This window comes from Peribacillus sp. NPDC097284 (assembly GCF_044761765.1).
Taxonomy (GTDB): domain Bacteria; phylum Bacillota; class Bacilli; order Bacillales; family DSM-1321; genus Peribacillus.
In genome coordinates, this window is record NZ_JBIWCZ010000008.1 from 1 (window position 1) to 57,671 (window position 57,671).

The window sequence follows — 57,671 nt, forward strand, 5'->3', positions numbered from 1 at the left end:
AGTAAATTATTATAAAAATAGAAAAACAGGTGGAGAAAAACAACTCGTTTTTCTCCACCTGTTTTATTTTAGGGACTTATTAGACAGCCCCTTTTCAGGATTTTTATAAAGAATTAGGCGGATATACTTTCCAACGTGACAAATCAGGATTTTTCTTTTTCACGAGTTCTCCTGGAAAAATAAATGTCCAGGGCTTACTTGTATTAGATTTCACTTCAAAGTTATCAAGGGAAAAACCACCTTGGCAAACTTGATCTCCATCCGCATCCTCGACAATCAATGGCAGTTTTTCAATCTTAATTTGCTTATCACTACCATTCCGAATTAAAACCGTCACGGCTAATTGATCATTCTCCTTGAACGTGGCTTCTAGTCCCATGAAGTTCACTTCGCCTTGGTTAAGCTTGGGTAACCCGGCAACAAGTTGCTGCAGATTCTGCTGTTGAGCATCCGAAAGCTGCTCTCTCCATGTTGGTGCCAAATCCAATGCATGTTCTTGAGGAGCCTGATTTTTCAGTTCAAAAGCTATCTTCCAGCCGTTATCCGGAATTGGGGCTAAAGTATCCTCTTCTTCAAATAAGAAGCTCCATGGCATACAGGAAACAGCAGGGATTTCACCCATCTCCGATAAATCAAATGACTTCTTCGCCAGAGCCTGCCCGTTTTCATCCAATAATAATAAATCCACTACTTCAAAGCGGACCGCTTTATCTAATGTATTACGGATGAAGGCCATAACCACTACTTCCTCTTCAAACCTTGATAATTTAACTCCTGAAATGGAAATTTGATTTGGTTTTAATGATGGCAATTGTTGATGGTGGAACTGGTAAACATACTTTTCTTGCTTGGATAAATCAGAGTCGTCATGAAAAACCAAGGTAGTATAGATTGCATCTTCTGCATTTGAGACAGACTCTTCCGCTGTTGCTGTTTCGATTTTGACTTTTTCTTTTTCTTTTGCTTTTCCACTTTTACTAAACAGACCCATTATTCATCTTCCCCCTTCTCATCAAGTTCTTCTTGATCCCTTTGGCTTTTTACATACTCCATAAAATGGACACTGATGCCTGACTCGATTTGACCTATAAGTTGTTCGAACTGTATTAGTGCTTCTTTTTCGAATAACATATAAGGGTCTTGTTGACCATACCCGCTTAACCCTATGCCTTCCTTCACTCTATTCATTTCGTCTAAATGACTCATCCAGTTCGTATCAATTTGTTTCAACATAAAGGCACGTAACCGGCTTCCCCACTCAGCATCCTCTTGTAAAGTCAATAACATAGGTTCCATTTCTTTGAATGCAGACAGTGCATTTGCTTCTACTTCAGAACGGGTAAGACCTTGCAAATCGTCCTCTTTCCAATCCAACGATAAGTAGACAAGGGACAGCTCTTCAATGAAAGCCTTCGAATTCGGCTCTTCCATATATTCAGGGTAATACTTCGTCACGCGCTTACGGATGTAACTTTCGATATATTCAAGGAGAATCGTAAACATTTGATCCGTTTCCATATCCAGAATCCGATCTCTCATCGAATAGATAATTTTACTTTGCTCATTTAATGCATGTTCCAATTTCAACAAATGATTACGGCTAGATTGATGTGTTTGCTCAATCGTCTCCTGAACCATTTTCACAAATTTTTCTGGAGCAGGACCTACGACCAAACCGGTTTCATCTGTTTTAACTTTCTTTACGTACCGCTCAATTTCTTCTTCCTCATAGTAGACAAACAAATCGTCCTCTAAAGAAATGATAAATTGTGTAGAGCCCGGGTCACCTTGCCGACCCGAACGACCACGTAGCTGCATATCAATACGATTGCTTTCATGCCGCTCCGTACCGATAATATGAAGCCCGCCCAATTCCTTAACATCTTCATCCAGCAAAATGTCGGTACCTCTTCCAGCCATGTTCGTCGCTAACATCACTTGGCCCTTTTGTCCGGCCTTGGCGATGATTTCCGCCTCGCCTTTTTCCGTCTTCGCATTGAGGATCTGATGTTGGATTTTTTCTTTCTTCAAGTGAATGGATAACGTTTCCGATTGCTCAATGGAAGTCGTTCCAATCAAAATTGGCCTTCCTTCTTTATGGATACGTGTTACTTCTGAAACGATTTTTTTGATTTTACTTACTTCATCTTTAAAGATTAAATCTGGTTTATCCTGTCGTTGAATGGACTTATTCGTTGGAATTTCAATAACAGGCAGCTGATAGGTTTCCCAAAACTCCTTTTTCGAAGGCATGGCACTTCCCGTCATCCCTGAAAGTGAATGATATAAACGGAAATAATTTTGGATGGTAATTGTAGCCTGTGTTTCATTCTCTTCAGAAATCTCCAAGCCTTCTTTTGCTTCAATGGCCTGATGGAGACCTTCACTAAAACTTCGGCCTTCCATCACCCTGCCAGTAAATTTATCTATCAAGGATATCTGTCCATCCTTGACGATATAATCGACGTCCAATTTCATAATGGCATGTGCTTTAAGCGCTTGCGTCACATTATGCAGTAGCTCTTGATGCTCTATATCATATAAGTTATTTACTCCGAACGCCTTTTCAATCTTGGATGCGCCTTGATCTGTTAAAAAGGTAGCCCTTGATTCGTTAGCCACCTCAAAATCCTCATCCTCTTTAAACGACTTCATAATCTGAGCAGTAATATGAAACAGCTCCGTTCCATCACTTGATTTGCCTGCAATGATTAACGGGGTCCTTGCTTCATCAATCAGGATGCTGTCAATCTCATCGACAATGGCAAATCGATGGCCTTTTTGCACTTTCTCTTCTTTTCGAAAAACCATATTATCCCGAAGGTAGTCGAAACCGAATTCCGTACCCGTCCCATAGGTAATGTCCGCAGCATAGGCCTCCTGCTTTTCAGAAGGAGCCATTTGTGAAATATTCAAGCCGACTGTCAGACCCAAAAATTCATGCACCTGCCCCATCAAATCCTTATCCCGGCTGGCGAGATACTCATTTGCCGTGATAATATGGACGCCTTTACCTTCCAAGGCATGTAAATAGCTCGGCAAGGTTGCAACAAGAGTTTTCCCTTCCCCCGTATTCATTTGAGCGATTGCACCCTCATTCAAGACAAACCCACCTACGAGCTGAACATCATAGTGCCGTAGACCCAATACACGTTTCGATGCTTCCCGTACTACGGCAAAAGCCTCAGCTTGAATATCCATTAACGTTTTTCCAGAAGCTAGCAAACTTCTAAACGTATCTTTCATACCTCTTAATTCATGATCCGTATATTTTTCAAACTTTCCCTCTAGTTGGTTCACATTATCTACAAGCTTATAAATTCGCTTTAAGTCTTTAGAACTCTCATTAAATATCTTTTTCATACCAGTTAACATAGGGTTTTCTCTCCTATAAAATCAATTGAACGCACTATAGAAATTATATCATATATAGTTATAAACTGGAGTGTTAGCAATAATTACCTAGTATGAAGTAATTAATAGAATTAAAGGTTTAATGATCACTTTTTTATGCATAATTTGACTTTTGTAACAGAAATGTAATGTAAAATGTCGTTTATTGTAACAAGACTATATTACTATGTAAGAACCAATATTTGTTTCAGGAGGAAAATTCATTGAAAAAGTTATTTAGTAGTCTAGTTGTCGCTGCCGTCTTATTGCTTTCACCTCTACAGCATCAAGCATCTGCTAATATTGGTGATCAAACGTTAGAACCGAAAATGAAACATTCCGACGTACGCCAACTTCAAAAACTTCTGAAGTTTAAAGGTTACTATAAACCATCAGGCTCCTACTCAAATAATTATAATGAATCTACTACAAAGGCAGTAAAAGCTTTTCAAAAAGACCACAAGTTAAAGAAAAATGGGATATCCAACCGATCGACCTTTAATGCCTTGGGCGTATACAACATAGATAATGACAAATTAATAGAAAAAGCTAAGAAATATATGGGTGTACCATATAGATGGGGCGGAACTTCTCCCAAAGGTTTCGATTGTTCTGGGTTCATCTACTATGTCTTTGAAAAGTCACAAGATGTCGTCTTGCCACGTACAGCTGCAGATTTGTATTCTAAAGTTGGTTTGAAAACATCAGAACCTGAACCAGGGGATCTTGTATTCTTTAAAAATGGCAAACGTGTTTCACATGTTGGAATATACATAGGTGATAATCAATTCATCCATTCTGCCACTTCTAGAGGAGTTAGCATCTCAAGCATGGACAACTCCTACTGGAAGCCGAAATATATCGGGTCAAAAACCCTATAAAAAAAGAAGGTTCACTGAAATAAATTTCAGTGAACCTTCTTTTATTAGTACACTCTTTTTCCTCTCTGCACTATAAGTGATTTCCGACTATCTTCATATATTAGAACTCGGTAAACTAACATTTCATACGATTTCGTAAAAATACTTATTGTTTTTTTAGAATTGTTATTCAGGTTTTAAAGATAAGTATCTTAATTATTAAATCACCCAAAAAGTGAATGAATAACCATTCATATGCATTGTTCTTAAAGAAATTTAAATTAAAATCCTACTTTAGTATCTTTTGTTTGTCCAAATAATTACTATTTTATGAAACTTTAATCCTAAAAATATCTAATTCCGAATAATATTTTGTCAAAAATAAGAAGGAATTAGAATAAATGGTCAGAATATACTTATAAAAGTTTGATTGGACGGCTCCCAGTCATCCTTTAAAAATAAGAGTTTATAGGGGGTTATGTATGAAAGGATCAGGATTTCAGTTTGGCGGCTCCCAAAATAGGACGGGGTGGATCATTGCTATCGTCGCTGTCTTATTAATCCCATTTATCTACGCAGCACTTATACTTACTGCAAAATGGGGGCCCTACGACAATTTATCCAGACTACCTGTCGCTGTCGTCAATAAGGATATAGGGGGCACTTCAGGTGGGAAACCGATTAATGTCGGCAATGATTTAGTAGCTGAGTTGCGGTCTGGCGATACCCTTGGCTGGGACTTCGTTGATGAAAAGACCGCTAAAAAAGGGTTAGATAATACCGATTACTACATGGTCATTGAAATTCCGGAAAACTTCTCACAGAATGTAACAACAGTCTTGGATACAAATCCGGTAAAACCTGAATTGATCTATACACAAAATGAAGGGCTACACTTTATGGCTGCTCAAGTAACCAAAAGTGCTACAGAACGTATTCGTGAAAGCTTGGCGGATAAGGTAACAGCCACTTATACGACAAGCTTGCTCAATCAACTGGGTGATATTGAAAACGGTTTCAAAGATGGGGCAGATGGTTCTCAAAAAATCAATGATGGAGCCGGAGAACTGAAAAATGGTACCGCTCAAATCCTTGATTCCCTGAAAAAAAAGGCACCAGACATCACAAGGCTTGCAAGTGGAGCTGCTGAATTGAAGGCTGGAACAAGCGTCATGTATAACTCTCTTGCTGGTAAACAGGGAGACATCGGCAAGTTAGCGGATGGTGCTAAACAAGTAGACAATGGCGCTCAGACCTTAAATGGCGGAGCTAGAAAATTAGATGCTGGTGCCAATGAGTTAAACGCTGGTGCAGGCAAGCTTAATAATGGAGCTCAAGCACTGAATAGTGGTGTGAACCAAGTCAATAACGGGGCCCGAAAACTCAATGGCGGTATTAGTCAGGTTAACGATGGCGCTCAAAAGTTGAACACTGGTGCCACTTCTCTGAATGCCGGAGCTCAGCAATTAAACGGCGGGGTTAATCAAGTCAATGATGGAGCTCAAAAACTGAATGCGGGTGCCAGTTCTTTACAAGCAGGTGCTGCTTCTCTGAAGGGTGGCGCTAGTCAAGTCAATGATGGAGCCCAAAAATTGAATAGTGGAACAAAAGAATTAGTGAATGGAGCCACTTCATTACAAGGTGGCGCGAAGCAAGTATTAGATGGTTTAACAAGTGCGGAAGCAGGAAGTAATACATTAAAGGCAGGCATTTCGACTCTAGCTGAAGGTAGCAAAGGAGTTTCTACAGGTGCTTCGGACGTAAACTCTGCAGTAAAACAATTAGCCCCAGGCGCTAATACTGTTGCAGCCGGCTTAGCCCAACTTGCCGAGCAAGTACCTGGACTTAAGGCAAGTCCAGATTTCCAAAAGCTATTAGCAGGAAGTCAACAGGTTGCTGGCGGTCTCGGGCTATTAGCGGAAAAAACTCCTGGTTTAGTAGCGGGAGCTGATCAGATATCAGGAGGATTAGCCAACGCATCAACCGGGGCTAACACTCTAGAAGCTGGGCTAAATACTTTAGTAGCAGGACAAAAGCAAGTATACAGAGGAACGCAAACTCTTGCTAAAGGTGCAGGGGATCTCTCCACTGGAGCCAGCCAACTTGCAACGGGAACAGGCTCATTAGCGGCAGGTACCACAACTCTTGCAGCTGGAACAGCCTCTTTGGCTTCTGGTAGTAAGGACCTTGTAGCTGGAACTGGCACTCTAGCTAAAGGCAGTAAAGATCTTGCAGCCGGAGCTGGCACGCTTGCTAACGGCAGTAAAGATCTCGCGACTGGAACTGGTACGCTTGCCAAAGGAAGTAAAGACCTGGCAGCTGGAACCGGCACACTTGCCAAAGGAAGTAAGGAACTTGCAGCCGGGGCTGGCACGCTTGCTAACGGTACAAAGACCCTTGCTTCTGGAACAAGTACTCTAGCCGAGGGGGCTGGTAAGCTTGCCGCTGGAACGGGCACGCTTGCTGCAGGTAACCAAACCGTGAAAGCGGGATGGAACGACCTTACAATTGGTGCAAACAAACTGGATAACGGGATGACACAAGTGAGTGACGGCACGAAGACCGTGAAAACGGGTTGGGGCACTTTATCCGATGGTGTCCAACAAGTAGACGGTGGTGTCGGACAAATCAAAGATGGCAGTAAGACATTGACAACCGGCTTATCTGGCGGTGCTGATAAATTAAGTGCCATTAACACGGATGAAAAGAACATTGCCATGTTTGCGGCACCAGTGGAATTGAGTGGAAAGTCCATCAATACATTCCCTGGATACCGTTATGCGAATGCTCCATATATCCTTTCATTAGCTTTATTCGTAGGGGTTTTGGTCATGGCTTGTCTCTTCAACTTACAATTGCCAGCGGTGACAGATGTTTCCGCATTTAGATGGTACGCGATCCAATTTAGAAACATGGCAGTGCTTGCGATAGCCCAAGCGCTCATCGCATCTGTTTTCGCTTCCTTCTATTTAAAATCAACCTTTACAAACGGGATCATGTTAATCTTATTCTCGGTATTTATCAGCTTAACTTTCTTGGCCATCGTGTTCTTCCTAGTGGCTTTAGCTGGAAATATCGGACGTTTTTTAGCTTTTACATTCTTAGTTTTACAACTATCCACAACAGGTTCAAGCTTACCAGTTCACATGCTCCCAGAAGGATTGCAAACATTAAGTAATTTCTTACCACTTACGTACTCGATTAACGGCTTTAAATCAATCATCACTCTTAATAACTATGATTTATTCTGGTCAAGCGTCAGCGTTCTTGCCATATTCCTTGTCTTGTTCGCTGCCCTTTCCCTGGCTGTTATTTGGTTCAAGTCCGGTAGAAATTCAGAACGTGCAGATGTTGCAGCATAAAAGTTTTTACCTTCCTGATATTCAGGAAGGTTTTTTTTATGGATCTCTACTAATAATAGAAAGACATACATCTAATGGAGGATTCCACATGACTAATAAAATCAGAAGCATTCAACTATATATACGCCCGTATGGTCTAGCCTTACTATCCCTCCTCCTCATTTGCCTGGCCTACCCGATTCATGGGATAGCTCAAAAACCTCCCAAAAATGTAATCTTGCTCATTGGCGATGGCATGGGTGTAGGGGCCATCGAAGTTGCCCGCCAATTCGAGTATGGTATATCGGGAGTCCTTCATATGGAAAAACTAGAACATGTCGCCCTGATGCGTACCTACTCCGCTAATAATTATGTGACCGATTCTGCGGCCGGAGGTTCAGCCATCGCCACTGGCATCAAGACCAATAACGAATCGATTGGGGTTGACTCGACTGGAGTAGAGGTCGACAGCATTCTTGATGCCTTTCAAGCACATGGAAAAAAAGTCGGACTCATTTCCACTAATATGGTCGTCGATGCCACCCCCGCCGCTTTCGGGGCCAGCGTAAAAAATCGCTGGACAGGTGGTTCCCAGATTGCCCGGCAGCTTTTTGATCACCGGATTGACGTCATTCTTGGTGGTGGTGCTTCCTATTTCGAGGAGGAACGGCAAAATGGCGTCGACCTTGTCGCCAAATTTAAAGAAGCCGGTTATTCATTTACGGCGAATAAGGAAGAACTCGCCTCCGTTCAACACCCTAAAAAACTGCTGGGGCTATTCCACCCCACCTATATGAATTTCAAGCTGGATAGAGAAGTGGTCCACTCACAGGAGCCTACACTCTCCGAAATGACGGGAAAAGCACTTGATGTCTTATCTCAAAGTGACAACGGGTTCTTTTTAATGGCGGAAGGGGCACGCATCGATTCAATGGAACATGCCGCAGACTATACGGGGATTTGGAGGGAAACGATTGAGTTTGACCAGACGGTAAAGAAGGCTGTGGAATGGGCAAAGCAAAGGAAGGATACCTTGATTGTCGTGTTGGCTGACCATGAAACGATGGGAATCTCCGCATCGGAAACGATGGACATTGCTGCATTGAAAAAAATCAAAGTATCTACTCAGTATATGGCCAAGCAGCTTACCTTTGATAAAGACAATAAGATTGAACCAAAAAGCGTCATTTCCGCATTCAAGAACTATGCCCATATCTCTCTTACACCTGAAGAGGCTCAACAATTAATCGATCACGTAAGAAGCAATAGAACGCTTGTCTACCCGCAGCACAGCATCGATTGGGAAATTGGCAGTACTATCGCCAAACATTATAAAGCGGGAGTAGCGGACAGAAGTATACGTGCAGCCAGTTCGACAGGAGGGCACACCGCCAATATGGTACCTGTCTTTGCAACCGGACCTGGAAGCGAGGCATTCGACGGCGTACTCGACAATACGGACATCTCACAAATTATTGCCAAAGCGGCCGGCGTCCCCTTTACCCCAGGCCAACAACTATCACAAAACTAGGGTTGACACATAGTCAGCCCTAGTTTTTTATATTTCATGCTTTAGCCAAAAAGGATCAAACATGTATTATAATGATTCATATATCAAGTTTACATAGAAAGGAAAAGACCATTTTGGAATTGAATATCACGTTATTTAGGATGATTAATGATTTAGGAAAAGAGCACGCTTATCTAAATCCTGTGTTTGTTTTTCTTGCTGACTATTCATTGTATTTCTTAGCTTTGGCTGTTGTCGTTTTCTTTTTTACACGTAATGGTAGGAATAGATTGATGGTTGTATGTGCAGGCCTTACATTTATTTTGGCAGAGGTAGTGGGGAAACTAGTGAGCAACCTCCATACCAATTATCAACCATTTTCCGTTTTGGACGATGTGAATAAATTGATAGAGAAAGATATCAATAATTCTTTTCCTAGCGATCACACCATCCTCTTCTTTTCCTTTTGCATGACCTTCTGGTTATTCAGCAAAAGCCAATTTCGTTTTTTATGGTTGATTGTAGCAGTACTTGTGGGAATATCGCGTGTAGGGGTAGGCGTTCATTATCCCGCTGATGTTCTTGTCGGCGCATTGATTAGCATGGTCGTATCATTTATTGTTTACAAAGTCGTCCCAAAATCAAAGAACATTCAGCGTCTTTTGAATAAGCAAGAGAATGTAGAAAAAACTAAATCGGCAGATTTATAACACATAAGAACCGCTAGTTGAATTCAACTAGCAGTTTTTTGTTTACTACTCATGAAAGACATCTTCTTTAGGAATTTAATCATAGCTGGTTTGTTAGTCTATTTTGAGACAAGGTAGATTTTTTCGGTATATAAGATATATTCGTTATATTTGTTATTGATCCGGATAAAATTTTCTGCGGTATTTATCGCTAGATTGTTTGAAAGATCATGTTTGTTTTTCTTACTCAATACATTGTAAGTAATATCGTATTGAGAACCTGGTCCTGCATTCTTCCAGGTGGTAAATTGAACAGGTCGGCCAACTTTTTGAAATGTATTATTCTTGAATGTCGGGTTTTTCGCACCACTGGCTAAAATCCCTCGTGTTCCAGGCTCGCCGTTTTCCACATTTTTTATTGTATTGTTAATGATTTGTGCATCAGACCAATTCATAACCCGAATCGCATCGCTACGTGTTTTCTCTATGTTATTTTTTTGGATAACTACTTTATTATGATATTTTGCGCCGGAATACTTATGAGTCCCTATCGCACGATCAAGGTTTTTGAACGTATTATTTTCAATGGTAATATGTTTGTTTGCTGTTTTATCAAACTTACTCCAAGTTTGGCTCCACCCAAGCGTGGTTCTGTCTGGTGTATCAATATTAATCGCTTCTTTATTTACATTTTTGGATACTTTCGAATCAATGAACGTATTCTTACGGATCATGACATGATCTGAGGCATCCATTTCAATAAAATGTCCGGAGAACATATTTTTAAAATGAATATTCTCCACCTTGATGTTTTTATTATGACCCATGATGATGGCGATGCTGTCTTCTATAAACTTCAAGTCGATTGTTACATTACCTTCGCCGATGAAGGATATATTCTTCTCTCCATTATATTTTCCATACACACCCTTCTTAGAGGACTTTGATGGCCTTATAAGTTGGAACATGGATTTGGCTGCAACGAACTGGTTCGTTCCCGTTTTCTTTCCTTTAACCAGCTTTACGCCATCCTTCATCTTGATTGTTACGTTCGAAGGAACATAGAGTGTATTACTGATTGTATACGTACCTTTTTTCAGGACAAGCGTACCGCCACCTTTTTTCTCTAACTCTTCAAGGTATGAACGCAATAAATAATAATGCTTCGTATACGAGTTATATGTAGAAAAATTCATCATATTATTCTTATAGGTTTTGCTTGTTGGTGATATGGTATAAGTTGGTTTTGACACTGCCTCTGCTGAATATGTAGGTAATAACACGCTGAACAATAACATAGCGGCTATCCATAAAAATCCAATCCTCTTTCTCATGTAGCAAACTCTCCTTTTTCCTGTTTAATTCTCCATATTAATAAAGTCATTTTTTAACATACTTCCCTATAATATCATTCATTCGTTTGTTATGAGTAGATTCAGCTATAAAAACCCCATTATTTTCTAAAATTCATTCAAAAAAACGCCATCTCTCAATGAAATGGCGTCTCGAATCGTTATTTTTTTATATAGGTTTTGGATACATACCCGCTTTTAGTACCGTACTTCACTTTGTACCAGCTCCCTTGTTGCGCTAAGATTGTGACGGTCTGATTTTTCTTAAGCTTACCGACAATCTTCGAAGTTGTATTGGCTTTCTCTCGTATATTTAAAACAGTTGCGGTCACTTTCCCTGTCGTTTTCTTAATATTGATTTTCGTTGTAGCGGTTCTTTGGTTATCACTTGCGTCACTTGCAATGATGAGGGCTGTATACGAGCCGTTAGATACATTTTGAAAATTCCAAGTGGCGGAATGATTCCCCTTCTTTAACGATTTTGCATTGGTTGGGGTGGCAATTACTTGCCCTTTGCTATTTTTGATTTGCACCGTCACTTTAGCATCTTCGTTTATATGATACGAAATGCTTGCCTTTTCAGTGCTGTAATTCCCTGATGTGTCGATGGTTGTAATTTTCGGGGCGGTCGTATCTTTGCTTACCTTAATCGCCCAGATTACCGTACTTCTATTTCTGCCTCGATCTGTTGCGATAATTTCTGCGGTATAAGTTCCACTACTGACATCTTTTATGTTCCATGTAGCGGACTGACTCCCCTTTTTCAAGGCTTGTTCACGAACAGGAGTGGCTACAACATTTCCCATGCCATCTTTAATCGTTAAGGAAACGATCGCATCTTCATTCATGCTATACGTAATGCCGACCTTATTATTAGAATAATCCTCTGTCGCCTTCACAGCAGTGATGCTCGGTGCTGTTGTATCCTTATTCACTGCAGGCTCCTGTTCAGGCTCAGCATCGGCATACTCCCTTACAATCGTCGTGTTCGGGTAATAAAATCCTAAAATCTCTTGAAAGGTTTGTCCAAATTCAGCTCTATATTTCGCCCCATACTGACTCATTCCAACCCCGTGGCCAAAACCTAGCCCATCTATGGAAATTCTCTCCGAATTGGTTGATGTGGAATCCACTACTAAATAGCTCTTCATCTTATCCGCACCTACCATAGCCCGAATCTTTGAAGCAGGGACATTCAGTTCCGTAACCGTTTGCTGTACTAATTTCCCTTTCTCATCAAGCATATCCTTCACATAAAAATTCATTTGGATGGAGCCCTTTGTCACTCGTCCTCCAGAGGTTCTATCTGATAAAGCTAAAACAGGAATATCCGTAATTTTAATATCCTTTTTGTTATAGCCATTACTTTGAAGCCAACTTTTCAAGTTAGGAACGACGGCTGTATCCTTTTCCTTAACACTTGTCCACCAATCTCCCGGCTTCGATAAATCTTTTTTGGAAAGATCGATTTGCTGTTTATCCAGTGTCACCGACCATTTTATTTTCGGATCAAACGGATCCTCTTTAATGTCCAGATAAGCTAGAGGTTTTCCGCTCATCCAGACGTTAGAATTCAGTTCCGTCATGCCGCCATTGCTCGAAGAAAAAAGCGCCTCGATCAACTTCCCATCATGCTTGATGACAAGCCCAGTTGTCTGCTTCACCGCCAAATTAGAGCGATCATGACCATCGGCTCCTCCATATACTTGGTAAGAAACCGTATCATCAATCACCTTGGACTGAAAACGAAGTGCGTAGGTGCGGGCCGCAATCGTTTGGGCTTTTAACGCCTCGATATGCCATAGTGCCGGCATTTCCTTCGGAACGACTCCCTTTACATACTCCTCAATATGAACATGGTTAATCGGTCGTACATAACCGCCTTCAACCGTGAATTCCATTGATCCTGGATACTGACGGTTGTTAATGGTTAATAGGGAATCTTCCTTAACCGGTGTAGCGGTAAACGAAGAATATGTCTCCAGCTTCTTTGTATTCTTGTATACCACAAGCTTTCCTGCTTCCACTTTAACCGTCAGTTCCTCCCCGCTCTTGATAAAGAGTTCACCATCAAACGTTAGATAGTCACCTGTTGCCGTTACCGTCACGGATGTTTGATTACCCAAGTAGTTTCTCAGTTTCACCTTCATCTCTATAGACCCTTCTGCTGCCACTGCTTCATATGCTGGAAATGTAGAAAAAATGATAAAGAAAGCCATACACATATACCTCAAACTTCTCATCTTACTTCCGCCTCATCTCTATAATTGTTTATAGATAAAAACTTTGATAGATTGCTATGTTGGTAATATCGGCAAAGTTAGTAGAATTCTAAGAGGTGTATAGTGAATTAGTCACGAACAGTGGTTTCTAGCAGGCCAGCTCATACTATATGTATTAATTCTCTAGGCATGTAATTAGCTTATCTTTTAACTTCTTGATGTGTTCACTATTATCCTTCTGAATTACGTTATTATTTCTTGAGGTTTTTACATTCTAGGCTTTATTATTTTTTTCGCAGGGGATTTTTCTAAATGAAGGGAATATTAAAGAGAAAGAGGTTTATATTTTTTGAATATTTATTTTAAAAGTATATCCCTCAAGCCTATTAGAAATTTGCTATCTCGCATCGTGGTCTGCGAAGGATACTAAATGTTCAGCAATGAATAATGGCCTTTGACGTTTATTGATGGTTTCGTATTGTAAACCTTTGATTTTAGCGAACCTTTTGGTAGTAAGTAGTTGTATCCGTACAAAGCATAGAAGATGGATGAATATACTTCCCATTCACTGCATCAAACTCTTCAGCTTTTACACGCCATGTTCAGCCTTAAAAGCAACAATAAATTTGATTGTTCATTCTTATCAAATTTTCTTCTCTACAATAAAAACGCATACGTAATCCATTGCGGATTCGTATGCGTTCATTTGTTGATGAAACATTTCTTTGATCAAATTACTGCTTTTCATAAGAAATAATAAATGAGCCAAGTACACTCTTTACTTCCTTGGCCTTCAGAACTACTTCATCTCCTTTTTTAACCTTCGGATTGTCGGTTGACACGAAATTCAAATGTTCTCCAGTCTCGATATTGTAACCAAAAGCACTATCAGGTACAATCTCATCTACTTTAACTGATACAGTTTTCCCTTCCAAGTTATCTCCTTTATTTAGTGCAGATTCAAATTGTTCAGTTGTATAGTCTGGTTCATCAGCTCCACAACCAGCTAATAATAATGCAAAAATCATACAAGAGCTCAATATTACAACTATTTTTCTCATTTTCATCGTTCTCCTTTAGACATGAAAGTTTTAACGCCCTATATTCTAAAATGATAAATTTTTTATAAAGAATGTGCGTTCGCGTTATTATACTCTATATATGAACTACTTAACAATTAGGAGTTTACTATACTTGAAGCTAGCCAAAAATAAGCTAGAGAGAATGAAGTGGCCAAGCACTTAGGTTTACCCTAAACACTAAACGAGCCATGGAATTAATTCTATGGCCCGTTCAAATTCTCTTCTCATGAAATAATCAAATATCTCTAAGGCCTTAGCTCTTTTTCCTTGATACTAGTCAATTAGCTTTTCAACCCTTCTCTATAATTTTTGTACTCGCTCCCCATAGCTTTGAATGAGCGATTCAAATGAGCACTTGATTAAATGATATTCCATAGAGGTTGAGAAAGTCTTGTTCAATTTCTTTAATTAATTCGATTGGTATTTTATTTATTGCTTTTAGATATTCAATATCGCTTAACGTTTGTATCATCTTCATTGGTAACTTCTCCTTTATCCTTCACGTTCTATCTTGACTGCCTAAGCCGACTCGATAATAGGTAAAATCGCCTTCCATTTAACCTCTGTGAGCTTTCATACTCCCTCCTCCAAAATCGAGCGATTTCAGAAATTAATCTTTGTAACCGTAAGCGTAGACTGCCTATTCCACCATTTCATTTTCCGTCCTACGAGCTTACTCTACAATAAATTCAAAGCTGACTGCTTATCGGCTCTGGAAGTCTGAATATAGGTTTTCGAAGTAAGCTCTACTGAATAATGACCCAGTATTTTGCTGACTGTGACAACCGGAACTCCTCGTCTTAAAAGCAATGTTGCACAGGTTCTTCTAAACAGATGTGGGTATAGTTTCATGCCAATATCATCAGAGATTTTAGCTAACCAATTCCTAACCGCATCTCTATGCATTTTAGGACTTCTTTGAGTGACAAATAGATATTCGCTATCATGATATTTTGACTCTTTTCTCTCTCCTGCTTGATAGATTTTCATTAATTCTCTAAGATCATTTCGAATTCCAATTTCTCTAACCTTTCCCCCTTTTCCCCGAACGGTGAGAGTAGAGGTAAGCGGTTCAATGTCCCCATGCTTAATATTAATGAGTTCAGAGACTCGAACAGCTGTATAAAGCAAGGTATGAACAATCAAACGGTTTCGAATGCTCACTTTTGATTCATTTTGTACATAGGCCAGCACCCTCTCGACTTCTTCATTAGTGAGTGCTTCGACAACTTTTTCACTACCGTTTGCAATGGGCACTCGATCCTTTCTTAGCTGAATAAAGTTGTTCTTTACTATCCCTTTCATCTGTAAAAAATCATTAAATACCTTCAGGCTGTTCACTTTTTTTATTTATAGCTATCTTTACGTTATTTTTTGTATATTGAGGAATATTATGGCGATTAACTCCTCACTCTAACTTTAAAGGAGGTGATTAAATTGGTTGAGCCATTAAAAAATGAATGTGTTACTCATTTCTTGAATATGCCTTCCAATGAACAGTTGCTTTTTATCCTGAACCAAAAGATTGACCAACACTTGCAGGATAAGTACCAGTTGGCAAAGGAGGATAGCTCAAGAAGATCAAACACCTAGAGGAAAAGATATTATAGAGACCTTCCTTCCATATATAACTCCAGAATAAAGAAGCTCTAATTAGAGCTTCTTTATTCTATAACTATTTCCTTCTTTTTCAAGGGTTAATGTTAATTTTCTTCGTATCATTAAATCATTTAAACCCTCGAACCTGCGCTCCTCAATTAACTCCGAAAAAGTAACATCTTCTTCTTGGTAAACCCCATAATCCACTTTATCTTGTAATGCCTTAATCTCTAGGTTAATTCTAAACATATGCTCTTTAAGGGTATTTACATCAATCTGTCCTATGGAAAACTTTTGTTTAAGCATAGCCATTTCGGACTTCAACGTGTTTATGGTCATAGTATACTTATGAACTTTTTGTCTTACAATGTTAGAACTATCTGGTTTTTTATCTAACCCTCTGACGTATTCAAGCAAAAGACCTTCTATCCGATCTTTCCGTACCGTTGAAAATGAGCACTTTTTATTAGCACACGTATAATAGTCTGTTGTTCCCTGCATTTTATTATTGCATATTGGGCAGCAGAGTACGCCCTTAAACAAGTGATGGTGCTTTTTGTATGTTCTTTTTCCCCTTTTTCTTTTTCCTTCATTGATTACCTCAACAACTTCAAAAAAAGTATGTTCATCAATAATAGCTTCGTGCTCCACGGAAGATAGTAGTTCATAGCTAACTGTGAGATCTTCTCCCACTTCTCGCTTATATAACTTACCTGAATAAATAGGGTTAGTTAATAAGCCCTCTACATTATGGGTAGACCATCTTCGGCCGGCTATGCCCGACTCATTAAGTTGCTTTGCAATCAACTTTGTCGTTTGTCCTTCTAAAAATCGATTAAAGATATCTCGAACAATCTTTGCATCAGCCTCTACTATGTTTAAATGTCTCTTCTCATCTCTAGCATATCCTATAGCTGGATTAGTGAGATATTCACCTTGTTTTCTACTCCTATCCATAGAAGAATGAATTCTTCTTGTTATGCTCTTATCTTCTTCTTCAGTCATAATGGCTTCAAAAGCAATTTCATAATGACTCATCGTAGAAAGCCTCTTATTTTGCGATACACTGATGCATTCAATGTCTTTTGATTTCATTAATAGTAAAATATTAAGCAAGTCCTCAGCTCTTCTAGCCAACCGATTAAAAAATGTAACCAGTACACAATCCACCTTTTTATTATCAATTAATCGCATTAGTTCCTCGTATCCTTCTCTCCTTTGATTGCTAAAAGCCGATTTAGCTTCGTCTACAATGTAACCCCTTATGTTATAACCTTCTTGATTGGAGTATTCTTTTAAAATAAACTTTTGATTAGGAATACTTTCTTCTCCATTAATTTTCCCCGAAGTTCGACAGTAACAGCAAACGATGACAATACTCCTATTTATATCTCTCATCGCTCCGTCTTCCCTTCAAAAACGCAAGGGTGAAACTTTATATATACATCTCTCAGATTGAAGTTAATCAATAAGAGATAGGGGAGGTCAAGATATAAGTCATTCCTTCCTTTTACTAGAACATCCTCTTCATTTAAGTCAATAGCTTTCTCATCATACAGGAACTCTAAGAAATGATTAATCTCTCTAATCTCTCTCTCCAAATTCCTAATTTCTTCTTTATTGTAACTAAGCAATAGTTTAAACTCTTTCGGATCATCCTTAAACATTGATTCTATCAACAACTGTGTTCCTTCTAGATCCTTCACTTTTTCCTTAAGGTTCTGTATACGGAAAAATAGATTCGTTCTCTCATTCATTAAATATCTATTAACAATGCCGCTTGTATAGTTACCAAAAAGGTGTTCTACAAGTTTTTTTTCAATGCTTTTTGATAAAAGCTCCGCATTAATTGACTTTCGGCAGCTTGGGCAAGATATTTCCTCTCCAATCAGTACAACCGGCTTTAAACATTGTATGCAGATTGACAATTGAGGAAGAGTATTTTTCTTTGATCTCCTTCCTTTTACTGAATTACTAATTTTTGTTTTTACAAATTGATAGGTAACCATTGATAGTAAGGGCTCTATATTGCCTGATGGAATTGTGTATTCTTCACCGCTTATTTTTCCGCTTAGAATACCGGCATAAATATCATTTCGTAGAATATAGGCTACTGAGTTTTTATCCCATACTTTACCCAATCTAGTTAAGCCAAACTTTCGTCTAAGGTCCTTTGCTATCTGACTAAGTGATTGGTTTGAAAGGTAAGCTAAAAAATATAGTTAACTGCTTCCAACCCTATAATGTCGGTTAAATCTTTCGTCTCATCTAGAGAAGCCAGCTTTAACGAACCGTCCTTTTTCTGAACATATCCTAGAGGGGCTTTGTTCCCTGAATATATTTTCCGGTTCATCACTTTTGTTCTTCTGCCTCCAGCAAGTCTAGTAATAATATTGATTCGTTCCTCTTCAGCAACAATGGATTTAAGAATCAAAAATAACTTGAAGTGTTCGTAGTTATTAGTAATTCCTTCTGAAACAAATACTATCTTATTTACAAACCCACTTATTTTTAAAGCTAAGTTAATATTGTTCCTTAAATCTCGGCCTAACCTATCAACGCTAAAGAAAAGAAGTACATCAATCTTTTCTTCTGACTTTTTCAGAAAATCTAACATTTCCAGTAGTTCAGGTCTCTGAGTATGAACCCCGGAATAACCGACGTCACTATACCTAGCTATTATCTCGATATTATGTTTGATGCTGTATTCATCCATTACTTGCTCTTGGTATTTAATGCCTTCCTTTTCATCGAGGAAATCTCTTGGGTTCGTTGATTTTCTGCTGTACTGAATTCCTCTTCTCATTAAATTTAATTTCACCTCTTCTTTATCTGCTCTAATTAAATCCATTCAAACTATGGTAACTATTTAAATTTAACTAATAGTTAACTAGCTCATAAAAATCTCCGATTAGCTTCTGACAATAATCACTCTTTGTTAACAGCTATAGTGTGACGAGTACCGTAAGCTTGTTAACTTGAATAAAACACGATAAATAATTGGGTAAATTGGCAAATAACAAAGTAGTTAAAAATTGTTCTCCCTCCTAATTAACTACCAAATTGTAACTAATTTTATACAAATAAAGGCATACCTTCATAGAAAGGTATGCCTAAAGTATTTTTCTGAAAGGAAGTTCCTATTCTTAACTATTTCGAGTTTAAACTGCATCCTGAACAGTACCGCGTTTTGACCTTTATAGTTAGGAGTAGATTCAACAGTTACCTTCTTACCATCATCACTTAAAAGATGCTTTAAGAGGATCTGTAAGCGATGTAGCACTACCAACTGCTGTTATGCCTGCGTTACATAGTTCTCCAGAGGCATTTAATACTGTTTCTTTCTTAACGGATTTTTGTTAAAAGTGATCACAAGTTCTTTACCAATAGTCACAATTTCCGTAGGTTCCTGATATAAATAAAAAAACGCCTTATCCCATTGATGCCAAAGGTTAAAGACGTTTTCACAAAGGATAATCTAGTATGGTTAATACAAAGTCCGGTTGTTATTGTGAAGCCTAAATAAATGACTCCAGTACAATACCGGAGTCATTTTTTAGCCTCTTAACCATAGTTCTTTTTTAGACTGTCCTATTTATAGGAAACAGTTCCATTTCCACATAGGAATTTTCTATATTTTCAAGAATAGATTTCCTTCAAAGGTGTCTATCTAAATTATTCGCCTGCTGGAGTAATTGTTACAAATACTTGTGAAGTTTTTACATTACGAGCTGTATCTTCAACAGAACCTACAAGTGATACTGAAGCAGGTATTGAGCTAGAATCTGAGTTATCTGCTTTCAAGTTAACAGTAATTGTAGCACCATTAACTTCAAGAGACTCAATTGTGCGTCCAACTACAGTGAAATCAGCATCTTGTACAGACTGAGCGTAAAGAGCTTCAGAGAATGTAAGAACTAATTTGTCCTTATCTTCAGGATTAGTACCATCTTCAAAAGTAGCAGTCTTAATTTCAGGAGCGAACTTATCAGCAGCTGCAAGATCAGCGAATTTAACTAGAAGTCCATCATTATTTTTAGCTTTAACTGTATAGTTTTCAGCTGTGCTAGAATCAACAGTCACATCAGCAGCTGTTGCTGGAAGATTTTCACTTACAGTTAAAGTTAGAACTGATTTTCCAGATTCAATGGAATTCACTACATTTGTAGTAGTAAGGACAGCATCTTCTTTACTAACAACGAAGTCAGCCGCTACTGCATTGGTAATAACTTCATCAAAGTACAATTTAACTGTATGTTCTCCAGTAACTTCTGCTTTTGTTGCAGCAATAGTAGATTGAGTACCAGAAATTTCTACGTTTGTAGAGAATGCTTCTGTAAGGTTTCCAGTAGCATCTGCTACACGTCCAACTACTACAACTTTACCTGCAGCACTAGTGAAATCAGTTACACCAGAGAAATCAAGGATAACTGCTTTGTTACCGTCTACTGCTGTAACAGTAACAGCAGAATTCAGTTCTGCATTGTTATATTGATATTTAGATTTATCAGTAATTGAAGCGGCATTCATAGCTTCGCTAAATTTAACTTTTACTTTTTTGTTACCAGCAAGTAGGTCTGCTGTTTCATTAACTGATGGAGCAACCATATCATTCACATAAAATGTACGGGATACCTCAGCAATTTTGTTATTAGATGTATCAGTTACGTTCTTAACAGTTAATTTGTAGTTTCCACCTGCAAGATCAGAAGTTGATTTAATAGTTACAGTTTTGCCATCAGAACCAAGTTCAACATCTGCTGGCACTGCTTTATTATCAGCATCTACCAATACAATGTTAGCAGCTGTTGCTGTGTTTCTTTTAATTTCTTCGTTAAATTTAACTTCAATTGTACGCTTAGTTTTACCTTCTACAGAAGATAGTACTGGTGCAGTAGTATCAGCTGCATATGAAGCAGTAAGTTCTTGAACTGTTAATTTATTACCCCATTTATCTTGTACAAGCGTTCCTTTTTCATCACCGTAACCTAAGAAAAATTTCACTTGACCTTCAGGGAATACAGCACCAGCAAAATTCACCACGATTGTATCGTTTGTACCGTTTTTAAGGCTAGTTACAGCATCTGCTTTGTAACCATTTCCACCTTTAACTGTATGGAAAATTTCAAGGTTGCTAGTTAAAGTACTAGCATTAATTTCTTTATCAAATTGGATTTCAACAGTGTGATTATCAACTACTTTAGAAACAGTAGCTGTAGGTGCTGTAACATTTGTTTGATAAACGAAAGACTTTGAAGCTTCATCAATTTTGAATCCAGCATAGTCATTTCCACCAGAAACAGTTAGAGTGTGAGAAGAACCGTTTTCAGGATCTATACCAATTGTAAGATCAGCATAGTCTTGGCCAGGAGTCCAAGATGTCGAAACAATAGCAGTTGCACCGTTATTCAATTTAAAAGTTGGAGCAGATTGAAGAGGCTCTGAGAAATTTACACGGATAACACGTGGAGCTACAACCTCAACAGTTTCAGCCTTAGGTGCGACAACATCGATGAAACGAATGTCTTTAGTTGTATCAGCAACTATACCTTTAGCAGTTTTAACATTTTTCACTTTCAGAGATGCATCAGTAGATTGAGATTGAGCATTAAACGTAAGTAGGACAGTGTCTTCTCCAATAACTTTAGCATCTGTAGGGTTTACTACACTTGCAGCGCCTACTTTAAGATCATAATTAGTAGTAGTTTCAGCTGAAGCTTTATCAAGTTCTTTATTGAATTTCACTTCAACTTGTTTAAGGTTAATCGCACTTACACTCTTAACAGCAGGAGTTTGGTTAGAAGTGATTTCTTTGTTTAACTCAGTTTTCACTCCGTAAACAGTTGATTCAACTGCAACTTTGTTTGAACCTTCTTGTAGTTTAAGAGTATAAGATCCGTTTTCGTTAGCTGCTACTGCTGTTCCATTAAGTGTTACCTTAATTTCTGAACCTTTAGTAGCTTTGACAGTGATTGTTTTTGTTTCTTCGTCAGTTTTTTCTCCGTCAGTGATGCCTTCGATAGTTACTGCAGCTTGAACAGTGTCTTCGAATTTTTTGTTGTTTTTCTCAACTGCTTTTGTGATGTTTTTAGCTAATGTAGTGTCTAATTTTGCAATTTTAGCTGCTTCTTCTTTAGCGCCGTCGATTTCTTTGAAAGCCGCTTCAAGATCTTTTTCGATAAGATCTCCTTTTTCGATTGCTTTGTATGCAGCGTAAACTTTCATTTCATCGTTTACAGAATCAGCAAGTTTTTGTGCTGGTTCAGCATATTTTTCTAATAGTAAATCACGAGCATCCGGTCCGTAGACTTTAGCTACATTATCTTTGAATTCTTTAATTTTTGCTTGGTATGCAGTTTGAGCAGACAATACTTTAGATTGTTTTCCACCTGCTACAGCTTCTGTGAATGCTGTTTTAGTAGGGTTAAGGTTTGTAGTGACTGCTTTCAAGTATAGTTCAGCGCGGTCTAGATATTTTTTGTTAGTATCTAGTTTTTTTGTAAGAGCCGCTTTTTGAGCTTTAGTTCCGCCTTTTGAAGCGATTTCTTTTGCAGCTGCTGCATAAGCATCTTGTCCTGCTTTTACATCTTTTTTGATGTTTGCAAGTGTAGGAAGTTTTCCATCCACTCGAGCTGTTTTGTTATACGTGTTGAATGCTTTAAGCATTGCTGATGAAGCTTTTGTAATCGCTTTGTCAACTGAGCTAGTAGCTGCCTCTGATTGTGTTGGTGCTACTGCGACGAACGCTGATGCGGCAATTGCAGTTGCCGTTGCTAATTTAATTGCTTTCTTTTTTCCCATGTTAGAAAAAACTCCCTTTCAATATCTAAAGTAGTGCGTTAGGCACGCAAGCTCCATATAGAGCGAAATAACTAACGACTTACAAAAAAACGCATTTAATACTAAATGACCAATTCATAATTCCTACGACAAGTAATAATATCAATGACTAGTTCTTTTAAACTAGAGAACTATAATTGGGTTAATTACCAATCCGTTCTACTTAATCTATAATAATACAAGTTTTTTGGAATTTCTACCCTTTTATAAATATTTATCAGGAAAAATCCTAGTAATTGTTTCCAATTTTTCTTTTAACTAGATTTAACCCTAACTAAATTTGATAATAATTCTTTTATATTCCATATAATCAAATAAATGAATTAGATATTACTATTTTGTCAATAACAAATACTATTGACCTACATTTTGTTATGTTATGACATTTTAATGAAGTAATCGTTAATTACCAGCCTTTTTCTTGATTTAAACTGGGTGAAACTAAGGATTTTTCAGGTATAATTTTCTTCGCCCGCTCCCCTCTCTACAGGTATTTAGTGACACAAAAAAGACACCTATTGGAAATAGGTGTCTTTTTTGTGTCACTTCAAATATTTCTTCAGAACCGGCTTCATCTTATCACTTACCAAATGGCTGCCGCCTCGTCCTTTTACGTCTTCCATCATCCAGGCCATGATCAGCTCTGGGTCTTCCGTATCCATGGCAACTAACCAACCATTTTCGGTTCCGCTGGAATTCTTGGATGCTTTTGTCTCGGCTGTGCCTGTTTTCGTAGCCAGCTTCACGCCAAGATCGTTTAAATCATGTGCGGTACCCTTAGGATGCTCCACGACTTGTGTGAGCATCTTGGTGATCGTAGTTGCTTGATCTGCAGAAATGATGTTTTCTTTCAACGGTTTCTTTTCCGTTTTATCGCCTGTCACTAAGGAAGGGGCCATGATGTTTCCTTCATTTAAGAAAGCCGAGTAGGTCATTGCCAAGTGAAGGGTGCTCATTTGGACTTGGGCTTGCCCATAGCTAGCGTCAGCCAGGCGTCCTTCGCTATCGAGCTTTCCAATACTTGATGCTTTAATCGGGTAGTCAAAGTTCAGGGATTCATCAAAACCGAAGTCTTGGAGCCCTTTTGAGAATTTATCTTTGCCAAGCTTCAATGCTTGTTGGGCAAAGTAAATATTATCGGAATAGATGAGGGCCTTTTCCATATCGATCGGCACTCCAGGGTTGGAGACCCGTGTGATGGAATGGTCTTTCCAGTTCGATTTCGCCCATTTTGTTCCTTGAATGCTGAGTGCAGCTTTAGGGTCGATTCCATTTTTCAATTCAATCGCCGCAGTTAATGCTTTAATTGTCGATCCCGGTGCAAAGGTTGAACTGAACCGGTTCAGTAGTGGCTTGTCCGGGTCATCTTCTAATGCCTTCTGTTCCGCATTCGTGATGCCCAGTACATATTTGTTCGGATCAAAAGAAGGACTGGATACGAGCGCCAGTGTCTCGCCGGTATTCGGATCAAGTGCTGCCGCCGATCCCGCTTCGTTATCATATTGTTTGAAGATATCCTTTTGAAGTTCGGCATCGATTGTCAACGTGATCGTTTCACCTTCTTCAGCCGGTTTCTCGGCGATGATTTTTTCCTCGCCTTCTTCTGTCTTGATGAAGATCTTGCCGCCTGGTTTCCCTTTTAGACGTTCTTCTAGAATTTGCTCGAGGCCACGTTTTCCGATGACGTCATTTGCGGTGTACCCCTTGCCTTTTAATTTCTCCAGATCTTCTGCCGAAGCCTCCCCCACATAACCTATTAAATGCGCAGTGGCTTTTTTATAAGGGTAGATCCGTTCCTCAGAATTATTGGCAGAGACCCCCGGGATGCTTAACAGCTTATCCAAGGTTGCTGTCTCATCTGGAGATATTTGCTTGATGGGCACGAAATAACTAGGCTGCACCCATGATTGGTTCAATTTCTTTTCGACTTCATCCGTTGTCATGTTAAGAATGCCGGCCACCTGTTTGACGGTGGCTTTTTTGTCACCCATTTTCTCTGGTACGATTCCGATTTCCGAAACCGTTCCATTCATCGCCAGGCCACGTTCATTCCGATCGACAATTTCGCCACGGATGGCCGGGTAGGACTCGACTGATATCTTTTCACCAGCTTTGAGATCCGGGAAGATATAGCTTTCATCCCATTTAATGTACCAATTCTCTTCCTTGTCTCTCTCTTCTTTGACAAGGGTCGCCTTATGGTCGGAACTGACAGCTCCCGCTAGCGTGTTCATGTCAACGGTATAAGCCAATTTCACCTTTTCATCATCTTTATGTTCTTTTGCTTCTTCTTCTTTTGGCTGAGTATAGCCCACCTTGATTTGGTTGGCTTCGATTCCTTTATAGATCTTTTTATATCGCTCTGCAAATTCATCTGCACTGACTTGTTTCTTCGTATCAGCTGACAGATAATCATACATTTTCGCAAAATCTTGTTTATTCCATAGTTTCGTATAGGCCGCAAAGCGTTCTTCTGGACTAGGTTCTTCCGAGCACCCCGCCAAAAACAATACACTCATCAACAAACAGCCGAAAACTAATGCTAATCTTTTCATAATCTCCTCCTAGTGAACAGTAAGAATGATATCTATAGTTTATCAAAGGTTGGGAGGAAAAGGGGAAATTTGTAATGACACTTTCCCTCTTTTTACTATTTAGGGTCATGAACACAAACAAAAGTCCTGCACATGTGCGCAGGACTTGATTGTTATAGCACTTTCTTTTTCCGGCTCTTTTGTTCTTGAAGCCATTTTTTCAAGAATAAGAAGCCCATGACAAAGGAAATGATCAGGCCGGATGATGTCACCAAGACGGCCACCCATTCATACAGTGTGTAATTCATATAATCTTCCAACGTCAATTTCTTTTGCCAATCCTCTATATACAGGTTCATCCCGAATATGCCGGAGATGACCGTATAGATGGTAAGGATTTGCAGCAGGTAATTACTACTTTTCCCGGATAGCTTATCTTGGTTTTGGTACAAGTAGGAAAGCGTTTCTTTCACTTCTTGATAGAGCGGTTCGATCCTGAATACTTCTTTCGTCATTTTGAAGAGCTCTTTCCCTGTGAAGGTACTGTTCACTTCAGCAAATAAGTACTTCGCCGAAAACTCGGTAATCATGAAGATTAACAATTCCGTATCCGACTGGTCTTTTTCCACATCGATTTGGGAATGGTCATGAGCCAGTTTCAACAGGACTATTTTATAATAGAAGTAAAGCAGCGTGGAATAGAAGTGTTGCCCGTACATTTCACTCGCAAGTTGGTTCTCTAGCTTGCCTGTCGCTTTTGTGACACAGGCAAAATGCCCCTCGCTCGTGACATAATACGTTTCCTCCCCCCACCGATCGTACACCCTCTCCTTGTAATACTTGTCAATATAGTTCGGGTTCAGGGCGCCGACATAGGGTTCTCCATCATTATCATATCCATTTAACTGACTCGTTCGGTATAAATCCGATTTGGTAATTTCTCGATCCTTCGGGAGATTCGTATAACTGAGGACAAACATGCGTTCATCCACGAAGAAAGGCAAACTTCCGAAGTAGGATGTGTGGTCTTCTTCGTCATCAATATATTTCTCAGCAGGAGGGATTAACTCATTGAAGACAAAATCTTTCACGTAATCATACTCATTATTCCTACAGCCGACCTTCATCTCGATTTCATCTTCCGCAATGGGTTCGAGAATCCGGAACGTATCCGTGAAATAAAGGACATCATCATAAGGAAGGTTCTCGGGCAAGGTAACCCGGATATTAATCATCCCTATATGAAACGGGCAAATATAGATATCAATGGAGTTGATTATAAAAGCCGTTTTTAAGAATGGCGAACGGAACGTACAGCCAAGATCCATTTTCTTCGAGAAACGGCGTATGCCCTCTTTCTGTTTTGAACTGCTTGGAAACAAAATGGGGACAATATTCGGCATAAAGTATTGCTCCAAGTTACGATGGGAAACTTTATGATCGCCATAAAAATCGTCCTGCAGGTCCATATTATCCAAATCCAAAAAGACAAAGTCATCCTTAAGCAACCGTTTGACAAACCCTTCGATTTTATTTCCTTCTAGCATGAACGGAAAAATAACTTGTTGGAAGGAGCGCTTCGTACGGTCGTTTTTTTCATTACTCATAGCCATAATTTTTGCCTCCGCCTTGACCGGGGTTCTCCGGTTCTCATTCACGTGCTCTTATTCACTTACCCCAGTTCTATCAAATAAAAACGAAGCATAATATGGTAAGAAAACGGACAAGCTTCTATTCCCCTCCACTCCTTATTTAACGGAAGGTAATTTCTGGTTTGAACAACCACAAAACGGGTACAAAATAATAAGAAGAATTTGGTAAGGGGGCGACAACGTGAAATCTGATACGAACAAATACCATTTCGAGTTATTAGAACGGGTAAAACCTACGGAAACAAACGACCGGAAGCGGATGAGCGAATTCATAAAGAAAATGAAAAACAATGCACAGAACTCTCAATTAACAAGCAAAAACTCATGACATATGAGATGTCATGAGTTTCTTTACGTTCTTAATATGCAACTTTTTTCTGATGATCTTGCCCCACGCAATTTTGAATGCCGATTACGTCCAAAAAGTGTTGAATTTTTTTCATAGAGCTCGCCTGGTATTCATCCACGATGGAAAACTCTTTTATATAAGCGATTTTTTCTTGACTACTCGGGTCAAGGAGTTCATCTGTATCTATATCATCTTGGTTGTATTTTTTCTCATTTGATTTCTTGCATGTGTAGACCACAGCTTCCCCAACCTTCTTGGCAGCCCTATCAAAATAGAAAGAAAATACAATGGCACATTCGTCATCATAAAAAGAGGGTTGAACTTTCATATTAATATCAATCATAATCCTTCCACCTCTCTCTGTTTTGTTACTCTTACTATAACAAACTTTCTACATGCATCCATGTGTTCATATAGCCCCTCACGTTTCTTCCACATCTTCCTATGCCCCCTTATATTGACAAATCATAGATAAATATAACTAAAGGCATATGCGTGAAAGAATATTTTAGATGAAGGCAAAAAAAAAGACACCCCATGCAAGAGGTGTCAGAGAATTATAATCTAACCGTCTATATTATGCTTTCGCATGAACTGATGGTAACTCATGTACGCTTGGTAATTCAGTTACTGATGTTAGGCCACCAACAACTACTACAGCTACTAGAAGAAAGGATACCGCCATCCCTTTAAGACTTTTTTTCATGGGTAATTCCTCCTTATTTTTAAAAAAAATATTGGATTTAATAGAAATAAATTCTATAGTTGTATTTAACCATAGATTTATCAAATACGTTTTCGTTGTGGTCATACACATTATATAAAGAAAATAAATCATTCTTATTTATTCTTCTATTTTTCACTATAAATATAACTCTAGGCATATTTTAAGGAGAGTTAACATGGATTTTTCAGCAGTAGGGAAGAAAATAAAAGAACTCAGAAAACAAATCGGCCTTTCACAAGAGGAACTTGCAGAGGGGATTTGCACGCAAGCACAGATTAGCAAAATCGAAAAAGGTGTTGTTTATCCGTACGCCACCACTCTATATATGATTTCCAGAAGGTTAGGTGTAGATGTTAATTACTTTTTTGATATAGGAATGACCCCTCGGTTAGACTATGTTCAAGAAGTCGCCCATCAATTGGAATTGACACGAAGGACCTTGAATTACCAAGATATGAGAGACATTGTTAAAACAGAGGAAAATAATCCATTGTTCACGCAAAACAAGCAAAATCAGCAATTGTTATTGTGGCATAAAGGGATATATGAATACATGATGAATAAAAACATGAATAAAGCGATAAAGCACCTAGAGGAGGCCATTGCTTTATCTGATATAACCGATAAGGTGTACTCTGAAAGGGAAATAGAATATCTGCTAAGTATGGGTGTAATATATTTCGAAGAACGACTTTATGAAAAAGCTCTATGTACATATAAATTAGCTCTTACACATATGAATCATCTACCATTTTTAAATGATAAAAAGATAAAGACCAGACTTTTTTATAATTCAGCACGAGTTTCCACCCGTTTAGAGGATTATGAATCTTCCATTATGTATTGTACAAAAGCGATCAAATGGTGTTTGGAAGAGTACCATATGTACCTTTTAGCTGAACTCCATTACCACCTGGGATATAATTACGAATTGCAAAGTAACTATAAACAAGCAAAAAAATATATGGAACGAGCCCGCCTCATATTCGATTTACAAAAACAAAACCGTTTTGTCACCTTTATCGATGAGAAATTCAAAGTGTGGGAAGCTCTCGTAGAAACAAATTAAGACCAAGCCATTCCCAACCCGGGAATGGCTTTTCACATTCCGACCACAAACATATTCCAAAACCTGTATACAACATTTCAAATTCCAAGCCCAAATGAAGTATAATAAAGAGATGACCTCGAAATGGGTGCCGGGAAATGGGGTCTGACCCCTTACCGAATACTACATACCCCTTGGCTGGCAAAGGTTTTTTGATTTTTGCTAAGTCTGGGAAATAGGGTCTGACCCCCGCATGACGTAGGTTTCATAGTTCTGTGGGGTTTGGAAGTAATGAAGGATTTGTGTGGGGTTGACGTGTTTGCTTGGTTTTCCTGTTTGGAAGACTTTGTAGCTGCTCCACTTATATTCGGCGGGGTTTTTGACGATATTGGCTTGTACAGGGTTTAAATGGATATAACGGCTCGTGGCAGTGAATTGCTCGATCGATTCGATTAAGACGGAATGGTAACGGCCTTGAAAGAGGTGACCATCATGGTCATGCCGTTTATTGAAGGAGATGGCATAGCGGGAATTCAGCTTATGCATAATATCACTAATCGGGTGTTGTTTCGTTTCGAGGAGTAGATGCACGTGATTCGTCATGAGACAGTAGCTATGGAGTTCGAAGTAATACCTTTCTTTCGTTTCCTCTAAATAACGCAGGTAACGAAGGCGATCCTTATCGTCTAAAAAAATATCACTGCGGCGGTTGCCGCGGCTAGTAATATGGTACATCGCACCAGGATACCATATCCTCGGTCTACGAGGCATGAACATCATCCTTTCCTATGCCGGGAAATAGGGTCTGACCCCCATCCGGTGTTGTTAAAGTACTGATATATCAATGATAATACAAAAATATAATTTTGGGAAATGGGGTCTGACCCCTAAAAGTGACCCCAAAAAGGAGGAGAGTATGGAGCGGGAGTTGTTGTTTGTTGGGGAGCGGCTGGCGGAGTTGTTGGAGGCCGGTGATCCGGATGATTTGGCTGTTGTGAATGAGGGTCTTCAGTTATATCGCCAGGGGCTCGTTGATCTGAAAGAGGAAGCGGAAGACTTGATTACCGCGGAGGTGCAGGATGTCACGCGCTATAAGGCAAGGCTGAACTTGCTTTTCCCTCAGGATGGAAGCTGCACCTGCGATTCCAGGTTTATTTGCCGACACCAAATGGCCGTATTCTTCTCCGGATATTCCGAGCACGCCAGTGTGTCCGATTGGGTTAGCGAATGGAACGCGCCAAAATCCACACCTACCCAGGCTTTGCAGCAGGTAAAGCGGGCAAGTGAAATATTTAAACATACAAAGGAGAAATCCATCATTTTAGAAAAAAGCTATCCATCATGGAAGCAATTCGTGCACGATACCTTCACTGAGCAAGTGGAGCCTTATATAGAGGAACCGCCTTACATGATTGAGAATCATATACAGACTTTCTTTAAACGTCTCAGCTCCAAAACCCCGATGGAACGGGAATGGAAGCTGCTTTATCATTTTGTGACCCATTTTTGTACGTTGCAGCTGACTATGAGAATGATCCAGCTACATAAAAGCAACACCCAAGCGGTCCGTGTCTTTTATGCGCTCGCCGCCGATTTGGCCGAAGAGCTTCATGAAACGGTGCAGCCACTGAGCAGACAGGCCCGTCCCTTTGCTTTTGATCCCTTCGTCTTTAGCATTAAGGAAGATGTAGCGAAGCTACTGGACGGCAGCGAAGGGTTGGAGTATGAAAAAATCGACCTCTACCGGGAAATCTGGAGCTACCTGTTCACCACATCTTCGTGGCGTAAAGAGGAGCTGAACCGAGTTCAGGAGGAACTGCCCAAGCAATATGCAGGCACGACGGAGCGCATTTCCTATACCCTGGCTACGATTCACCTATCTCTGATGGAGAATCAGGACCGACAAGCGATCGAGCTTCTCCACGAATTGAAGAAGGAAGCCTGTCCGTATATTTTTTATTGGCTGGAGTTCCTTTCCGATTCAGAGGACCGTACTCGGGCCATTCCTTTCATTGAATTCATCAACGCCCATGTTCAGGAATTCTTGATTGATCTATCCGATTATTATCAGCGGGTCGATTTTGTCCGGACCTTCACGACCCTGATTACAAGCTGTTGCTTTAAGTTGAAGCGGAATGACTTGCTTGAGAAATTCTTTCGGGCTACCCTTCCCCATAGCTATTGGAACTATGCGAACTTTCTTTTTGAACAGGGCCAATATAAAAAATGGGTGGAGATGCATATCTACTCCGAAATCAGCATTGACTTAATAAGCACTGAATCCATCAAGGAAGTCGTCTCGAAAGATCCGGAAGTGATGCTTCCCCTCTATTATCATGCGGTACAGGAAAAAGTGTCCTTGAAAAACAGGCCAGCCTATAAACAGGCAGTCCGTTATTTGAAAAAGATGCGTACCATCTATAAAAAGATGAAAAAGGAAGAGGTATTCGAACGGTATATGCAATATGTAGTCGATTCGACGAAACGACTGCGCGCTTTTCAAGAAGAATTAAAAAGGGGAAAGCTAATCGATGTTTAATACAGGAAAATTAAAAATCAAAATAGCGGCTCTCGAAAATGGATCCTACGTCCTTGGTGTCGTCAATGAAGATAATAGCTTTCTCAATACAAGTTACATTCGAAGACTGCTGTTCAACTGGGATGACGCCAGTTTTTATGGCACAAAAATGACGACAGATACAATAAACGAAAACCCTGTTTTCATTCTTGATGCCTGGGGACTGCTGAACTTTTTCGCGAAGGAAAGCTTTAACTCCTTTATAGAATGGGAATGGTCCGAGCTCTCATCCTTATGCCTATCCGCAGCCCCCGTACTTCATGAATCGATTGAAGCGGGGATTCCTGTGCCTGATTTCACGAATTTACAGTTGGACTCCATCGGCTGGAAACTGCCGGAAGAGGTCGAAGAAGAATTCCTTCCTTCCTTTTGGGAAGAGGAGATTCCTTTGGACCTCCCTTCACCTGAAGTGGAAACCAATCGGACTTTTATCGAGAAATGGTATAATGGCGCCGCTAATATGTATTTGAAGACCTACTCGCCGATGCACAATAAATGGAGCGAAGCGGTTGGGGCCTTAAAGGATTCAAGGCTTTCTCCGGAAGAGTTGCAGGCGTTTTTCGATCAGGACAGCTGGCAGGAATGGCTCGGTGTTAACCCGGATCCTAAACCCTTCGCCATCGGTCTACGCTTAACCGAACCACCTGAAGGAAATGGCCCATGGAAGCTAGACGTCACGCTTCGCTCTAAAAAAGATGAAAGCATCATCGAAACGTATACTGGCAAGAAATTGCCGCGTGGCTGGAATAAGTACGCAAGTGAAGTCGTACGGGCGACGAAACGCTGGCAGCTCGTCGTCCCATGGATTGGGGAAAAGGGCCGGTTAAAAAGCGAGCTATCCGAAATCGATGCCTGGGAGTTTTTGACCGATGCAAGCGAAAAGCTGCTATTTCTCGGTGTCGAAATCCTCCTTCCATCCTGGTGGGTCGCTTTGAAGGAATCCTCCCTCAAAGTGAAGGCAAAAGTGAAGAGCCAATCGAATCGCGGCCCTTCCTACGTTGGGCTGAAAGCATTGATGGACTTCGACTGGAGATTCTCCCTGAATGGTAAGGAGCTCACTGAGTCCGAGTTCGCGGAGCTCGTCGATGAGAAACGCAGGCTTGTCTATATCCGCGGCCAATGGGTCAAGCTCGACCCCGCTTTCATCAAGCAAATCCAGAATCTGATGGAAACTGCCAATGAAAAAGGCATCCAACTGACTGATTTGCTACAACAGGAGCTTTTAAATAGTGAAGGGGAAGAAATTGAGGATGACCCGGAAAACGGCGAAATGCTCCGAATTCAATTCGAATTGAATCAGGAGCTTAGAAAAATGGTCGGACGACTGCGGGAAACCAAGAACATTTCGATCATGCCAGTCCCTGGGACATTGCAAGGTGATTTACGGCCCTATCAAAAATTGGGCATGAGCTGGCTTCTGTTCTTAAGGGAATATGGATTTGGCGCTTGTCTCGCGGATGATATGGGACTTGGGAAAACCGTCCAGATGATTGCCTACCTCCTTTATGTCAAGAATGCCGAAACGACTGACAAGGAGCTACCTACCCATGAAGAAAAGGTGCAAACGAGCGAACCCATCATTGTCGATGAGGAAAGTGAAACGGAAAGCACCGATGAGGTCGAAGTAATCACCAACCCGCCTGAGCATGTTCCTGTTCAGGCCGCGTTGATTGTCTGCCCTACATCGGTACTCGGCAACTGGCAGAAGGAACTGGAAAAATTCGCTCCATCACTCAAGGTTCACCTTCATTACGGTTCGAGTCGGTCCAAGGGTGATGCGTTCATTAAAAAAGCTGCTACCCACGACATCATCCTGACTTCGTATGGCCTGACCCACCAAGATGTGGAGGAATTGTCCTCCATCCATTGGAGCAGTGTCATACTAGATGAAGCACAGAATATCAAAAACGCCCAAACGAAGCAATCCAGGGCGGTCCGCAAGCTTGATGGACGTCATCATATCGCCTTAACGGGTACACCGATGGAAAACCGCTTAAGCGAGTTATGGGCCATCTTTGATTTCATTAACAAAGGCTACCTGGGAACGCTTGGTCAATTCCAGGAAAAATACGTGACCACCATCGAGCGGGAAGAACAAAAAGATAAAATCAAAGAGCTGCAACGCTTAATTCAGCCCTTCCTGCTTCGTCGGACAAAACGGGATAAAGAGGTCGCATTGAACCTGCCTGATAAGCAGGAACAAAAAGAATTCGTGCCGCTCACCACCGAGCAGGCTTCATTATATGAACAGCTAATCAAGGATACCTTTGCAGACATCGAGCAGTTGTCCACCTTTGAACGCAAAGGGATCATTCTGCAGATGCTGAATAAACTGAAACAGCTCTGCAATCACCCCGCCCTTTATCTAAAGGAAACTGAAAAGGAAAACATCATGATGGCAGCTAGCCGATCCGGGAAGCTTGAGAAGCTAACGGAAATCGTGGATGCTGTCCGCGAGCAGGAGGAAAGCTGCCTCATTTTCACCCAATACATCGGTATGGGGAACATGATGAAAAAACTGCTCGAAAAACGCTATGGCTTTGAAGTTCCCTTCCTGAACGGAAGTGCGAACAAGAAACAGCGTGATGATATGATCACCCGCTTCCAAAATGGCGATTTCCCAATCTTCATCCTTTCGTTGAAGGCTGGGGGCACAGGCCTGAATTTAACGGCGGCAAACCATGTCATTCACTATGATCGCTGGTGGAATCCTGCGGTTGAAAATCAAGCCACTGACCGTGCCTACCGTATCGGGCAACAGCGGTTCGTTCACGTTCATAAATTGATATGTACCGGGACGCTTGAAGAAAAGATCGATCAGATGCTCGACAAAAAACAGGCGCTGAACGATGAAATCATCAGTAGTGATAACTGGATCACAGAACTTTCCACTGATGAAATCAAGGACCTCGTCTCTCTTCACTAAGTTTTGCTAGTTAGACCACTCAATAGCTTTCCTGATTAATCGGGTTTCAAGCTATGGGTGGTTTTTCTTTTTGTGTTCCAATCTTTCGGATTGACTATAAAAAAAGATTGGTAATTTCCATGACTGATCATGATATGCTCCAATGCCGTTGTAAGCGCTTCACCTTTATTGGGCAAATATCTCTCTGAGCGTTCTTCAATGATGACCTTTTCTCTATGGGGATCATATGTGATCGAAGTCTTAGCCATATCCTTTTCAAAAAGCGAAAGGGTTACATCCGGAATAAGCGGATATTCTTGATAAGACGAATCGTGCCGGGGTTCCTTTTCAAATGGAGAATTAGCAAGTTGAAGTGCATCAAAGAAACTCGTTTTTGCTAGTGACCTATCATAATTTTCATATTTAACTGTAACACCACGACCATATTCCTTCGTAGTCAGACCTTTTTTAAAATTCATCGATTTCCTCCTCTTATTTAGTTCCATATACCTATTTCGGTATCATCTTTTTATTTTCCTTCTCTATTTCAAAAAAAGAATGCTTCTCATGGATTACGTTATAAGCAACGTAATAATCCATCAAACGTGTGAAAGGGTGCATACGCAGCCTCAACATAAGAAAAGCAGCCCCCTCTGTAAAAAGGGAGCTGCCATTTTATTATCGTTTCGCTTTATAGATGTAGGTCGTTTTCTTCGTCTCATTTCCGGCAATATCCGTGACCTTCCATTCGAATGTATTGTTGCCCACTTCAAGTGGCAACTCAACATCCTCTATCGTTTCTTTGAAAGAACGCATTTTGTACGGTTCCTTAAATTCATGATAGAATACTTCACTTCCGTTCAAGTAAAGGCGGATTTCATCGAAGTTGTCCTCGACGGTCACATCCACTTTCGGGTTCGGTTTTTTGGCCCCTACCATCAGGGGTGCTCCTTTGACCTTCAAGCTTGGTTTCTTTGTGTCCACCATGAACATCCGTTTGAAGGAAATTGTATTACCGACTATGTCCGTTGCTTTAACCACGAAGCTTTGGACGCCGTCATTGTATTTCTTTTTATACGAGAATTCGTATTGTTTCTTCTCTTCATTATATTTCACTGGGACATTTTTATCGTCGATCTTGAATTCCTTGATGCCAGATGCTTCTTTAATGTACCCCGTAATCGTCACATTCTTCGTATTGGTCACGCTCAACACTTCAGGACTCGTGATAAAGACGGATGGGGCCGCTTTATCTTTTTCAACCGGCTCCGTATCCTGAGTCAAGTCCGCTTCATCTGTCTTTTCATTACCTGCGAAGTCTATGGCAACAACCTGTACTTTCTCACCCTTCACATCCGGCAAAGTATATTCTTTTGTATCCGCAGCAAGCGGTTCTGTTATGATTGATTTCCCGTCTATCTGTACATCGTAATACGCCAAGCCTGACCCTTTGGCATTATCCGATCCTTCAATGGTGACCACCTTGCCACTTTTTGAAATCTTGACCGTAGGTGCCACTGTATCGACTTTGACAGGGATCTCAAACGTCTGCCATTTAGCTCCCTCATAATCGATCACTGCTTTGACTTCATAGATATATTCACCGTCTGCAACGAGCTTATTATTGATTTTGCCCTCCCATTTACGGGCGGGGTCTAACGTATAGGCCGTCCCACTTCCGCCGTCATAATAGTCCTTCCGCACCTGATTCTCCGTACGGATTGTCCGGACCGATTTTTTCGCAGCATCCATGATGTTGTATTCTACTTTTTTCGCATTTCTCAAGAATGATAGAATCGGGATAAAATCATCCTGCGCTCCGTCACCATTCGGGGAGATCGCGATATATTTCCGGTCAAATATCTTTCCAACCGGCTCATAACCCAGGTAGGTAAAGTCTTCACCTGCAGTTGATACCGCCCCAGCCATGCCGTAGTATGATTCTTCATCATATTTCGTTCCGTCCAAGATAGGTGCCTTATCCCATTCTCCTTTGAACCCTACATATGGAACGTTCAGTTCTGGATTATTGTCTGCCGGGTCTTTCAGTGTCACGAACCCTTCAACAAAGTACCCATTTGGAAAGACCTTATCGATTGCGACTGGCGTCTGGAGGTCGTCCCCAAGCACCTTAGCCTTGGACAGGTCCACCTTCACTTCAATGTTGACCGATTTCTTTGCAGGTATAGTGATTTCTTCTTGTTCACGGTTATTGATTTTTATCGTAGCATCCTGAATTTCCTGTGCTTCTAATTGATTGGCTGCATAACCAAGCTGTCCCTGAATCGAATAGTCTGTTTGGATATTCCCCAATACATCATATTTGACCGCTTCGTCACTTATATTTTCAACCTTCAAAGTAAAAGCGAACGTATTTCCAACTTCTTTCAATGCAACCTTCGCAACATTCGTAAATGCCTCGGTCACGACCACCGGCGTAGCCAACGCGGAATTCAATTGCATGATCCCGGCTCCCTGCCTGCGCGGCGAGTAGGGAATATCCCACCCAAATGCAGCATTGACCATTCCTTGATCGGTTACAGTTCGAGAGGTATTCATCATTAGGTTTTTGGCCAGGTTTGCCCGGTCGAACCCTTTTGCGTTCAAGTCTTTATCGACTCTTTCCAATACGAGGGCAGAGCCTCCCGATACGTGAGGAGCCGCCATCGACGTACCGCTCATCATGCCGTATTCATCATTGTTCAATGTCGAATAGATTTGTCCGCCCGGCGCTGTGATTTCCGGTTTGAAATCAAGGTTCGGTGCGACGCCCCATGAAGTAAAAGCACTCATTTTCCCAGCCTCGGGATTAGCTGATTTCACCTTATCCCCCTTGAAAGTGAGCGTCACTTTTTCACCTTCCGATAAGGCGGCTTGTAGCTTCGCACCATCCGATTTAAGCATGAATAGCTGTGGAATCGTTATGCTAGGCTCTGTTGCCATGGATACGTATCCATCGGCATTGTTATAGATGATGACACCTGTTGCTCCTGCATTCTGAGCATTTTGCGCTTTTTCGATAAAAGTGATTCCCCCACGCTCGATAAGGGCAAACTTGCCTTTGACATCCACCTTGGCTAGCTCCTCAGGGGTTCCAAGGCCTGCATCGACTAGTTCGTGCGTCTTTTCCTTTAAAGCGTTAGGATGCACACTGGAAGCCGACATGAACGGTGCTTTCCCTTCCTGCCCGTTCAACTGATAGGTAGCAGCATCTAAATCAAGATAGTTGTTTTCAATCGATGCCACTTGAAGCGAATCATAGGCAAGTCCCGGAGAACCCGCTATGCCGATGTCTGGATTCGTTGCCCATGGATTCGCGAACCCATTTCCAAAGTGGGCAGAGTTTCCTGCGGAAATCGACATCACGATTCCATTTTCCACGGCCCTTGATACGGCCTGTTGCTCAGGATCTTCCTCTGAGACGAAGCCTGCCGTCGAACCAAGACTCATGTTCAAGACATCTGCCCCAAGAATAATGGCATCATCAATGGCCTTGATGTAAATATCCCCCCAGGTCGTCTTCACAGCAGGGTCATTCCCGAACACCTTCAAAGCTAAAAGCTGGGCTTCAGGGGCCACCCCTTTAATGCCGCCATTCTCTTCATCCCCATTAGCCGCTGCGGTCCCGGCAACGTGCATCCCATGCATCGAAGCTCCCTCAGCAAGATCGAGGATTTCTTGATTGTCATCCATATAGTTATATCCGTAAGGGACCTTTTCCGTATAATACTTTCCAAGTAACTGGTTGGCTTGTATCATTTCACTGACTTCCGTTTTCGTCAGTTCTGCCTTTGAAGCATCACTGAGGATCATGTCACGGTGAGATGGGTCAATCCCGGTATCAATGATTCCGACGACCATCCCTTCCCCCGTATAGCCGTACTCCCGCCAAGCTTCCTGGGCTTGGACCAGTTCCTTGCTATATACCATATCCGGTTTTTCAACAGGTCGTTTATATTCATTCGCAATATGTACTTCAGCCACTTCAGGCAAGGCTGCCACTTCTTTGACCTCTCCATATTGTAGCTCTGCACTGAACCCATTCAAGACTGTCGTAAAACTTTCAAATTCCTTTAAAGCTATCTTCTTCTCTTTTACTTTATTTTTCACTTTTTTCTGGCCTGATAGTTTTTTAGACTTCAATTCTTCCCTTTTGCTTTTAGAAAGGTCTTTAAATCGTTTACCTTCCTTAGAGGCATATTCAATGGCTGGGGCTTCCTTCATCTGTACGATTACCCTAACCTTTTCATCGGTTTTGTACTTCTTATCTGTCTCTTCTTTCTTCAACTTCAGGATACTTTCCTGATTTTTCTGTCCCGCGCTCTTTCCAATCGAAGGATCAGGAAGATTGGCAGCGGAAACCGTTGCTGTAAATACTAATAGAAAGATTGCTAGAATGGGCAAAATGCGTTTAATCAATGAACGATTCCTCCTATAAAATTAGAATTTTCTATATTTTCCCTTATAGGTATAAAAGTATCACACCCTTTATCATGAATTTAAGAGATAATAGTCACTATTTTCCTAGAAGACTCTAGTATAATATGTTTATTTTTCAATACCTGTCATTATTAAGAGATTATGGAAAATATCAAAGCACAAAAAAGGCGGTGATTCGGAAAATCACCGCCTCTTCCTCTTTAGTTTTTCATTCTTGGATCCAATGCATCACGTAGGCCATCGCCCATCAGGTTGAAGCCAAGTACGGTCAACATGATGGCGATCCCTGGGAATAGAACGGTCCAAGGCGCCTGAATGATGAACTGTCTCGAATCAGCAAGCATTTTTCCCCATTCAGGTGAAGGTGGTTGTGCACCCAGCCCAAGGAATCCAAGCGCCGCACACTCAATGATGGCGGTCGCTATCGCTAAAGTCCCCTGAACGATGATGGGCGCAAGGCTATTCGGCAGGACGTGGTGAATCAAAATCCGACCATCCCCCATACCGATTGCCTTAGCGGCCGTTACATACTCCTCTTCTTTTACAGTCAAGACCCGTGATCGTAAAAGTCTACCGAACGTAGGCACATTGACGATTGCAATCGCGATGAGTGCATTGCGCAGGGATGGTCCCAATACGGCAACAACCGCTATGGCTAGCAGGATGCTCGGAAACGCCAGTACAATGTCAAACAGCCTCGAAATGATCGTGTCGATCCACTTGCCATAATACCCGGCAATGATACCGAGGAAAGATCCGACCACTACAGAACCGGCCACCGATAAAAAGCCGACCCATAGAGATAAGCGAGAGCCATAGATGATTCGGCTCAAGATATCGCGGCCAAACTCATCCGTGCCAAACCAATGCTCTGACGAAGGGGACAAATGTTTATCGCTGAGCTTCTGCCCTTCGTAGGAATAGGGTGCAATAAGCGGGGCGAAAATAGCCAGTATAATGAAAAATAGGACAATGCCGAGGCCAACCAGGGCAACCTTATTTTTCTTGAAGCTTTTCCAACCTTCCTTCCAGGGAGAAATGGCTTTTTCCTCTACCTCTTGAGGGGGAATGATCGGCGGTGTATTCGTAACAATTTCAGCCATGAGATATCCTCCCTATTTATATTTAATCCTAGGATCAATCGCTGCATACAAAAGGTCCACAATCAAGTTAATCATGACGAACAAAAAGGCGATGACGAGAATTCCCGATTGAATGACCGGATAATCCCGGTAAAGGATAGCTTCATAGATATATGTTCCAATACCCGGCCATCCAAAGATGGTTTCCGTTAAAATCGCGCCACCCAATAGTAGACCCGTTTGCAGACCGATAACGGTGACCACTGGAATTAAAGCATTTTTCAGGGAGTGCTTATAAACCACCCAGAACATTTTCATGCCCTTCGCGCGAGCCGTCCGGATGAAATCGGACCTCATGATTTCTAGCATGGATGAGCGTGTCATTCTCGCAATGATCGCCATCGGGATGGTTGCAAGTGCAATGCCCGGTAAGATAAGGTGTTTCACCACTTCAATGAACTGATCGAACCTACCGGAAACAAGGGTATCTATTAAATAAAAGCCCGTTATCGCTTCCACAGGGTCTCTTATATTGTCCCGTCCCGTTGTTGGAAGCAAGTCCCACTGAATCGCAACAAGATACTGTTCCATAAGGCCAAGCCAGAATATCGGCATCGATACGCCAATTAATGCAACAATCATGGCCGTATAATCAAACCAGGAATTTTGGAACCATGCCGAGATGATCCCGGCATTTACGCCGATAATGACCGCTATAACCATCGCAATCAGGGCCAATTCCATCGTGGCCGTCAAGTAAGGCCAAATTTCCTCTGAAACAGGGGTATTCGTTTTTAGAGAAACCCCCAGATTGCCTGTTAACAGGCCAATTAAGTAATCCCAGAACTGAATGAACCATGGTTGGTCCAAACCAAGCTCCTTTGTCATGGCAGCGACGGCTTCTTTCGTTGCCTGCTGCCCTAATATTACCTGGGCGGGGTTTCCCGGTATCGCCCGAATCATCATGAATACAATAAACGCCATTCCGAGAAGCACCGGAATGAGAGAACCCAAACGTCTTATGGTATAGGAAAACAAAACACTCACCTGCCTTTTTTACACATGGGCTTTTAATCGCCCTTCATTCTTTAAATCTTTAATTCACATGACAAAACCGGGGAGCATACATTCATACCCCCCGGTCCGTACAATTAATTTTCGATTGACACGTTAATTAGAGACTGAGAACCTGTAGGATGCGGAACGAATCCTTTGATTGTCTTAGTACCAGCTAATTGTGGCAACGAATGTACAAGTGGTACCCAAGGTGCTTCTTCATGTATGATTTCCTGTGCTTTTCCGTATAGCTCATTACGTTTCGCTTCATCTGCAGTAGATTGAGCTTCAATCAATAATTTATGAACTTCTTCGTTTGCATAGCGAGAGTAGTTATTCGAGCCGATTGTATCTTTATCCAATAATGTATAAAGGAAGTTATCGGCATCTCCATTATCACCAGTCCAGCCAAGCATGAACGATGGAGCTTCACCGGCTTGTACTTTTTCCAAGTATGCAGCCCACTCATACGTCATGATATTGGCTTCAATATTGACTTGTTTCAGACTTGCTTGAATGGCTTCAGCGACTTTTTGTCCATCAGGCATATATGGACGTGGTACCGGCATGGCCCATAGATCCATTTTGAATCCATCTTCAAGACCAGCCTTTTTCAAAAGTTCTTTTGCCTTTTCTACGTTGTAATCATAGTCTTCAATTTCATCATTGTATCCAGAGACGGATGGTGGCATTGGATTCTTCGCAGGCTCAGCCGTTCCTTCAAAGAAGTTATCGATGATTTCCTGTTTGTTGATCAAATGGGAAATGGCTTGACGCACTTCCTTTTTATCAAATGGCGCTTTTTCAACGTTAAATCCAAAGTAGCCAACGTTCATGGATGGACGTTCAAAGATTTGAAGGTTTTTGTCCCCTGTCACTTTGCTGATATCACTTGGGTTCAATCCGTCCATTAGGTCGACTTCACCTTTGATTGCTGCATTCAAACGAGCCGAGTTATCTTTGATGACTTTAAACGTGATGCCATCAAGTTTTGGCAATCCTTCTTGCCAATAGTCTTCATTTTTCACGACTTCAATCGTGTCGCCTGGTTTCCATGATTTGAACTTGAAAGGACCCGTTCCAGACGGATTCTTGCCGAAATTGTCTCCATCTTTCTCAACTGCCGTTGGACTTGCAATGGCAAATGGTGACATCGCAACGTTTTTCAAGAATGGTGCTTGTGGGCGTACTAGTGTGAATTCCACTGTGCTATCATCAAGAGCTTTTACTTCTTTAATCACGTGGCCTTCGTCACCTTCAAAGCCACCGAACATGGAAGCATAGTAAGCAAATTTCGCTTCATCCTTACTTGTTGCCCAGCGCTGAAAGTTCTTAACGACCGCTTCCGCGTTGAAATCCGTGCCATCGTGGAACTTAATGCCCGTTTTCAGCTTGAACGTATAAGTTTTCGCATCTTCGGAAACTTCCCATGACTCTGCAAGACCCGGTTCGATTTCCGTATTGTCTTCTCCGTATTTCACAAGTGTTTCATAGATTTGCTGTGTGACGATATAAGACTCGCCATCCGTTACGATAGCAGGATCAAGTGAAACCGCATCTCCGCCTTTACCGTATATTAAAACCCCGCCGCCCTTTGCCTCGCTTGAGCCGCCTTTTTCGTCATCCTTATCTTTCGATGTTGATGATGAACAGCCAGCAAGCGCAAGTGAAATGGCTAAAATACTGGTTAACAATAAAGCTAATGTCTTCTTCATATTCTTCCCCCTATTTTCTGTAAATTTATGTATACGTCCTATCAATTATATAAATGACAAGAGACGTAGTGACCTGGTTTGTGTTCCTGTAAAATTGGTTTTACAGTCTTGCATTCTGGCATCGCTTTCGGGCACCTTGTATGGAATGTGCATCCGCTAGGCGGGTTGGATGGACTCGGGACATCGCCCTGCAATATGACCCTATCGCCCTTATACTCTACATCCGGAATCGGAACCGCCGATAGTAAGGCTTGTGTATACGGATGTAGCGGATCTTCATAAAGCCCTTCACTTTCCGTCAATTCAACAATATGTCCTAGATACATCACGCCTACCCGATCCGAGATATGCCTGACGACTCCGAGATCATGGGCAATGAAAAGATAAGTGAGGTCAAAATCCCTCTGCAAATCTTGTAGGAGATTTAACACCTGTGCTTGAATGGAAACATCCAAAGCCGAAACAGGCTCATCCGCGATAATCAGCTTCGGATTGACGGCTAGTGCCCTGGCGATGCCAATACGTTGCCTCTGACCACCACTGAACTGATGTGGGTATCGTTTGGCATGGTAACTGCTTAACCCAACAACCTTAAGTAGCTCCTGCACACGCTTTTTCCGTTCTTTCTTATCTTTGACACCATGGACGATGAGTGGTTCTTCCAATATCTTTTCAACCGTGTGCCTAGGATTGAGCGAGGCGAATGGATCTTGAAAGACCATTTGCATTTCGCGGCGCATCTTCCTCATTTCACGGGTGGATAGTGTCGTCAGGTCCTTACCCTCAAAGTAGACATTACCTTCACTAGGCTCGAGTAATCGAAGCAAAAGTCTGCCCGTCGTCGATTTACCGCACCCGCTTTCACCGACAAGGCCAAGCGTCTCACCTTTGTTTATGGAAAATGACAAGCCATCGACGGCTTTCACCTCACCGATCGTTTTACCGAGCACTCCCCCTTTGATTGGGAAATGCTTCTTCAGGTTTTCTACCTTAACTAATGGTTGAGTCATGCAATGGTGCTCCTTTCGCATCTTCGTACAGCCAACAACGTACTTGTTGCCCTTCATCAAACGCCAGAAGAGACGGGGTTTCATTCAGGCATTGCTCCATCGCATGAGAACAGCGAGGGGCAAACTGGCAGCCAAGTTTGCTCGTACCCGGTTTTGGCACATTTCCAGGGATTGAATAAAGCCGTTCCTTTTTTATGCGCATATCAGGAATCGATTGCAGGAGGCCAATCGTATACGGATGCTTAGGGTTTTGAAAAACCGTTTGCACTTTTCCCTCCTCGACCACCCTTCCGGCATACATGACAATGACACGCTCACACATTTGTGCCACTACACCAAGGTCATGGGTGATCATCATGATTGCTGTATCTGTCTCCTTGTTCAGGTTCTTCATCAATTCTAAAATCTGGGCTTGAATTGTGACATCCAAGGCCGTGGTCGGCTCGTCCGCTATAAGAAGCTTTGGCTCACAAATCATGGCCATGGCAATCATGACACGCTGTCTCATCCCGCCCGAAAGCTGATGAGGGTATTCATCTATCAGTTCTTCGGCTCGTCCAAGCCCAACCAACTTCAACATTTCGACCGCTCTTTGGCGGGCCTGTTTTTTATTCCATTTTCTATGTATCCGAAGTGTCTCCACCAATTGTTCTCCAATTGTGAAGACAGGGTTCAAGCTTGTCATTGGTTCCTGGAAGATCATAGCGATTTCATTTCCCCGAATCTTTCTCATTTTAGCTTCAGATGCGTTGGCAATGTTACTTCCCTTAAACAATATTTCCCCTTCTACCTTACCGGTAGGCGAAGGCACAAGCCCCATGATCGACAAAGAGGTTACACTCTTCCCACAGCCCGATTCCCCGACAATTCCTAACACCTCACCAGGATTGATATGAAAATCGATGGAATTCACGACAGGAATCTCTCCATCGTCAGTACGAAAGCTCGTTCGTAACCCGTTGACTTCAATAATTGGAACACTCATAATATCACTTCCTTCATATCCATATTTTACATTTTTAATATTATTTGGTTTATTATTACATCAAACTTAACATTTTACAATATATTTTCTTAAAATTCTAACTTAACAGAATAATATTTTTTAATTAGTTCTATAGTATTAGCTTCATAAAAAGAATGACTGTACAAGTACAGTCATTCCAAAAAGGGGAAGAATCAAGCTTTTGATTCTTTTTATGAGGGGATTCGGGGACACTTGCGGGGAAAAGCCAAGTCGGCTTGGGGAAATAGGAAAATAACAGGGACTTGCCACTATTAGTATACTTTTCGAAGGGTATCGCTTTTTATAATTCACCAACTTTCTCTAAATTTGTAACCCTTTTGTCTAATTTTTCATTATGTTCATGTAAATACTTGTTATACGATTCTAATTGGGCTACTTTTAACCTGAGGTGTTTCAACTCATCTTCATTCTCTTTTGTTTGGACATGGGTCTTGGCCACATGCCCAATTAAGTCACCAATGAGTTGTTCTACTCGTTGCTTATCCTGCATCGAACTGAACAGGAGTCGGTTTCGCTTCTGCCCGTTGGAAAGCATTCCACTTTTTTCACTCATGCTTCACCTCCAAGTAAGCTATAAACCAATATGTTCGAATTCCTTTGCCTTGCCATCATTCTGTTGCTTAGTCCCTATGAATTGAACCAGCTCGGCAATAACTTCGGTGACATATACTTTTTTACCCTCTTGGTTGTCATATCTCCTCGTTTGAATTCTGCCCGTAATCCCGACAATCGAACCTTTTTTACAATATTGTGCTGTATTTTCGGCTGTTCTTTTCCAAAGGGTACAGTGTACAAAGTCAGCCTCGTAATCCCCTGCATTATTACGAAAATTACGGTTCACAGCTAAAGTAATATTGGAAACCGCCTTGCCATCTGGCGTATACCTTAATTCGGGATCCTTCGTCAATCGTCCGACAAGAGTTACCTGATTTATCATCTTCTTCCTCCTTCCTTTCATGATCTAATCATAAGATTTTCTTTTAAAAAGGGGAAATCGACAAAATGGACGAATGCCACTCATTTTGGCTTTAAAAACCGTTATATTACACCCATAACTCTTTTTTGCAGAAAAATTGTTTACTAAAAAGCTTAAACCTATCAATTTGGACTTTTTTTTACTTTTAGCGTATTTTTAGGTTTATCATTTTAAAAAATCAAAATATTCTAGTATGATATAATTACCTTTAAAAGGAATTAACAGGGATAAATGGGTATATGACTGTCTTCTTCATAAAGGCAAGGAATGGAGGTATTTAATGAAATCTTTCAAATTAATCTATCTACAGATTGTTACAGAGGATTCACGATTAATTGATATACCCTTAACCGATGGACTCATCATTAATAAAGAAAATGATATCAGCTCGTGGCTCCTAGAGGCCTTTGTGGCAGAAAAACATTTTCATGAGTTTGCATCCTCACTTCCTGATATTGATGGAGAAGTGACCATTCAGGCTGTTATAACGAAAAAAGACAATGAACCCGCTTTATTCGATACCGTCCTGCGTACCATTAAAAAAGTCGATGGTCACTATAGCCTTTTATTTGTCGGCCATATCAAAAAAAACCACACAAAATATGCAGAACTTCTTCTTGAGGATTTAGTCTATAAAGGCTTGGAGGGCGAGGATTTAATCAGGGAATTCAAGAAAAAAATTAAATCCAGACCTAAACTGGCCACCTATAAATCGTCCATAAAATAAAAAACTGGCTTAGCTGAAGGGAATTACACCCGCCATTGCTAAGCCAGTCCTCTTTATATGCCTTTTATTTGTTATCTTCGCCTTTTTTCTCAGCATCTTCAATTAAATCGTCAGAATCATTGTTGTTGTTCGTTGTATTGTTATTGTCATCGCCATTCATCGTATCATCATTTTCGATCATACCGTCGTTATCCGTATCAAGATTGTTATTATCGTTTCCAGTGCCTCCATTATCATCGACACCATCATTTTGATTTTCTTCGATCATGTTGTCATTCTCGGGTGCAGGATTGTTGTCATCATCATTTCCACATCCAGCAAGGAACATGGCAGACATCAAAGATCCCCCGATTAGCGCATAAAGTCTTTTCTTCATCATGAGTAGGTAACCTCCCTTCATTCTTTATCATTTAGTATTTTGCCCGAATGTAAAAATAACTTGCGCCTTATTTTTAATTAGTAAAATATGCTTGAACTTCTGCATATAAAAGATGCCGGACATAAATGTCCGGCATCAAAGGGAGAAAAAATGGTTGTAAACAACTAACTGCAATCATTGTAGCTATCAGCTGCATCGTATATGTATTATGTACACCTAATTCGTTCTTCTTAAACATTCTTGCTCAAAATGGCCATATTTAGCCCTTTTAAGCTTATTTATCTCCAAAAGCGAACATGATTTCCGTTTCACAGGCAACTTCGCCATCTACTGTTGCGACCGCTTTTCCTTTACCAACCGATCCCCTTAACCGAATAATTTCTACTTCGAGGCGGAGTTGATCTCCCGGTTTTACCTGGCGCTTGAAACGACAGTTATCGATTCCTGCAAAAAAGGCCAGCCGCCCTTTAAATTCTTCTTGTTTCAATACAGCTACAGCACCTACTTGCGCTAACGCCTCCACAATCAATACACCCGGCATAACAGGGTAATCCGGAAAGTGGCCATTGAAAAATTCTTCATTGGCTGATACATTTTTTAATCCTACAGCTCTTTTCCCATCTTCCACTTCAATAATCCGGTCAACTAATAAAAAAGGGTAACGATGGGGGATGATGTCCTTTATCTGCGTAATATCTAACATGGCTTTTCCTCCTAATAATGATATTGCCTACTTTTAACGAAAACTCGCCCCTCCCTTACATAGGGAAGAGGCATGTTGTTGCCAATTGAAATTTTCTAAAACGGTGGCAACTGCGTCGACAGACTATTTCTATGCATCTTCATTTACAATATCGATGATATGGGTCCATGTGGATTTCTTGAAAACATCCGTTGCCTGCCCTCCGCCAATCACACTATAGCCTATTAGTGAACCGGCAAGTAAAGCGATGAATATCAATCCGATGATCATAAGTAAACGCAGCCAGATCGGCAAAAGCCGGACCTTGATTCTTCGGTTCGGTTGCGTTGTTTTTGCTTCCTTGACCTCTTCACTCACTTCTTGTCTCATTACACTTTTTTGTTCCATACCCATACAAAAGCTCCTTTTTTCAGAAAACTCGCCGAATAAAAGCGTCTTGGCTTATACATAAATAGAAGCATCAAATCACATGCCATGTCAAAATGAATGAGCGTCAACGGTCCTCTTTGCTAAAGTATAATGAAAAACGCTTCAATATGAAACCTAAAGCCATGATTTTATACCCTATCGCGCTTACCGAATCCCATTAATCAGTCCACCCATTTGATCGGCCATCGTTATCGCCCGGGATTGAAATTGATATTGACGTTGGGCATTGATCAAATCTGTCATCTCTTTTGATAGATCGACGTTTGATGATTCAAGTGAACCTTGTTTCACTGCGATTTCTGTACGGTCATCCCCCGTCAATAGCGTCATGATGTCGTCTTCCGCAACACCCAATTCACCGAGGTTGCCCGGGAGCCCCAACAGATTCCCCCCCAATTGTTCCAGGAATTGCGGTTTTTTTACAGAAACGATACCAAGACCGAAGCTTCGCTCTCCATATTCTTCTGTATCCACCTTCAATAAACCTTCTTCCGAAACCTTTATATCTTTGATGCTGCCATCAATTAGAATCGGATTCCCATATTCATCAAGGACTTGATGTCCGGCTGAGGTAACGAGCATCATTTGATCTGGGTTCGCCTCGTTAGGAGAAAGATAAAAAGCGCCATCTCTCGTTAAACGAGTGTTGGTCCCTCCGTCATCCTGTACGTTTACCGTGAAAAATAGATCTTCCTTCGTCAATGCCACATCCAGGTTGCGATCGGTATTCTTTAGCGAACCTTGTGTCAGCACGATTTGGGATGGATTTAATTTGGCACCCGTTCCCTGACGAATGCCCGGTGTGGTCAGTCTTCCGATTTCCTTCGTCTCACTCGGCTGATTATTAAAACTTTGGGTTAACATATCACTAAAGCTGGTTTGCGTCTTTTTATAAGCCGTGGTATCCACATTAGCAATATTATTGCTGATCTGATCAATTTGACTTTGAATTTGGTTGAGTGTATTCGTCGCGGATAACATCGTTCGATTCATAGACATTCCCCTTACTGTTCAAATTTCCTAAAGATTCCTTCTACAAATCCATAATTAGAGTTTCCCCACTTCATTAACCGCTTTATCGAGACTCTTATCATAAGCTTGAAGGACTTTTTGATTCACTTCAAAAGATCGGTACGCCGACATCATTTCCGTCATCGTCCTCGATTGATCGACATTAGATCCCTCAAGGAAACCTTGTTTCGTTGAGAAGGTCAATCCTTCTGCTGCATACGCATTGGGCAATTCATTATCGACAGCCCTATATAACCCTTCGCCATCTTTCACGAGCTGTTTAGTGGGGTCGTCTGCATAACCGATGCCAAGGCGGGCCGCTTGATTATTGCCTTCAAAGATCATTCCCTTTTCGGTCACGGTGAAGCGATCATTTTCAAGCTGTATCCGTTCATTGTTCTCGTCCAAAACATAATAGCCTTTAGAATTCGTCAAATAGCCTTGTCCATCCAGAGTGAAACTGCCGTCCCTTGTATAACGCATTTGCCCGTCTTTATCTTGGACGGTATAAAGGACCGACCCGGCCTTCCCCGTTTCCTCATTGATGGGAAGATTTTCATCTGCTAAGGCAATATCGGTACTAAGCTCCGTTTCTTCAAGGGTCCCTTGCGTGAACAATGGACTCGCTTCTTGTACATAAACGCCTGTACTAAGACTGCCCACTTGCGATAACTTGGGCACGCTTAAATTGTTTTCGGTAGGTATTGCATTACGCTGCATATTGCCAAGTAACATTTCCGGAAAAGACCGTACACTGGTTTGATCGGCTTTAAACCCGGTTGTATTCGCATTGGAGATATTATTCGTTAGCATTTCTGTGCGTCTTTGCTGTGTAAGCATTCCAGAAGCGGCTGTATAAAAACCTCTTAACATTTTATTTCACTCCTCATTCCACAAAAGTATTCCGTTCATTTCCTATATGTATCTTATCGGATATAATCGTCTGTATTTAAGGGGAAAATAAATGCTTGGTCCAGAATCATTCATTTCTTGTTTTAGGATAGGTCAGATTTAAAGGAATAGTGTTAAAGTTCCAAACTAAAAGAATAGGGTCTATTGCTCATCAGTACTAGAACTGCACGGACTTTCACTATGCTTCATGTGTGTCTGAACCTTAGACCCTTATCTTATAATGCAGCTTTTTACGGCCGCTTTTTTTAATTGAATTTGCGCCTTGGCAATTTATCCATATTATCTAACATGATTCCCGTTCCAATCGCTACGCAATCCATTGGATGCTCTGCAACGAGTACAGGGACTTTAAGTTCTTCTGCTAAAAGCAGGTCGATGCCATGAAGCAATGCTCCACCACCTGTTAATATCACGCCACGGTCAATAATATCAGCAGAAAGTTCTGGTGGTGTCCGTTCAAGCACAGCTTTGGCAGCTTGTACGATAACGGAGACTTGTTCACGCAGCGCCTCCTCGATTTCTTCCGAGTTAACGGAGATGGTCCTAGGTAAGCCTGAAACCATATCACGTCCGCGTATATCAATTTCTTCGTTGCGTGAACCTGGGAATACCGTCGCAACCTGCATTTTGATATTTTCAGCTGTACGTTCACCGATTAGGAGCTTATACTTACGTTTAACATAGTGTAAGATTTCATTATCGAATTTATCCCCGGCCATTTTGATCGAAGAAGACGTAACGATATCTCCCATTGAAAGAACCGCGATATCCGTTGTACCACCGCCAATATCCACGACCATGTTACCGCTTGGTTGGAAAATATCCATGCCAGCACCGATTGCAGCCACTTTAGGTTCTTCTTCAAGGAATACTTTTTTCCCGCCACTTTTTTCAGCAGCCTCTTTGATTGCCTTTTGTTCAACACTCGTGATGTTTGTTGGACAGCAAATCAAAATCCGTGGCTTAGAAAGAAAGCCTTTCACATTTAACTTATTTATAAAATGCTTAAGCATCATTTCCGTTACATCGAAGTCAGCAATGACACCGTCTTTTAGAGGGCGAATTGCAACAATGTTTCCTGGTGTCCGGCCTACCATTTTACGAGCCTCATCACCAACAGCAAGAACACGGTTCGTATTCTTATCAATGGCTACTACCGAGGGCTCATTTAACACTATTCCTTTACCTTTGACATGTATTAGAACATTGGCTGTTCCAAGATCTATCCCAATATCTCTAGCAAACATTTCTTAAATCCTCCTTGAATATCCTCACATAAAACCTAATTCTGTCCTAATTGTTTATTTTACCATATCGCCTTGTCAAGAAGAAGTATGAAATACAAATAAAAACGAAACCTGTCCCGTATTATCCTATTTAACATAGATATATAAAGGATTTCCATATTAACAAAATTAATCCATAAAAAAATTCCGGGTTGGAGGTTCCTGACTTAGGTGTAGAAAAGGACATGTTTATATGCCATCCTTTGTCTTTACCCTAATCCCTTGGAATCATTTCCAATTTCCGGAATGGATTTGTGGTTTACTTAGCGATTTCTTCTTCTTTTTCTGACCGTTTATATTTGAGCTTTGTCGCTTCTCCACCCCGAAGGTGACGAATGGATTTATGGTAATCCAATATATCCTTCACTTCGTTAGCCAATTCAGGATTAATTTCCGGAAGCCTCTCCGTTAAATCTTTATGGACTGTACTTTTAGAGACACCGAATTCTTTTGCAATGACGCGGACCGTTTTTCTAGTTTCCACGATATACTTGCCTATCTTGATAGTTCTTTCTTTGATGTAATCGTGCACACCACTCGACCTCCCCAAATTGGATGTGAGAAGTGTGAAATGAGATTCGTATTTTTCGAATCGAATACCCCTGTCTTATAAACAATGAAAGATAGAATGATCAACTATTAGATTATTTGTAATAAACGACCCCTCACCTCAAACACTCTCTTTGCATGGTTTATAACATCTTATTAGCTTGGTTAAGAATATATGCCTAATGGACAGGGTGTTTCGTTTTATTTATCAACATTCTGCCGTTCCTTTTCCAGTAACTGCATTATTTCCCGAGAAATATGTCAGATACTCAGACTTTTTCTCATATATTCCACTATCTCCCCGAAATTAAAAAAGGGAGCCGTTCAAATTGAACGGCCCCCTTTTTACCAAATTTTCAGTTGTTGTACTTCTTAACGCTCATGGTTTATGTTTTGATTGTATTTGAATTTTTTATTGTGATTAATTTGCTTCCTTTAATGAATCTTCCAAAGAATCGCTTTTCTCGGTAGAATCTTCAGCTGGGGTGGAGTTATCATCTTCAGTGCCACTTTCTAGCTCAGTGCCTGCATCAGATTCGCCCGTTGCTGGTGATTCCTCTGTCCCTTTTTCAGAACCCTCGGAAGCAGGTGCTTCTTCTTTGCCTGCTGAATCATCCTTGTTACCTTCTGTTTCTTCAGTTGCTGTTTGTATAGCGGATGCTTGCTTTTCAATAAAATCAACTGGATTCAACGCGATGTCGTCTTTTCTGATTTCGAAGTGAACGTGAACGCCTGCCTCTTCATTGATTTGGCTTTTGCCTGAAGTTGCGATAGCTTGTCCTTGTTTCACTTTGTCCCCAACGGCAACCTTGATATCCTTAACAGATTGATAACGAGTAACGACGCCATCTTCATGCTCAACTTCAATCAAATTGCCAAGTAGAGCGTCTTCCTGTACTTTCGATACATTACCGCTCAATGATGCTTTCACATCGAAAGATTTTCCATCTTCCATTGCAATGTCGATCCCTTTATTCTGCTCATATCTATTGTTGTAGAAGACCAACGCATCTTCTTGTGCCTTCTCATCTGCATTCACGTCATAGAATTGTTTTTTGATGACCGTTTTATCGGCATTGGCTACAGGCATCTTAACGGTTTCCAGATCACTATTCACTTCGACTGAAGGCTGATCATAGTTTTTTCCTGTTTCAGCTGAATCCTTTTTCTCGTCCTTAGCTGAATCATCAAAACTATTTTGTAATAAAAAGGCCGCGGCTAAGATTAAGGCTGCACTTGCGATATAGATTGCTGATAATGCCCAACGCTTTTTGAGTATTCGTTGGATTTTGGAAGTTGGTCTTTTTTCTTCCTCTCTCATATTAATCACCTCAGCAACCATTCTGAACATTTTGCCAAGATTATATACATCCGAGTGAAAAAAATTTTAGATTTATTTTATGAAAAAGAATCCGATTTTATTCGTAGAATGGTAAAATGTTTGGTATCTTGCTATTGAAGGATGTTTAATTGATGAAAAAGACCATTAAAATCTTAGTAACGATTCTACCTTTTCTTTACATGATTGCTATTTGGATAATGTCGAGTAAACCTGACGACATCATCCTTGACCTCCCGTCCTCAACAGTGGATCGATTCATTAAAGAGGCGCTCCATTTAGTCGAATTTGCGATTTTGTACATATTATTCGTTTCTGCACTTGCTGTTAATCATAAGCTGAAGCCTGGATTTAGTTTGGTAGCCGCATTCGTTGCCGGTCTATACGGTATCGTTGATGAATATCACCAGTCATTCATCCCATACCGCTCTGCATCCTTGATTGATGTGGCGAAGGACATCATTGGCGTGCTCGCTGTCTATTTTCATGTGCAGTATCACTACTTCAAGCATAAACGAGGCTTTCTGACCCTACTAGAAAAATTCGGCGCAAAAAAATGAGAGCTGGGAAAACCCCTACTCTCATTTTTTTGCTGTCATGGTATTGATCCACTTACTTGAGGACTGTACTTTGACGCCTTTGTAATAATACTTCACGATGTCTTCATAGTTTTTCCCTTCCCGAGCCATCCCATTGGCACCATACTGACTCATTCCCACTCCATGACCATATCCTTTTGTCGTAATGACGATTTGATTCCCTTGACGCTCCCAATCAAAGTCGGAGGAATTCAAGCCGAGTTTTTCCCGGATTTGCATCCCCGTCAATTTCTTCCCTCCAATTTCAACTAGAGCCACTCGATTTCCGGTTGTCCTTTGAACGACTGTACCGATTGTCGTCCCCGATGATAAACTCACTCCTAACTTCCTCTCGAAATCTCCCGCATCGACCACCATCTTATTATAGAATTTCGGCGATTCTTTATCCCATGGGCTAGACACGCTTTTCAAGTAGGGAAACTCTGCTTGCCAATATTCCTCGGAGTTCTCCGTATACCCATTGCTTGTCGAAAAGAAAGTGGCGGTGATCGGTTTTCCATCATAGGTCAATATCTTGCCTTCCGTTGCCTTAATGGCTTTATCTATCTTTTTCATTTTCCATTTATAATCAGAGCCCCACTGCTTCTTCAGCTCGTTATCATTCTTATACACTTGATGCATTACCGTATCCCCTACATCAGCTCCTTTTGGCAACCCCCGGCGATTATTGCTCATCAACTGATTCACGATGTAGGTCCTTGCCGTCAATGCTTGCGCCTTCAACGCTTCTTCCTCAAAGTCCGCAGGCATCTCTGCTGCCACAACACCAGATAAATATGTTTCAAGTGGAAGCTTTTGAATCTTTTGGGTAGCCGTCCGGTACACGGCCACATCAATGGAACTCATTTTATTTGCAGCCACTTCTTTTCCTTCTTCCTTCTCTTTTTTCTCTAATTGTTCAGCTAACTCCCCACTTGTTACATCATTGGAAAACGGAAGCACAAGCACTGCTGGAATCATGATAATGACGAATGCTACAGCTATGGATAGTACAATCACAGGTTTCATTGCTTTCAAATTCCTGGGCCTCCCTAAACTTGTTCTCTGCTTTTTTACAAACTAAATCCAGCAGGTTTCTCTACATGATAAATGTATGTCGAAGGACAAGCTTTTATGAATAGAAAAGTGTCAGGTGCCCAGGTTAGCTTTCTTTATCCCAGCACACAACAAAAAACCCATTCGGGCTTCAATGAATGAAGCCCGAATGGGTTTTAATAAGTAATCTTAAGCGTTCAAATCCGCTATTTTCGTTTCTGCTGGAACCTCTTCATTAATACGTTCCACATCAGCACCCAATGATGCTAATTTACCATGGAAATTCACGTATCCTCTGTCAAGATGCTTTAATTCTGTAACACGGGTAACGCCCTCTGCAACCAATCCAGTCAGGATAAGCGCAGCAGCAGCACGCAAGTCAGTGGCAGAAACTTCTGCACCTTGAAGGTTGGTTGGCCCGTTAACAATAACAGAACGACCTTCTATTTTAACATTGGCATTCATGCGACGGAATTCTTCAACATGCATGAAACGGTTCTCGAAGACGGTCTCCGTGATCATACTTGTTCCTTCAGCACGCAATAATAATGCCATCATCTGTGATTGCATATCAGTCGGGAAACCAGGATGGGGCATTGTTTTAATATCAATGGCTTTCAAGGTTTTAGGACCAATTACACGCAATCCATCTTGTTCTTCGATGATCGTAACACCCATCTCTTCCATTTTGGCAATGAGGGACGTAAGATGTTCAGGAACGGCACCTTGAACAAGAACGTTACCACCAGTAAGTGCAGCAGCAGTCATAAATGTTCCAGCCTCGATGCGGTCAGGTATAATTGAATGTTCAGCACCATATAATTTATGGACACCTTCGATTTTCAATGTACCCGTACCAGCGCCCTTAACTTTGGCACCCATTTTATTAAGGAAGTTAGCTAGATCCACGATTTCAGGCTCTTTCGCCACGTTTTCCAGAATAGTCGTACCTTCAGCAAGTGTCGCTGCCATCATGATATTTTCAGTGGCACCTACGCTTGGGAAATCAAGATACACTCTTGCTCCCTTAAGTCTGCCATCTACCTCAGCGTCAATGAAACCATTGCCGACCTTCACTTTTGCTCCCATCGCTTCAAAGCCTTTTAAATGCTGATCGATAGGACGGGAACCGATGGCACAACCACCCGGTAAAGCAACGCGGGCCCGGCCATTCCTTGCTAATAATGATCCCATTACTAAAACGGAAGCTCTCATTTTACGTACATATTCAAATGGTGCTTCGTCTAATAACTCTCTTGATGCATCTACAGTTACTTGATTATCATGAAAGGCAACATCTGTGTTTAAGTTGCGCAATACTTCGTTGATTGTATATACATCGGAGAGCGTAGGAACGTCTTTAATGATACTTTTCCCATCACTTGCTAATAATGTTGCAGCGATAACTGGCAAAACGGCGTTTTTAGCACCTTCTACTTTAACTGTCCCGCTAAGCCTGTTGCCGCCGCGGACGATGATTTTTTCCAAAAGTATTCCCCTCCGCGTCCATTTTCTCTATATTAATATTCAAACGTTATGATTGGTGTGCCAATTACAAAGTTCGTCCGGTCACCCAATCCTTCTGTCCGTAGCCCAAACTGCAAATTTAATTTTTCTTTAGTCAAAGGTTGTTTAAACAAAGTTGAATGTGCAGATATAGATGTAAAGTTTGTTTCATGCACACTCTCAATTTCCCTCGCTTGGAACTTATCTAACAGGCTTTCGGTTTTAGAGTTTAAAATCGAATCCATATTATCATTGATAGACCCCGTAATACAAGAAAAAATTGAAGGAGTTCCCTTAAATATGTCTTTCACTCTATTTTGGTACGTACTGGTAAAGTAAGCAGGGTAGCCTTCCTTCCATTCTTGTCCCTTGACTTCGTAAATGACATAGGTAACTTTATCAGATTCATCCTCGGTTGTCATCAATTTAATAGACTCCGTCAGGCCCGAATCGGCATGGTAAAGTAACGCCTCAGCCTTCTGTGCGGAAGCGCCGTCTTCCCGGTTCCAATCAAATTGAGGATATTTTCGTTTTAATGCGATCACTTCTCTTTCAAACTCTTGTTTAGTTGTGATCTCTTTATTTTTCTCGCGCGCGTACACAGACCAATCTCCTATGTTTACCGCTTTATCTTGTTGCAGTAGCTCCACCAATTTCACTATATCGGCTTTGCCTTTTGCCACAATTGTACTATTCCCAATTAAAAACACCGTCAAACCAAGAATTACTATGTATAATAACATTTTTTTACTCTCTGCAAACATGTTAAATCCCTCCCCTTTAAAGCATTATTTCCAAAAAAGGAGAGTTCATACTTTTCATTTCCTGACATTTGATGATGCTTTCTGCTAATGCTATAAAAATCAGTAGAATAATGGCGAATACAAGAAGAATCATATTTTGCTATACATGAAATCTTATAGCTTATTTATCATCGCTAAACATATAAGGAAGTTGGTTAGCAAGTCCTAGGTAGTCAAGGAAGAAATCACTCACAACAGAACCAATGGCCACCGTCAATAAAATATAAAGTACCCTAGCCTTAATGACCGAATTGGATCTTAATATCTTATCAAAATGTAAAGCCTGCAGAGCCCACCATGTAACTGCGATGAAGAACAAGTGGGAAACGATACCCAGCAAGGCCTGCTGTCCCATTGTTGAAAACATGTACATACCTCCTAAAAGACACCCGTCTTTCATTCTATC

Annotated in this window: 48 protein-coding genes and 1 pseudogene; 11 read left to right on the forward strand and 38 right to left on the reverse strand. The window is 41.0% G+C overall.

The features are described from left to right. Window positions 1-103 precede the first annotated feature (103 nt). Window positions 104-991, reverse strand: a complete 888-nt coding sequence (locus ACIQXU_RS14605; protein ID WP_402990377.1) for an accessory Sec system S-layer assembly protein — start codon at window positions 989-991, stop codon at window positions 104-106. Next, window positions 991-3,375 carry an accessory Sec system translocase SecA2 gene (gene secA2 / locus ACIQXU_RS14610; RefSeq protein ID WP_402990380.1) on the reverse strand — a complete coding sequence of 795 codons (2,385 nt, stop codon included), beginning with the start codon at window positions 3,373-3,375 and terminating at the stop codon, window positions 991-993. Before secA2 ends, ACIQXU_RS14605 begins: the two co-directional genes overlap by 1 nt. A gap of 242 nt (window positions 3,376-3,617) precedes the next feature. On the opposite strand from secA2, the gene ACIQXU_RS14615 reads away from it, so the two are divergent. From ACIQXU_RS14615 to ACIQXU_RS14630, 4 genes are all read left to right on the forward strand, one after another. After that, complete coding sequence (locus tag ACIQXU_RS14615) at window positions 3,618-4,274, forward strand: C40 family peptidase (RefSeq protein WP_402954731.1); 657 nt, start codon at window positions 3,618-3,620, stop codon at window positions 4,272-4,274. A 461-nt stretch (window positions 4,275-4,735) separates the two neighbouring features. Further along, window positions 4,736-7,615 carry a YhgE/Pip family protein gene (locus tag ACIQXU_RS14620; RefSeq protein ID WP_402990383.1) on the forward strand — a complete coding sequence of 960 codons (2,880 nt, stop codon included), beginning with the start codon at window positions 4,736-4,738 and terminating at the stop codon, window positions 7,613-7,615. Between the two features lie 88 nt (window positions 7,616-7,703). Beyond that, entirely contained in the window at window positions 7,704-9,125 is a 1,422-nt protein-coding gene (locus tag ACIQXU_RS14625) for an alkaline phosphatase (protein ID WP_402990386.1), read from the forward strand. 71 nt (window positions 9,126-9,196) lie between these two features. Then, a complete protein-coding gene (locus ACIQXU_RS14630; protein ID WP_402990389.1) occupies window positions 9,197-9,814 on the forward strand; it encodes an undecaprenyl-diphosphatase in 618 nt (205 codons plus the stop codon). Between the two features lie 98 nt (window positions 9,815-9,912). Here ACIQXU_RS14630 and ACIQXU_RS14635 read toward each other — a convergent pair whose 3' ends face one another. From ACIQXU_RS14635 to ACIQXU_RS14660, 6 genes and pseudogenes are all read right to left on the reverse strand, one after another. Beyond that, a complete protein-coding gene (locus ACIQXU_RS14635) occupies window positions 9,913-11,127 on the reverse strand; it encodes a right-handed parallel beta-helix repeat-containing protein (protein ID WP_402990392.1) in 1,215 nt (404 codons plus the stop codon). A 179-nt stretch (window positions 11,128-11,306) separates the two neighbouring features. Then, window positions 11,307-13,388 carry a SpoIID/LytB domain-containing protein gene (locus ACIQXU_RS14640; RefSeq protein ID WP_402990395.1) on the reverse strand — a complete coding sequence of 694 codons (2,082 nt, stop codon included), beginning with the start codon at window positions 13,386-13,388 and terminating at the stop codon, window positions 11,307-11,309. 442 nt (window positions 13,389-13,830) lie between these two features. Then, window positions 13,831-13,963: pseudogene (locus ACIQXU_RS14645) on the reverse strand (IS1595 family transposase); the annotation flags it as partial. A 138-nt stretch (window positions 13,964-14,101) separates the two neighbouring features. After that, on the reverse strand, window positions 14,102-14,428 hold the full coding sequence (locus ACIQXU_RS14650; RefSeq protein ID WP_402990398.1) for a hypothetical protein: 327 nt from the start codon (window positions 14,426-14,428) through the stop codon (window positions 14,102-14,104). Window positions 14,429-14,792: 364 nt separating this feature from the next. Next, entirely contained in the window at window positions 14,793-14,927 is a 135-nt protein-coding gene (locus tag ACIQXU_RS14655; protein ID WP_402990401.1) for a hypothetical protein, read from the reverse strand. A 200-nt stretch (window positions 14,928-15,127) separates the two neighbouring features. Next, window positions 15,128-15,754, reverse strand: coding sequence for a tyrosine-type recombinase/integrase (locus ACIQXU_RS14660; protein ID WP_402990403.1), 627 nt, complete (start codon window positions 15,752-15,754; stop codon window positions 15,128-15,130). Between the two features lie 132 nt (window positions 15,755-15,886). Here ACIQXU_RS14660 and ACIQXU_RS14665 point away from each other — a divergent pair, with 132 nt between their 5' ends. After that, a complete protein-coding gene (locus ACIQXU_RS14665) occupies window positions 15,887-16,042 on the forward strand; it encodes a hypothetical protein (RefSeq protein WP_402990406.1) in 156 nt (51 codons plus the stop codon). A gap of 60 nt (window positions 16,043-16,102) precedes the next feature. On the opposite strand, the gene ACIQXU_RS14670 is transcribed toward ACIQXU_RS14665, so the two are convergent. The 6 genes from ACIQXU_RS14670 to ACIQXU_RS14695 form a co-directional block, all read right to left on the reverse strand. Continuing rightward, window positions 16,103-17,446: a recombinase family protein gene (locus ACIQXU_RS14670; protein ID WP_402990409.1), complete on the reverse strand. Its 1,344-nt coding sequence runs from the start codon at window positions 17,444-17,446 to the stop codon at window positions 16,103-16,105. Beyond that, complete coding sequence (locus tag ACIQXU_RS14675; protein ID WP_402990584.1) at window positions 17,443-18,228, reverse strand: recombinase family protein; 786 nt, start codon at window positions 18,226-18,228, stop codon at window positions 17,443-17,445. The genes ACIQXU_RS14670 and ACIQXU_RS14675 overlap by 4 nt, the downstream gene beginning before the upstream one ends. Window positions 18,229-18,257: 29 nt before the next feature. Further along, window positions 18,258-18,854 carry a recombinase family protein gene (locus ACIQXU_RS14680; protein WP_402990411.1) on the reverse strand — a complete coding sequence of 199 codons (597 nt, stop codon included), beginning with the start codon at window positions 18,852-18,854 and terminating at the stop codon, window positions 18,258-18,260. A gap of 869 nt (window positions 18,855-19,723) precedes the next feature. Further along, the gene (locus ACIQXU_RS14685; protein ID WP_402990414.1) at window positions 19,724-22,849 is read right to left on the reverse strand and encodes an Ig-like domain-containing protein; all 3,126 of its coding nucleotides are present in this window, start codon (window positions 22,847-22,849) and stop codon (window positions 19,724-19,726) included. A 581-nt stretch (window positions 22,850-23,430) separates the two neighbouring features. After that, window positions 23,431-25,443 (reverse strand): penicillin-binding transpeptidase domain-containing protein, encoded by a 2,013-nt coding sequence (locus ACIQXU_RS14690; protein WP_402990416.1) that lies wholly within the window; start codon window positions 25,441-25,443, stop codon window positions 23,431-23,433. 152 nt (window positions 25,444-25,595) lie between these two features. Further along, window positions 25,596-27,035: a magnesium transporter CorA family protein gene (locus ACIQXU_RS14695; protein ID WP_402990419.1), complete on the reverse strand. Its 1,440-nt coding sequence runs from the start codon at window positions 27,033-27,035 to the stop codon at window positions 25,596-25,598. Window positions 27,036-27,255: 220 nt separating this feature from the next. Here ACIQXU_RS14695 and ACIQXU_RS14700 point away from each other — a divergent pair, with 220 nt between their 5' ends. Beyond that, window positions 27,256-27,402, forward strand: coding sequence for a hypothetical protein (locus tag ACIQXU_RS14700; protein ID WP_402870450.1), 147 nt, complete (start codon window positions 27,256-27,258; stop codon window positions 27,400-27,402). Window positions 27,403-27,433: 31 nt separating this feature from the next. On the opposite strand, the gene ACIQXU_RS14705 is transcribed toward ACIQXU_RS14700, so the two are convergent. Together ACIQXU_RS14705 and ACIQXU_RS14710 are read right to left on the reverse strand one after the other, a co-directional pair. After that, on the reverse strand, window positions 27,434-27,766 hold the full coding sequence (locus ACIQXU_RS14705) for a hypothetical protein (RefSeq protein ID WP_402870447.1): 333 nt from the start codon (window positions 27,764-27,766) through the stop codon (window positions 27,434-27,436). Window positions 27,767-28,000: 234 nt separating this feature from the next. After that, on the reverse strand, window positions 28,001-28,129 hold the full coding sequence (locus ACIQXU_RS14710; protein WP_402990422.1) for a hypothetical protein: 129 nt from the start codon (window positions 28,127-28,129) through the stop codon (window positions 28,001-28,003). Between the two features lie 196 nt (window positions 28,130-28,325). On the opposite strand from ACIQXU_RS14710, the gene ACIQXU_RS14715 reads away from it, so the two are divergent. Further along, the gene (locus ACIQXU_RS14715) at window positions 28,326-29,219 is read left to right on the forward strand and encodes a helix-turn-helix domain-containing protein (protein WP_402990426.1); all 894 of its coding nucleotides are present in this window, start codon (window positions 28,326-28,328) and stop codon (window positions 29,217-29,219) included. A 201-nt stretch (window positions 29,220-29,420) separates the two neighbouring features. Here ACIQXU_RS14715 and ACIQXU_RS14720 read toward each other — a convergent pair whose 3' ends face one another. After that, a complete protein-coding gene (locus ACIQXU_RS14720) occupies window positions 29,421-29,969 on the reverse strand; it encodes an REP-associated tyrosine transposase (RefSeq protein WP_402870438.1) in 549 nt (182 codons plus the stop codon). Window positions 29,970-30,114: 145 nt separating this feature from the next. Between ACIQXU_RS14720 and ACIQXU_RS14725 the strand changes: the two genes are divergently transcribed. Continuing rightward, entirely contained in the window at window positions 30,115-31,737 is a 1,623-nt protein-coding gene (locus ACIQXU_RS14725; protein ID WP_402990431.1) for a hypothetical protein, read from the forward strand. Then, a complete protein-coding gene (locus tag ACIQXU_RS14730; protein WP_402990433.1) occupies window positions 31,730-34,702 on the forward strand; it encodes a DEAD/DEAH box helicase in 2,973 nt (990 codons plus the stop codon). Before ACIQXU_RS14725 ends, ACIQXU_RS14730 begins: the two co-directional genes overlap by 8 nt. A gap of 35 nt (window positions 34,703-34,737) precedes the next feature. Here ACIQXU_RS14730 and ACIQXU_RS14735 read toward each other — a convergent pair whose 3' ends face one another. The 9 genes from ACIQXU_RS14735 to ssb form a co-directional block, all read right to left on the reverse strand. Next, a complete protein-coding gene (locus ACIQXU_RS14735; RefSeq protein WP_402954813.1) occupies window positions 34,738-35,160 on the reverse strand; it encodes a hypothetical protein in 423 nt (140 codons plus the stop codon). Window positions 35,161-35,359: 199 nt separating this feature from the next. Continuing rightward, entirely contained in the window at window positions 35,360-39,100 is a 3,741-nt protein-coding gene (locus ACIQXU_RS14740) for a S8 family serine peptidase (RefSeq protein ID WP_402990436.1), read from the reverse strand. 221 nt (window positions 39,101-39,321) lie between these two features. Further along, window positions 39,322-40,224, reverse strand: coding sequence for an ABC transporter permease (locus ACIQXU_RS14745; RefSeq protein WP_402870427.1), 903 nt, complete (start codon window positions 40,222-40,224; stop codon window positions 39,322-39,324). 12 nt (window positions 40,225-40,236) lie between these two features. Next, on the reverse strand, window positions 40,237-41,241 hold the full coding sequence (locus tag ACIQXU_RS14750) for an ABC transporter permease (protein WP_402990439.1): 1,005 nt from the start codon (window positions 41,239-41,241) through the stop codon (window positions 40,237-40,239). A 113-nt stretch (window positions 41,242-41,354) separates the two neighbouring features. Next, the gene (locus ACIQXU_RS14755) at window positions 41,355-42,974 is read right to left on the reverse strand and encodes an ABC transporter substrate-binding protein (protein ID WP_402954819.1); all 1,620 of its coding nucleotides are present in this window, start codon (window positions 42,972-42,974) and stop codon (window positions 41,355-41,357) included. Between the two features lie 41 nt (window positions 42,975-43,015). Further along, window positions 43,016-43,984, reverse strand: a complete 969-nt coding sequence (locus ACIQXU_RS14760) for an ABC transporter ATP-binding protein (protein ID WP_402954822.1) — start codon at window positions 43,982-43,984, stop codon at window positions 43,016-43,018. Continuing rightward, window positions 43,965-44,969 (reverse strand): ABC transporter ATP-binding protein, encoded by a 1,005-nt coding sequence (locus ACIQXU_RS14765; RefSeq protein ID WP_402990442.1) that lies wholly within the window; start codon window positions 44,967-44,969, stop codon window positions 43,965-43,967. Before ACIQXU_RS14765 ends, ACIQXU_RS14760 begins: the two co-directional genes overlap by 20 nt. A 322-nt stretch (window positions 44,970-45,291) precedes the next feature. Next, window positions 45,292-45,564, reverse strand: coding sequence for a hypothetical protein (locus tag ACIQXU_RS14770; RefSeq protein WP_402954828.1), 273 nt, complete (start codon window positions 45,562-45,564; stop codon window positions 45,292-45,294). A gap of 18 nt (window positions 45,565-45,582) precedes the next feature. Beyond that, window positions 45,583-45,948 (reverse strand): single-stranded DNA-binding protein, encoded by a 366-nt coding sequence (gene ssb, locus ACIQXU_RS14775; protein WP_402990445.1) that lies wholly within the window; start codon window positions 45,946-45,948, stop codon window positions 45,583-45,585. A gap of 319 nt (window positions 45,949-46,267) precedes the next feature. Here ssb and ACIQXU_RS14780 point away from each other — a divergent pair, with 319 nt between their 5' ends. After that, on the forward strand, window positions 46,268-46,714 hold the full coding sequence (locus ACIQXU_RS14780) for a YwpF family protein (protein ID WP_402990448.1): 447 nt from the start codon (window positions 46,268-46,270) through the stop codon (window positions 46,712-46,714). Between the two features lie 64 nt (window positions 46,715-46,778). On the opposite strand, the gene ACIQXU_RS14785 is transcribed toward ACIQXU_RS14780, so the two are convergent. The 8 genes from ACIQXU_RS14785 to spoIIQ all read right to left on the reverse strand — a co-directional run bounded on the left by ACIQXU_RS14785 (window position 46,779) and on the right by spoIIQ (window position 53,304). Next, complete coding sequence (locus ACIQXU_RS14785) at window positions 46,779-47,093, reverse strand: hypothetical protein (protein ID WP_402990451.1); 315 nt, start codon at window positions 47,091-47,093, stop codon at window positions 46,779-46,781. A gap of 274 nt (window positions 47,094-47,367) precedes the next feature. Beyond that, window positions 47,368-47,796, reverse strand: a complete 429-nt coding sequence (gene fabZ / locus ACIQXU_RS14790) for a 3-hydroxyacyl-ACP dehydratase FabZ (protein WP_402870407.1) — start codon at window positions 47,794-47,796, stop codon at window positions 47,368-47,370. Between the two features lie 129 nt (window positions 47,797-47,925). After that, window positions 47,926-48,189 carry a DNA-directed RNA polymerase subunit beta gene (locus ACIQXU_RS14795; protein WP_402870404.1) on the reverse strand — a complete coding sequence of 88 codons (264 nt, stop codon included), beginning with the start codon at window positions 48,187-48,189 and terminating at the stop codon, window positions 47,926-47,928. A gap of 180 nt (window positions 48,190-48,369) precedes the next feature. Then, window positions 48,370-49,218: a flagellar hook-basal body protein gene (locus tag ACIQXU_RS14800; RefSeq protein ID WP_402990454.1), complete on the reverse strand. Its 849-nt coding sequence runs from the start codon at window positions 49,216-49,218 to the stop codon at window positions 48,370-48,372. A 54-nt stretch (window positions 49,219-49,272) separates the two neighbouring features. After that, complete coding sequence (locus ACIQXU_RS14805) at window positions 49,273-50,109, reverse strand: flagellar hook-basal body protein (RefSeq protein ID WP_402990457.1); 837 nt, start codon at window positions 50,107-50,109, stop codon at window positions 49,273-49,275. Between the two features lie 284 nt (window positions 50,110-50,393). Beyond that, on the reverse strand, window positions 50,394-51,395 hold the full coding sequence (mreB, locus tag ACIQXU_RS14810; RefSeq protein WP_402870397.1) for a rod shape-determining protein: 1,002 nt from the start codon (window positions 51,393-51,395) through the stop codon (window positions 50,394-50,396). Window positions 51,396-51,693: 298 nt separating this feature from the next. Continuing rightward, window positions 51,694-51,966, reverse strand: coding sequence for a sporulation transcriptional regulator SpoIIID (gene spoIIID, locus ACIQXU_RS14815; RefSeq protein ID WP_402870395.1), 273 nt, complete (start codon window positions 51,964-51,966; stop codon window positions 51,694-51,696). A 438-nt stretch (window positions 51,967-52,404) separates the two neighbouring features. Beyond that, entirely contained in the window at window positions 52,405-53,304 is a 900-nt protein-coding gene (gene spoIIQ / locus ACIQXU_RS14820) for a stage II sporulation protein SpoIIQ (protein WP_402954846.1), read from the reverse strand. A gap of 152 nt (window positions 53,305-53,456) precedes the next feature. Here spoIIQ and ACIQXU_RS14825 point away from each other — a divergent pair, with 152 nt between their 5' ends. Continuing rightward, window positions 53,457-53,882 (forward strand): VanZ family protein, encoded by a 426-nt coding sequence (locus tag ACIQXU_RS14825; RefSeq protein WP_402954849.1) that lies wholly within the window; start codon window positions 53,457-53,459, stop codon window positions 53,880-53,882. Between the two features lie 21 nt (window positions 53,883-53,903). Here ACIQXU_RS14825 and spoIID read toward each other — a convergent pair whose 3' ends face one another. The 4 genes from spoIID to ACIQXU_RS14845 form a co-directional block, all read right to left on the reverse strand. Then, entirely contained in the window at window positions 53,904-54,938 is a 1,035-nt protein-coding gene (gene spoIID, locus ACIQXU_RS14830; RefSeq protein ID WP_402954852.1) for a stage II sporulation protein D, read from the reverse strand. A gap of 207 nt (window positions 54,939-55,145) precedes the next feature. Further along, window positions 55,146-56,444, reverse strand: coding sequence for a UDP-N-acetylglucosamine 1-carboxyvinyltransferase (murA, locus tag ACIQXU_RS14835; protein ID WP_402990460.1), 1,299 nt, complete (start codon window positions 56,442-56,444; stop codon window positions 55,146-55,148). A gap of 32 nt (window positions 56,445-56,476) precedes the next feature. After that, window positions 56,477-57,226 (reverse strand): YwmB family TATA-box binding protein, encoded by a 750-nt coding sequence (locus tag ACIQXU_RS14840; protein ID WP_402990463.1) that lies wholly within the window; start codon window positions 57,224-57,226, stop codon window positions 56,477-56,479. 160 nt (window positions 57,227-57,386) lie between these two features. Next, window positions 57,387-57,632, reverse strand: coding sequence for a DUF1146 family protein (locus tag ACIQXU_RS14845; RefSeq protein WP_402870379.1), 246 nt, complete (start codon window positions 57,630-57,632; stop codon window positions 57,387-57,389). Window positions 57,633-57,671: the final 39 nt, after the last annotated feature.

What these genes read in the sequence shown, in the direction of transcription:
- ACIQXU_RS14605 (WP_402990377.1), bottom strand. Translation starts at nt 991, where the DNA reads ATGGGTCTGTTTAGTAAAAGTGGAAAAGCAAAAGAAAAAGAAAAAGTC.
- secA2 (WP_402990380.1), bottom strand. Translation starts at nt 3,375, where the DNA reads ATGTTAACTGGTATGAAAAAGATATTTAATGAGAGTTCTAAAGACTTA.
- ACIQXU_RS14620 (WP_402990383.1), top strand. Translation starts at nt 4,736, where the DNA reads ATGAAAGGATCAGGATTTCAGTTTGGCGGCTCCCAAAATAGGACGGGG.
- ACIQXU_RS14625 (WP_402990386.1), top strand. Translation starts at nt 7,704, where the DNA reads ATGACTAATAAAATCAGAAGCATTCAACTATATATACGCCCGTATGGT.
- ACIQXU_RS14630 (WP_402990389.1), top strand. Translation starts at nt 9,197, where the DNA reads ATGATTCATATATCAAGTTTACATAGAAAGGAAAAGACCATTTTGGAA.
- ACIQXU_RS14635 (WP_402990392.1), bottom strand. Translation starts at nt 11,127, where the DNA reads ATGAGAAAGAGGATTGGATTTTTATGGATAGCCGCTATGTTATTGTTC.
- ACIQXU_RS14640 (WP_402990395.1), bottom strand. Translation starts at nt 13,388, where the DNA reads ATGAGAAGTTTGAGGTATATGTGTATGGCTTTCTTTATCATTTTTTCT.
- ACIQXU_RS14650 (WP_402990398.1), bottom strand. Translation starts at nt 14,428, where the DNA reads ATGAGAAAAATAGTTGTAATATTGAGCTCTTGTATGATTTTTGCATTA.
- ACIQXU_RS14655 (WP_402990401.1), bottom strand. Translation starts at nt 14,927, where the DNA reads ATGAAGATGATACAAACGTTAAGCGATATTGAATATCTAAAAGCAATA.
- ACIQXU_RS14660 (WP_402990403.1), bottom strand. Translation starts at nt 15,754, where the DNA reads ATGAAAGGGATAGTAAAGAACAACTTTATTCAGCTAAGAAAGGATCGA.
- ACIQXU_RS14670 (WP_402990409.1), bottom strand. Translation starts at nt 17,446, where the DNA reads ATGAGAGATATAAATAGGAGTATTGTCATCGTTTGCTGTTACTGTCGA.
- ACIQXU_RS14680 (WP_402990411.1), bottom strand. Translation starts at nt 18,854, where the DNA reads ATGAGAAGAGGAATTCAGTACAGCAGAAAATCAACGAACCCAAGAGAT.
- ACIQXU_RS14685 (WP_402990414.1), bottom strand. Translation starts at nt 22,849, where the DNA reads ATGGGAAAAAAGAAAGCAATTAAATTAGCAACGGCAACTGCAATTGCC.
- ACIQXU_RS14690 (WP_402990416.1), bottom strand. Translation starts at nt 25,443, where the DNA reads ATGAAAAGATTAGCATTAGTTTTCGGCTGTTTGTTGATGAGTGTATTG.
- ACIQXU_RS14695 (WP_402990419.1), bottom strand. Translation starts at nt 27,035, where the DNA reads ATGGCTATGAGTAATGAAAAAAACGACCGTACGAAGCGCTCCTTCCAA.
- ACIQXU_RS14705 (WP_402870447.1), bottom strand. Translation starts at nt 27,766, where the DNA reads ATGATTGATATTAATATGAAAGTTCAACCCTCTTTTTATGATGACGAA.
- ACIQXU_RS14710 (WP_402990422.1), bottom strand. Translation starts at nt 28,129, where the DNA reads ATGAAAAAAAGTCTTAAAGGGATGGCGGTATCCTTTCTTCTAGTAGCT.
- ACIQXU_RS14715 (WP_402990426.1), top strand. Translation starts at nt 28,326, where the DNA reads ATGGATTTTTCAGCAGTAGGGAAGAAAATAAAAGAACTCAGAAAACAA.
- ACIQXU_RS14720 (WP_402870438.1), bottom strand. Translation starts at nt 29,969, where the DNA reads ATGCCTCGTAGACCGAGGATATGGTATCCTGGTGCGATGTACCATATT.
- ACIQXU_RS14725 (WP_402990431.1), top strand. Translation starts at nt 30,115, where the DNA reads ATGGAGCGGGAGTTGTTGTTTGTTGGGGAGCGGCTGGCGGAGTTGTTG.
- ACIQXU_RS14730 (WP_402990433.1), top strand. Translation starts at nt 31,730, where the DNA reads ATGTTTAATACAGGAAAATTAAAAATCAAAATAGCGGCTCTCGAAAAT.
- ACIQXU_RS14735 (WP_402954813.1), bottom strand. Translation starts at nt 35,160, where the DNA reads ATGAATTTTAAAAAAGGTCTGACTACGAAGGAATATGGTCGTGGTGTT.
- ACIQXU_RS14745 (WP_402870427.1), bottom strand. Translation starts at nt 40,224, where the DNA reads ATGGCTGAAATTGTTACGAATACACCGCCGATCATTCCCCCTCAAGAG.
- ACIQXU_RS14755 (WP_402954819.1), bottom strand. Translation starts at nt 42,974, where the DNA reads ATGAAGAAGACATTAGCTTTATTGTTAACCAGTATTTTAGCCATTTCA.
- ACIQXU_RS14760 (WP_402954822.1), bottom strand. Translation starts at nt 43,984, where the DNA reads ATGACTCAACCATTAGTTAAGGTAGAAAACCTGAAGAAGCATTTCCCA.
- ACIQXU_RS14765 (WP_402990442.1), bottom strand. Translation starts at nt 44,969, where the DNA reads ATGAGTGTTCCAATTATTGAAGTCAACGGGTTACGAACGAGCTTTCGT.
- ACIQXU_RS14770 (WP_402954828.1), bottom strand. Translation starts at nt 45,564, where the DNA reads ATGAGTGAAAAAAGTGGAATGCTTTCCAACGGGCAGAAGCGAAACCGA.
- ssb (WP_402990445.1), bottom strand. Translation starts at nt 45,948, where the DNA reads ATGATAAATCAGGTAACTCTTGTCGGACGATTGACGAAGGATCCCGAA.
- ACIQXU_RS14780 (WP_402990448.1), top strand. Translation starts at nt 46,268, where the DNA reads ATGAAATCTTTCAAATTAATCTATCTACAGATTGTTACAGAGGATTCA.
- ACIQXU_RS14785 (WP_402990451.1), bottom strand. Translation starts at nt 47,093, where the DNA reads ATGATGAAGAAAAGACTTTATGCGCTAATCGGGGGATCTTTGATGTCT.
- fabZ (WP_402870407.1), bottom strand. Translation starts at nt 47,796, where the DNA reads ATGTTAGATATTACGCAGATAAAGGACATCATCCCCCATCGTTACCCT.
- ACIQXU_RS14795 (WP_402870404.1), bottom strand. Translation starts at nt 48,189, where the DNA reads ATGGGTATGGAACAAAAAAGTGTAATGAGACAAGAAGTGAGTGAAGAG.
- ACIQXU_RS14800 (WP_402990454.1), bottom strand. Translation starts at nt 49,218, where the DNA reads ATGAATCGAACGATGTTATCCGCGACGAATACACTCAACCAAATTCAA.
- ACIQXU_RS14805 (WP_402990457.1), bottom strand. Translation starts at nt 50,109, where the DNA reads ATGTTAAGAGGTTTTTATACAGCCGCTTCTGGAATGCTTACACAGCAA.
- mreB (WP_402870397.1), bottom strand. Translation starts at nt 51,395, where the DNA reads ATGTTTGCTAGAGATATTGGGATAGATCTTGGAACAGCCAATGTTCTA.
- spoIIQ (WP_402954846.1), bottom strand. Translation starts at nt 53,304, where the DNA reads ATGAGAGAGGAAGAAAAAAGACCAACTTCCAAAATCCAACGAATACTC.
- ACIQXU_RS14825 (WP_402954849.1), top strand. Translation starts at nt 53,457, where the DNA reads ATGAAAAAGACCATTAAAATCTTAGTAACGATTCTACCTTTTCTTTAC.
- ACIQXU_RS14840 (WP_402990463.1), bottom strand. Translation starts at nt 57,226, where the DNA reads ATGTTTGCAGAGAGTAAAAAAATGTTATTATACATAGTAATTCTTGGT.
- ACIQXU_RS14845 (WP_402870379.1), bottom strand. Translation starts at nt 57,632, where the DNA reads ATGTTTTCAACAATGGGACAGCAGGCCTTGCTGGGTATCGTTTCCCAC.